This is a genomic window from Rhizobium sp. HT1-10 (assembly GCF_049472505.1).
Lineage (GTDB): Bacteria > Pseudomonadota > Alphaproteobacteria > Rhizobiales > Rhizobiaceae > Rhizobium.
The window spans coordinates 1-57,671 of record NZ_JBCEBQ010000015.1; the positions used below are offsets into that span (position 1 = coordinate 1).

The 57,671-nt window shown below is 59.5% G+C and carries 50 protein-coding genes and 2 tRNA genes (1 of these 52 running past the window's edge); 27 read left to right on the top strand and 25 right to left on the bottom strand.

Annotation, left to right across the window (positions count from 1 at the left end; all coding sequences use genetic code 11):
* Positions 1-1,527 (bottom strand): DUF4011 domain-containing protein (locus VH564_RS23780; protein WP_423342325.1); only part of this gene is annotated, 1,527 nt, incomplete at its 3' end.
* Between the two features lie 337 nt (positions 1,528-1,864).
* Between VH564_RS23780 and VH564_RS23785 the strand changes: the two genes are divergently transcribed.
* On the top strand, positions 1,865-2,803 hold the full coding sequence (locus VH564_RS23785; protein WP_423342326.1) for a lytic transglycosylase domain-containing protein: 939 nt from the start codon (positions 1,865-1,867) through the stop codon (positions 2,801-2,803).
* A gap of 136 nt (positions 2,804-2,939) precedes the next feature.
* Here VH564_RS23785 and VH564_RS23790 read toward each other — a convergent pair whose 3' ends face one another.
* The 5 genes from VH564_RS23790 to VH564_RS23810 all read right to left on the bottom strand — a co-directional run bounded on the left by VH564_RS23790 (position 2,940) and on the right by VH564_RS23810 (position 8,594).
* Complete coding sequence (locus VH564_RS23790; RefSeq protein WP_423342327.1) at positions 2,940-3,167, bottom strand: hypothetical protein; 228 nt, start codon at positions 3,165-3,167, stop codon at positions 2,940-2,942.
* Positions 3,168-3,221: 54 nt separating this feature from the next.
* On the bottom strand, positions 3,222-4,508 hold the full coding sequence (locus VH564_RS23795; protein WP_423342328.1) for a hypothetical protein: 1,287 nt from the start codon (positions 4,506-4,508) through the stop codon (positions 3,222-3,224).
* 2 nt (positions 4,509-4,510) lie between these two features.
* Positions 4,511-5,101: a hypothetical protein gene (locus tag VH564_RS23800; protein ID WP_423342329.1), complete on the bottom strand. Its 591-nt coding sequence runs from the start codon at positions 5,099-5,101 to the stop codon at positions 4,511-4,513.
* 118 nt (positions 5,102-5,219) lie between these two features.
* Positions 5,220-5,798 carry a hypothetical protein gene (locus VH564_RS23805; RefSeq protein WP_423342330.1) on the bottom strand — a complete coding sequence of 193 codons (579 nt, stop codon included), beginning with the start codon at positions 5,796-5,798 and terminating at the stop codon, positions 5,220-5,222.
* A 693-nt stretch (positions 5,799-6,491) separates the two neighbouring features.
* Entirely contained in the window at positions 6,492-8,594 is a 2,103-nt protein-coding gene (locus tag VH564_RS23810; RefSeq protein WP_423342331.1) for a nuclease-related domain-containing protein, read from the bottom strand.
* Between the two features lie 230 nt (positions 8,595-8,824).
* Between VH564_RS23810 and VH564_RS23815 the strand changes: the two genes are divergently transcribed.
* Positions 8,825-9,139 carry a hypothetical protein gene (locus VH564_RS23815; protein ID WP_423342332.1) on the top strand — a complete coding sequence of 105 codons (315 nt, stop codon included), beginning with the start codon at positions 8,825-8,827 and terminating at the stop codon, positions 9,137-9,139.
* The gene (locus VH564_RS23820; protein WP_423342333.1) at positions 9,136-9,726 is read left to right on the top strand and encodes a hypothetical protein; all 591 of its coding nucleotides are present in this window, start codon (positions 9,136-9,138) and stop codon (positions 9,724-9,726) included. The genes VH564_RS23815 and VH564_RS23820 overlap by 4 nt, the downstream gene beginning before the upstream one ends.
* A 397-nt stretch (positions 9,727-10,123) precedes the next feature.
* Here VH564_RS23820 and poxB read toward each other — a convergent pair whose 3' ends face one another.
* From poxB to VH564_RS23835, 3 genes are all read right to left on the bottom strand, one after another.
* The gene (poxB, locus tag VH564_RS23825) at positions 10,124-11,845 is read right to left on the bottom strand and encodes a ubiquinone-dependent pyruvate dehydrogenase (protein ID WP_423342334.1); all 1,722 of its coding nucleotides are present in this window, start codon (positions 11,843-11,845) and stop codon (positions 10,124-10,126) included.
* Positions 11,846-11,972: 127 nt separating this feature from the next.
* Positions 11,973-15,968 (bottom strand): OB-fold nucleic acid binding domain-containing protein, encoded by a 3,996-nt coding sequence (locus tag VH564_RS23830; RefSeq protein ID WP_423342335.1) that lies wholly within the window; start codon positions 15,966-15,968, stop codon positions 11,973-11,975.
* Entirely contained in the window at positions 15,955-17,490 is a 1,536-nt protein-coding gene (locus tag VH564_RS23835; RefSeq protein WP_423342336.1) for an AAA family ATPase, read from the bottom strand. The genes VH564_RS23830 and VH564_RS23835 overlap by 14 nt, the downstream gene beginning before the upstream one ends.
* Before the next feature lie 146 nt (positions 17,491-17,636).
* Here VH564_RS23835 and VH564_RS23840 point away from each other — a divergent pair, with 146 nt between their 5' ends.
* Complete coding sequence (locus tag VH564_RS23840) at positions 17,637-17,948, top strand: helix-turn-helix domain-containing protein (RefSeq protein WP_423342337.1); 312 nt, start codon at positions 17,637-17,639, stop codon at positions 17,946-17,948.
* A 1,223-nt stretch (positions 17,949-19,171) separates the two neighbouring features.
* Here the strand turns inward: VH564_RS23840 and VH564_RS23845 are convergent.
* The 5 genes from VH564_RS23845 to VH564_RS23865 all read right to left on the bottom strand — a co-directional run bounded on the left by VH564_RS23845 (position 19,172) and on the right by VH564_RS23865 (position 21,273).
* Positions 19,172-19,248, bottom strand: a tRNA-Arg gene (locus VH564_RS23845).
* A gap of 51 nt (positions 19,249-19,299) precedes the next feature.
* Positions 19,300-19,605 (bottom strand): ETC complex I subunit, encoded by a 306-nt coding sequence (locus VH564_RS23850; protein ID WP_423342338.1) that lies wholly within the window; start codon positions 19,603-19,605, stop codon positions 19,300-19,302.
* Between the two features lie 254 nt (positions 19,606-19,859).
* Entirely contained in the window at positions 19,860-20,564 is a 705-nt protein-coding gene (locus tag VH564_RS23855; protein WP_423342339.1) for a thermonuclease family protein, read from the bottom strand.
* Between the two features lie 109 nt (positions 20,565-20,673).
* Entirely contained in the window at positions 20,674-20,952 is a 279-nt protein-coding gene (locus tag VH564_RS23860; RefSeq protein WP_423342340.1) for a hypothetical protein, read from the bottom strand.
* Between the two features lie 120 nt (positions 20,953-21,072).
* A complete protein-coding gene (locus tag VH564_RS23865; RefSeq protein ID WP_423342341.1) occupies positions 21,073-21,273 on the bottom strand; it encodes a hypothetical protein in 201 nt (66 codons plus the stop codon).
* A 391-nt stretch (positions 21,274-21,664) separates the two neighbouring features.
* Between VH564_RS23865 and VH564_RS23870 the strand changes: the two genes are divergently transcribed.
* The 3 genes from VH564_RS23870 (at position 21,665) to VH564_RS23880 (ending at position 24,932) form a co-directional block, all read left to right on the top strand.
* Positions 21,665-23,023, top strand: coding sequence for an extracellular solute-binding protein (locus VH564_RS23870; protein WP_423342402.1), 1,359 nt, complete (start codon positions 21,665-21,667; stop codon positions 23,021-23,023).
* A gap of 102 nt (positions 23,024-23,125) precedes the next feature.
* On the top strand, positions 23,126-24,010 hold the full coding sequence (locus tag VH564_RS23875) for a carbohydrate ABC transporter permease (protein ID WP_423342342.1): 885 nt from the start codon (positions 23,126-23,128) through the stop codon (positions 24,008-24,010).
* A gap of 7 nt (positions 24,011-24,017) precedes the next feature.
* Positions 24,018-24,932, top strand: coding sequence for an ABC transporter permease subunit (locus tag VH564_RS23880; RefSeq protein ID WP_423342343.1), 915 nt, complete (start codon positions 24,018-24,020; stop codon positions 24,930-24,932).
* Between the two features lie 138 nt (positions 24,933-25,070).
* Here the strand turns inward: VH564_RS23880 and VH564_RS23885 are convergent, their stop codons facing one another.
* A complete protein-coding gene (locus tag VH564_RS23885; RefSeq protein WP_423342344.1) occupies positions 25,071-26,186 on the bottom strand; it encodes a sn-glycerol-3-phosphate import ATP-binding protein UgpC in 1,116 nt (371 codons plus the stop codon).
* A gap of 200 nt (positions 26,187-26,386) precedes the next feature.
* Between VH564_RS23885 and VH564_RS23890 the strand changes: the two genes are divergently transcribed.
* From VH564_RS23890 to VH564_RS23910, 5 genes are all read left to right on the top strand, one after another.
* On the top strand, positions 26,387-27,847 hold the full coding sequence (locus VH564_RS23890) for a cryptochrome/photolyase family protein (RefSeq protein ID WP_423342345.1): 1,461 nt from the start codon (positions 26,387-26,389) through the stop codon (positions 27,845-27,847).
* Complete coding sequence (locus VH564_RS23895; RefSeq protein WP_423342346.1) at positions 27,844-29,199, top strand: NAD(P)/FAD-dependent oxidoreductase; 1,356 nt, start codon at positions 27,844-27,846, stop codon at positions 29,197-29,199. The genes VH564_RS23890 and VH564_RS23895 overlap by 4 nt, the downstream gene beginning before the upstream one ends.
* Entirely contained in the window at positions 29,196-30,050 is an 855-nt protein-coding gene (locus tag VH564_RS23900; RefSeq protein ID WP_423342347.1) for a DUF1365 domain-containing protein, read from the top strand. The genes VH564_RS23895 and VH564_RS23900 overlap by 4 nt, the downstream gene beginning before the upstream one ends.
* Before the next feature lie 95 nt (positions 30,051-30,145).
* The gene (locus tag VH564_RS23905) at positions 30,146-31,405 is read left to right on the top strand and encodes a class I SAM-dependent methyltransferase (RefSeq protein WP_423342348.1); all 1,260 of its coding nucleotides are present in this window, start codon (positions 30,146-30,148) and stop codon (positions 31,403-31,405) included.
* Positions 31,392-32,756 (top strand): MFS transporter, encoded by a 1,365-nt coding sequence (locus tag VH564_RS23910; RefSeq protein ID WP_423342349.1) that lies wholly within the window; start codon positions 31,392-31,394, stop codon positions 32,754-32,756. Before VH564_RS23905 ends, VH564_RS23910 begins: the two co-directional genes overlap by 14 nt.
* 6 nt (positions 32,757-32,762) lie before the next feature.
* Here the strand turns inward: VH564_RS23910 and VH564_RS23915 are convergent, their stop codons facing one another.
* Together VH564_RS23915 and VH564_RS23920 are read right to left on the bottom strand one after the other, a co-directional pair.
* Positions 32,763-33,593, bottom strand: a complete 831-nt coding sequence (locus VH564_RS23915) for an SDR family NAD(P)-dependent oxidoreductase (protein WP_423342350.1) — start codon at positions 33,591-33,593, stop codon at positions 32,763-32,765.
* Between the two features lie 95 nt (positions 33,594-33,688).
* Positions 33,689-34,339: a ChrR family anti-sigma-E factor gene (locus VH564_RS23920; RefSeq protein ID WP_423342351.1), complete on the bottom strand. Its 651-nt coding sequence runs from the start codon at positions 34,337-34,339 to the stop codon at positions 33,689-33,691.
* Between the two features lie 214 nt (positions 34,340-34,553).
* Here VH564_RS23920 and VH564_RS23925 point away from each other — a divergent pair, with 214 nt between their 5' ends.
* The 4 genes from VH564_RS23925 to VH564_RS23940 are packed head-to-tail and all read left to right on the top strand — an operon-like array spanning position 34,554 to position 37,777.
* Positions 34,554-35,594 (top strand): cysteine synthase A, encoded by a 1,041-nt coding sequence (locus tag VH564_RS23925; RefSeq protein ID WP_423342352.1) that lies wholly within the window; start codon positions 34,554-34,556, stop codon positions 35,592-35,594.
* Positions 35,595-35,600: 6 nt separating this feature from the next.
* Positions 35,601-36,338: an alanyl-tRNA editing protein gene (locus tag VH564_RS23930; RefSeq protein ID WP_423342353.1), complete on the top strand. Its 738-nt coding sequence runs from the start codon at positions 35,601-35,603 to the stop codon at positions 36,336-36,338.
* A gap of 17 nt (positions 36,339-36,355) precedes the next feature.
* Entirely contained in the window at positions 36,356-37,210 is an 855-nt protein-coding gene (gene sseA / locus VH564_RS23935; RefSeq protein ID WP_423342354.1) for a 3-mercaptopyruvate sulfurtransferase, read from the top strand.
* A gap of 3 nt (positions 37,211-37,213) precedes the next feature.
* Positions 37,214-37,777: a GNAT family N-acetyltransferase gene (locus VH564_RS23940; protein ID WP_423342355.1), complete on the top strand. Its 564-nt coding sequence runs from the start codon at positions 37,214-37,216 to the stop codon at positions 37,775-37,777.
* Positions 37,778-37,780: 3 nt separating this feature from the next.
* Here the strand turns inward: VH564_RS23940 and VH564_RS23945 are convergent, their stop codons facing one another.
* Positions 37,781-37,945 (bottom strand): hypothetical protein, encoded by a 165-nt coding sequence (locus VH564_RS23945; RefSeq protein ID WP_423342356.1) that lies wholly within the window; start codon positions 37,943-37,945, stop codon positions 37,781-37,783.
* 111 nt (positions 37,946-38,056) lie between these two features.
* Between VH564_RS23945 and VH564_RS23950 the strand changes: the two genes are divergently transcribed.
* Positions 38,057-38,563, top strand: coding sequence for a DUF1203 domain-containing protein (locus VH564_RS23950; protein ID WP_423342357.1), 507 nt, complete (start codon positions 38,057-38,059; stop codon positions 38,561-38,563).
* Between the two features lie 15 nt (positions 38,564-38,578).
* Here the strand turns inward: VH564_RS23950 and ald are convergent, their stop codons facing one another.
* Complete coding sequence (ald, locus tag VH564_RS23955) at positions 38,579-39,697, bottom strand: alanine dehydrogenase (protein ID WP_423342358.1); 1,119 nt, start codon at positions 39,695-39,697, stop codon at positions 38,579-38,581.
* Positions 39,698-39,848: 151 nt separating this feature from the next.
* On the opposite strand from ald, the gene VH564_RS23960 reads away from it, so the two are divergent.
* The 3 genes from VH564_RS23960 (at position 39,849) to VH564_RS23970 (ending at position 42,834) form a co-directional block, all read left to right on the top strand.
* Positions 39,849-40,310 carry an Lrp/AsnC family transcriptional regulator gene (locus tag VH564_RS23960; RefSeq protein WP_423342359.1) on the top strand — a complete coding sequence of 154 codons (462 nt, stop codon included), beginning with the start codon at positions 39,849-39,851 and terminating at the stop codon, positions 40,308-40,310.
* Positions 40,311-40,397: 87 nt separating this feature from the next.
* A complete protein-coding gene (locus VH564_RS23965) occupies positions 40,398-40,736 on the top strand; it encodes a PilZ domain-containing protein (protein ID WP_423342360.1) in 339 nt (112 codons plus the stop codon).
* A 112-nt stretch (positions 40,737-40,848) separates the two neighbouring features.
* Positions 40,849-42,834, top strand: coding sequence for a bifunctional 2',3'-cyclic-nucleotide 2'-phosphodiesterase/3'-nucleotidase (locus tag VH564_RS23970; RefSeq protein WP_423342361.1), 1,986 nt, complete (start codon positions 40,849-40,851; stop codon positions 42,832-42,834).
* A gap of 65 nt (positions 42,835-42,899) precedes the next feature.
* Here VH564_RS23970 and VH564_RS23975 read toward each other — a convergent pair whose 3' ends face one another.
* Complete coding sequence (locus VH564_RS23975; RefSeq protein ID WP_423342362.1) at positions 42,900-43,859, bottom strand: LysR family transcriptional regulator; 960 nt, start codon at positions 43,857-43,859, stop codon at positions 42,900-42,902.
* A gap of 129 nt (positions 43,860-43,988) precedes the next feature.
* On the opposite strand from VH564_RS23975, the gene VH564_RS23980 reads away from it, so the two are divergent.
* Positions 43,989-44,603: an FMN-dependent NADH-azoreductase gene (locus VH564_RS23980; RefSeq protein WP_423342363.1), complete on the top strand. Its 615-nt coding sequence runs from the start codon at positions 43,989-43,991 to the stop codon at positions 44,601-44,603.
* 88 nt (positions 44,604-44,691) lie between these two features.
* Here VH564_RS23980 and VH564_RS23985 read toward each other — a convergent pair whose 3' ends face one another.
* The 3 genes from VH564_RS23985 to ilvA form a co-directional block, all read right to left on the bottom strand.
* A complete protein-coding gene (locus tag VH564_RS23985) occupies positions 44,692-45,960 on the bottom strand; it encodes a diguanylate cyclase (RefSeq protein ID WP_423342364.1) in 1,269 nt (422 codons plus the stop codon).
* Positions 45,961-46,252: 292 nt separating this feature from the next.
* Complete coding sequence (locus VH564_RS23990) at positions 46,253-46,588, bottom strand: HlyU family transcriptional regulator (protein WP_423342365.1); 336 nt, start codon at positions 46,586-46,588, stop codon at positions 46,253-46,255.
* Between the two features lie 38 nt (positions 46,589-46,626).
* The gene (ilvA, locus tag VH564_RS23995; protein WP_423342403.1) at positions 46,627-47,841 is read right to left on the bottom strand and encodes a threonine ammonia-lyase IlvA; all 1,215 of its coding nucleotides are present in this window, start codon (positions 47,839-47,841) and stop codon (positions 46,627-46,629) included.
* A 423-nt stretch (positions 47,842-48,264) separates the two neighbouring features.
* On the opposite strand from ilvA, the gene VH564_RS24000 reads away from it, so the two are divergent.
* On the top strand, positions 48,265-48,633 hold the full coding sequence (locus VH564_RS24000) for a VanZ family protein (protein ID WP_423342366.1): 369 nt from the start codon (positions 48,265-48,267) through the stop codon (positions 48,631-48,633).
* A gap of 241 nt (positions 48,634-48,874) precedes the next feature.
* Positions 48,875-48,959: transfer RNA gene (locus VH564_RS24005), tRNA-Leu, on the top strand.
* Positions 48,960-49,002: 43 nt separating this feature from the next.
* On the opposite strand, the gene scpA is transcribed toward VH564_RS24005, so the two are convergent.
* A complete protein-coding gene (gene scpA, locus VH564_RS24010; RefSeq protein WP_423342367.1) occupies positions 49,003-51,138 on the bottom strand; it encodes a methylmalonyl-CoA mutase in 2,136 nt (711 codons plus the stop codon).
* Positions 51,139-51,402: 264 nt separating this feature from the next.
* Positions 51,403-51,999 carry an NAD(P)H:quinone oxidoreductase type IV gene (gene wrbA, locus VH564_RS24015; protein WP_423342368.1) on the bottom strand — a complete coding sequence of 199 codons (597 nt, stop codon included), beginning with the start codon at positions 51,997-51,999 and terminating at the stop codon, positions 51,403-51,405.
* Between the two features lie 291 nt (positions 52,000-52,290).
* On the opposite strand from wrbA, the gene VH564_RS24020 reads away from it, so the two are divergent.
* The 4 genes from VH564_RS24020 to VH564_RS24035 form a co-directional block, all read left to right on the top strand.
* Positions 52,291-53,061 (top strand): competence/damage-inducible protein A, encoded by a 771-nt coding sequence (locus tag VH564_RS24020; protein WP_423342369.1) that lies wholly within the window; start codon positions 52,291-52,293, stop codon positions 53,059-53,061.
* Positions 53,062-53,134: 73 nt separating this feature from the next.
* Positions 53,135-53,974 carry a universal stress protein gene (locus tag VH564_RS24025; protein ID WP_423342370.1) on the top strand — a complete coding sequence of 280 codons (840 nt, stop codon included), beginning with the start codon at positions 53,135-53,137 and terminating at the stop codon, positions 53,972-53,974.
* A 216-nt stretch (positions 53,975-54,190) separates the two neighbouring features.
* The gene (gpt, locus tag VH564_RS24030; RefSeq protein WP_423342371.1) at positions 54,191-54,688 is read left to right on the top strand and encodes a xanthine phosphoribosyltransferase; all 498 of its coding nucleotides are present in this window, start codon (positions 54,191-54,193) and stop codon (positions 54,686-54,688) included.
* Positions 54,689-55,525: 837 nt separating this feature from the next.
* Positions 55,526-57,671: the 5' portion of a vitamin B12-dependent ribonucleotide reductase gene (locus tag VH564_RS24035; RefSeq protein WP_423342372.1), read on the top strand. 1,619 nt of this gene lie beyond the right edge of the window; 2,146 of the gene's 3,765 nt are visible here — the first part of the coding sequence; it begins with the start codon at positions 55,526-55,528; its stop codon lies off the right edge, out of view.

Consider the following 57,671-nt stretch of genomic DNA (forward strand, 5'->3'; position numbering starts at 1 on the left):
TTCAGCGAAAAGGCCGTCCGCGACATTCCCACCGCTTGCGCAAGAAGATCGACAGTCCAGCGTCGGCTTACATCGCCATGCATCAACGATAGAGACGCTGCGATCTTGGGATCTGTCATGGCCGCGAGCCATCCTTGAACAAAGTCTCCCTTGGATATGTAAGCACGGATGATGTGGACCAGAACGAGATTGGCAAGGCTGGGCGTTCAGAGCGTCACGGGCCTCGAGTAGCCTGCGATCGAGTGCATCCGAGTTCTCGCCCTTGGGTGCGCCCAGATCCCAGGTGTGCTGGAGTTCGGCGAGAAGCGCGCGCTTGTTGGCCTTGTTGGAATGTAGCTCCAGACACGCGTCGCCGACATTCGCTTGGTCTAGACGACGCTTGACGACCTCAAGCGCAGCCATCTTTTCGGCGACGAATAACACGGTCTTGCCGTCAGCGACCGCCGCCGCGATGATGTTCGCGATCGTCTGGGACTTGCCCGTGCCGGGCGGCCCCTGAATCACGAGATCGCGGCCTTTGCGAGCCTCATGGATAGCAGCGGTCTGCGAGCTGTCGGCATCGACGATATGCGTCATCTCGCGGGGCGAAATGTGCTGATCGATCCTTGCGTCCTCGGCCAGAAGCTCTTCGGTCGAAGTGAAGCCGTCCGACACAAGAGACGTGATCAGGGCGCGGTCCGTGAACTTCCCGCCCTTCGGCCACAGGTTCGGATCCAGATCGCGGTACATCAGGAACTTTGCGAAGGAGAAGAATCCGAGCACGATGTCGTCGGGTTGGACCGTCCAGTCCGGCTTGATGGAAACCGCCGCGGCGACCTGTGCGGCGTACTCTTCGAAATGGAACTCGTCGGACGCCTCAAAGGCAGGCATCGTAATTTTGTGGATGCGGTCCAGCAGCGCTTCCAACGAAAGATTTGAGGCGAACTCCTCCTGTCTTGCACGAAGTCTGAATCGTTCTGCCGCGCTGCCACGCTCTAGAAGAACGGGCACCAGGACCAGGGGCGCGTAACGTATGTTCTCGGCGTTGTTCGGGTCGATCCATTTCAGCGTGCCGAGGCCGAGATAAAGGATATTGACGCCCTGCTCTTCCTCCAGCGTGCGGGCGTCGAAGTACAGGTCGAGGAGCCGCTTCTGAAGACCGTTCGGCGTCATCTTCGTCTGCAGCTTGGTGTCCGCATGACGAAGCAGCCGACCGCTCTCGTCGCGATCGTCGTCGTCGGGAAGAGCCAGCTCTATGAGATCATCGGCATTCTCGCCATCCTTGCCATCCCTTCCTTTCGCGCCCGCGAGGAAGGTCATCGCCTTTCCTTCATTCACTAAGATCCGGAACACCTCCGAGGATCGTTCGTCAACGATATCGACGGTCTTGGCACTCTTGGAAAAACGGGGAACGTTCAGAAGGCGGTTTCGAGCAGAAAGATCAAGCAGTTCCGTCCTTGCCCTTTCAACCTTTTCCTCTACCGAAAGACTGCTCTGGAAAATCGACTGCTCGGAAAGTACGTCCGATGTAGGAATGCTGTCTGTCATGCTAGGTCCCCTTTCCACAACTCATGCACAGCATTTGCCGACGGTCCAGAGCCGAGCGATCAACTTTGACGTTAATCTGAACATTATTGAATAGTAGGCTACTTATAGAGGTCTGAATCGCGCCTTGCAGCGGGCTTCCTCTACAAAGTTGTCACTATTGGCTCGGGTGCCCTGCAAATGGACGAAGCGAATCGCATCCTCAATCGTCACGACGACGTCGATCCTTTGGGTCATCGTGCCTTTTTGCGGAGGCCTGCATAACAACCGCTTTTGTGGTGAACGATGAGATGATGCTCGAAGCCTCGATTCAAAATGGCAAACGGGCTACAGGTTAGGCATGCAAAAAGGACACGTCACCACTGCTTTTCTCGCCATCGGTTCGCTGTTGGTGACATGCGCACTACTGCCGGTAGGCAAAGGACTTGCCGAAAACCGGAAGGCCAGCCCGGCGTGCAGTTACAGCGCGCTGTCAGCCAAGACGCACGAGCAACTGTGCATACGTGCCGGCGCGTATAATGGCGATATCTGCAGGGCCATCGAGAGTCTGGCCAGGGAGAGCAATCTGCCACCCGACTATTTTGCCCGTCTTCTTTGGCGAGAAAGCCGCTTTCGCCCCGATGCCATCAGCCCGAAGGGTGCGCGCGGCATCGCCCAGTTTATGCCTTCGACGGCAGCTCTTCGAGGTCTTGCCGACAGCACCGACGCACTGCAGGCGATGGAGGCGTCGGCGATCTACTTGGACGAGCTCCGGAACAAGTTCGGAAACCTCGGGCTGGCGGCGGGCGCGTATAACGCCGGCGAACAGAGGTTGGCAAGCTTCCTGTCGTCAGGGTCGTTGCCGTTCGAGACACAAAGCTACGTCTACGGCATCACCGGTCATAGCGCCGAAGAGTGGAAGGCGGCAAACGCCGATCTCGCCCTCCCGGTTCTGGACGACCGGAGACCGTTTATAGAGGCCTGCACGGCGCTTGCGGAAACACGGAGGCTCGTACAGCCAGCGTTGCCCAGCGAAGGCCTTTGGGCCCCGTGGGGTGCCCAACTCGCGGCCGCTCCCCGCAGCGAGGTCGCTCGAATGCTGTTCAAGCGGGCCACGAGCAAACTGCCATCGCCGTTGGCCTCCGAGGAGCCGCTTATCATCCGGAAGCGTGACCGGGACTTCGGCTTTCGCCCCCGCTATTCCGCAAGGATCGGACGCGCTAAACGCGCCGACGCCGAGAAGGCATGCGCCGTCGTGATGCGGGCCGGGTTGCCGTGTCTGGTGTTCAAGAACTTCTGAGGTGAAGCTTCGTCAGGTTCACGCGCTTGTCTTGTCAGCAGAAATCGTCACCTCGGCACACACCCCACTCAAACACCCAAAGCAGGCACTACATTCTTGGCGATGGAGAAAGTGCGAAGGGGTGCTGTCGTGGTGGTCAGGTGCAAGTGCTGCTCGCTTTCGACTTGGCGAGCTCGCTCTGCCAATTTTGGTCGCAAATGGGAACCACGACGTGATGATTCCCGCGGAGCACAGCTTTTTCATGGCTCAGAATGCCCGGAATGCTAAGCTCGTTCTCTATCTTGATGCTGGCCATGCGTTCCTTTTCCAGCATACGGAAGACTTCCTTTGGGAGATTGTTCGTTTTCTCCACCGCCAATACCACTACTTAATCCTGGTATGGCTATCGGCTGTAGCCTTTGTTATGGGCCTTCCCACCTTATCCTTTATCGGCCGTAAATCGTCCGACGTTCCAGCAACGTACCACGGTGTCCTCATCCGCCAGGAAGAACTCTCCGCCAAGGCTTTCCGCTTTTTCGTCCATCATCCGGCGCTTCATCGCATCCTCTCCCTTGATCGCTACGGCGGCGTTTGAATAGGGTGCTTCTGCAGGAATTTTTTCTGGACGGAAGACTACCCACCGGTACGTGCCCGCTGGGTAAGAGTTCTGAATTTGGTCCCGGCGGGTCAAGGGGCTTCGGGAAAATCCAACTTTCACCACCATCTTGTCTTCCAGATCGTGGGGCTTCCGTCCAAGATATGCGGTTAAATCACCGGTGAGTTTCAGAATGTAGAGGTGTTTCGGACCATCCGTTTCGCCGACCCAGTAGGGTTCGTTAGCTGGCTGTATTGCTTTGCTTGGCTGCAAGGCCTCCTCAAGACTACGAATTGCGCCATCGATGGGGCTTGTCTGCCCGTAAACCTGAGTTTCCGAAACTGTTAGGGACAGAAGCTTCTTTGCCTCTTGCGGATCGACAGCAACTCCCTGAGAACCAATGAATTCGGCGTTGGAACCTCCGTAGGTGACTGGGAAGAGCTCATCTACAGAATACCATTCTTCCTCCGCAATCTTCCAAGCTCTTGTTACCTGGAGTGCGTAGGCCCATTTTCCGCGCGACGTCTCGTCAAGTTCCTTCTGAAACCATCTGTCGCCTGAGATGAATTCCTTAGCGTGGCCGGTGTTGTGAGACACCTCCAGTATTCCGACAACCTTTCCTCGCATGTGTACTGGCCCGTGCCCCTTGGTCACGTAGATCGCGACAAGCGTGCCAGCTTGCGTACGCAGCATAAAATGTTTGCGCCTTCCTTCGGTGGCAAATCCGACGCAGCCCCATTGCGAGGGGTCGAACCCCCAAAATGATGTGAGCCACACGGCGGTGTCCCCGGCAGGTTTTCCCAATTCCTCGATCGATTGGACTTCGGACCAGTCGTAGGCGAAAACGGCTTCCTGGGCGGCCTGGATTTCAAAATAACCCAGCACCGAGCGCATATGTTCCACCGCATCGCTGGCGGGCACCTTCTCACCTTTTTTTACAACGATTGTCGTCAAGGGTGGAACGGATTGATCTCTGCACCAGCACATGATCTCGTAAAGGTGCTTGCCAAGCCCCCGGCCGTTAGGATGGCCCCAGCCGACCGCTTGTCCCAGCTCTTCATAAGTCGTCCTACGGCGCGCTGCGGCCTTTGAGATCAGGAACGATACGATGTCAAAATCCAGCGCTTGCATGGCTACTCTCTTATCAGGATGGGAGCAGGTCTCGACGACAGAGCGGGCAGGCCATTGTCCGTCCTCCTCTTTTCCGGCCAGCACCAGACGTCGAAGTAAAGACGGGGAAGTCCAGCTTGCCCGGTGATTTGTTCCATGACCCGTTGAAGCGCCTTGTATTGTCCGATGTCTTCAATCGCCCCCATTGCCAGATTGCCAACTACAAGGCCCGGAACAAGAGTTGCCAAGCCAATCAGGGTGAACTTGTCCAACGGAGGATTTGCACTTGCAACGATCAAGCGGCGCTTTACACCTCCAAGTTGAGCGCAACGGCACATGTGCAGTAGGAAGAGATCTACGATTTTGAATCGGTGCGCGATGGATATTTGCTTGACGCCATTGGCCCAATGGCCTCCAAGATCGTTCGTGAGATACTCGTGAATCGCAGCGAGGTCGAACCTTTGCTCCGGTATCTCGGCAAGATAGCGGTACGCCTGTGGGGCCCACGCGCGATACTGATCACTCGGTTTCTTGTGCTTTCTAAAGCCACGAAACGTGTTGCCTGAGATCCCCCAGAACTTGTCGCTGGAAAGCTCCCAGGTAGTCTCAAACAACTTACGGGCATTCTCTGCATCCGAAACCAAGTTTTGGAGGGCCGTCTGGTCTAATTCGAGGCTGATTGGCAATGGACACCTGTCTGGACGTTGACATAGGATCTAATCGTGATCTATTTCATTTGTTGCTTCGGTCACGCCCTTTTCTCACCAGCATCCAAGGGTAAACGATCTCTTTGGGCATCTGTCCAGCGAACCGATAGCCTTCATTCACTATATGCCACGCTTGCCCTGCAAACGCTCCCATGCCCGGCAAAACGAAAAGCTTGCGATCGTTTTCGAGCTGCTGCCATAGCGTCCAGATCAGAATATGCTCTATCTGTTCGAGCGCCGGCTTCACCCGCGCTACATTCTTCGAATTTTCTTCGTCGAGGTAGGCGTAGCTCAAGCTGGTCTCGCCTCTCATCTGAGAAAGAGTTCGAGCTTTCGGGTGATTTTTGAACCGGTTTTTCGGCGTTGTTGAAAGACCGATGTAGCAGATGCGGTCTTTCTTTTTCATCGAGTGGTGGTTTCGAATGATGACGTAAAGGAGCGGCCGATTGTCTTCAAAAAATGGCCGGTGGGTGTCTTTGTCCAAGATTTGCGGCTTGGACCAGATCAGGGTCGCCTTTGTGAACGTCGGATTGCCAGCGCGGTTGGTTAGGCCGTCCAGCGTGTTACCGAAGTCAGCGGGTTCAAAACCCGGTATATATGACACGAATAACCTCTCAAACTGGATAGTAAAATCTCCCAGATTATAAAACCCCGAGTTGATAATATGGCGTTAAAAAAGAAGATTGGGGATCAAATTAAGGAAAGAAACATCTGTCGCGCGAAACTCAGATGGCGTTAGATTAGAGATATTTCGCAAGCTTGCCCGCCAGATACACAACCGCCGGACCATGGCTGGCCTCCAGCGTCTCGATCGCCACCGCATGCGTCGACGTCACGCAACTGATAGTAAATAGGGTCTTCTTGTCACGCGAGACCATTGGCGCGGCAACTGCCCGGACTGTTGCTCGATTTCACCTCAATCCGGATCAGAGACAAATAGATGAGGCTGCGCGTGACTCCGACCCCAGGGATTCGGTGAAAAGCTTTCCGGAGTCCTCTTTGACCGTGAGCGCATACGCAGGGTCGTCGAAGATGACGGGTGTGAACCTGACGATCGACGGGCGGATTTACCCGCAGCCAAAAGCGCTAACGGTCCTTGGGCAAGCAGGGTTTGCCTAGCACAGACACCATATTCCGGCCCATAGACGTGCAAGAAGGCAACGAGGTAGCGCCCGAGCATCCGCGGCTCAATGCGGCGCGGTCGTGACGCTCTGTTCGTTTTGGCTACCGAGTTTGGGCCCCTGTTGGTCATCGCGGCGTTTGCGACCCATCTTCTTTTGAACGCCCACGCGGACATTTAGTCGGGCGGCAACGTCGATGGGCTTTTTGCGATCGTTTTCTCCCCGACCATAACCTGTTCGGTTCGCGATCGAAACATCTTCGACACAAGCTCCGCCCTGTCGGCTTCCTCTGCGTCTTCAACCCACGGCCAGACCATCGGCAGGAGCCCATCAATGGGACCCTGGGTACTCACGCTGTCGACAATCACATACCATCGGTCGCTTTTGGTGTCGTATTTGTGCTTTCTGCCGATCGCTGCCGCCGCTGCATGACTCCGTTCCGAGGCGTCTTGGGTCACGGCGTAAGTGAGTCCCCCGCTCGCAGTTGGAAGCGAAAAAGCCTTTATTGCTTTTCGCGTCTTTGCGACCTCGTCTCGAACCATTGCGATATTGCGGCCAACCTCTTCAAGGGCGGCACCTGAAAACTCGTAAAGCTCAAGCACAACAGCGGCGATTTCTGGTGGGGCCGTCTTCAACTCCGAAAGAAGCTCGGCAATCAATGGGACACCAATCCTTTCCAAGACTCCCGCGGGCCGCTGCGGCTGAAGGCCCAGATCGGCAGAAATCATGTAGTCGTCCACACTCGTCGCGAAGTCACGCTCGATGACCATGAAATCCGCATCAGGCGGCAAAACGAGTTTGGCCTGAATATGGTAACCCAGGTAATTGAACTCGCTGTCTGAAATTACGTGGTCGAAAACGTCGCCGCGTGCCTTCAAAAAGAACAGCATTTCGATAGGTGATGGCAACATCCGGGATACACAATCGAAGAAACCCATGTCCCAAATCACCGGGGCAGGATCGCCTTCGTTTCGGTCGAGCATTGATCGCGACAGATTGGTGGCGGCCGGAAACATATCGCTGAGCAACACGACCGGAAATACCCGAGGCAGTTTAGGCAAATTTATCGCGTTCCCCTGGCAATCCACGCATTCTGTACCTGATCTGATCAGTTCGCCACTCGCCAGAGCTTGCTCAAAAGGGTCCTTGATAGCTCCATTAAAATCTGTTCTCAGCGCAGCAGGGTCACCGGCACGAGCTTTTTGAGTAATCCGTTTCGATTTCGCCTGTACAACCAGGACGAATTCACCGTAACGGACTAGAACGTCGATTTCCTCGCCCTTGTGGCCCTTTGCGTCGGGAAATCGAGCGTTCAGGAACACGTTCCCATCACCGAAAACCTTCCGCATAACATGCGCCGCTATTTGCTCCAAAAACAACCCACGATTTTTCGCGGCCTTGTCACCATATTTCCTATCCGCGACCATCCAATAGAAAGGTCCCTCGTAGATGCTCTCCATCAGGCGATACTGACTGGGCACATACAGATGTTCACCGAGGTCGATCAAAGGCGCTATGGAAGCCCGGTTGACTGAGAACGGCGTGTCGTATCCTTGGTTCGCAGCACTGATCGGCGTAGCAAACTTTGAAATGAACTTATCGACTTTCGATCCGAATTTCTTTCGCAGAACGGCCTTGGACACGAGGAGGCTGTTAGTCAGATCGCCATTGGTCAATGAGACGCCTGCCTGACGCCTCTTACCTGTGTAATCCATCTGAGCTGTTATCTGCTCGACAATGAATGTTGCGATATCTATCATCGGGCGTATCGAGATCCCCGCGGCTTGCAGCAGCCAGGTGCCGTCGGCTCTGTAACGGTGCCTAGCAAACCTCGCGAATTGGTGGATGTAGAAGCTCGCTGGGCCGTAATAGATTGCCTCTCGAGCAAACATTCCCAAGGCGTCCGGATTTTCTAAAAATTTATCAGATTTGCGGTCGAACACCGCCGCTGCGTCGGCGTTTACCCGGTCGTGCAATTCTCGGAGGAGTCGGTCGGCGCTCGACGCAAACCCGGCCTTGGTTCTGACGTTGAAGTAAGAGCGGTTATCAGGGGCTTGAACAAGCAGGCCCATCAAAAGCATAAGCTCGTTGGTGTTGAGCTTGTCCGTCGACCACCTTTCAGAGGGAGCATCTAAAACCTTGCCCTCCCTAATATCGACATTCACAACCCAGTCGCGGTAGATGATTTCAGAAATCTCGTGCAAAGAGCCATCAGACTGCGCGAGCGCACGCAACTCTCCAAATATTACGTCCATAGACCTTGGCGTTTTGCCGTTCATTAGCTGATCTCCTAGCTACGTTCTGTAGGATTGCCGGAAAAACTGCCAGCGCTTTTCCTCGACGGCAAATCAGCGGCATTATGGAGCAAGTGCCACAAGCTACCCATAGATGCTACCAGGCTTGACCCCACGGGGGTGTTGCCACTCCACCCTCACGAAGGTTGCGCAATAGGCCAAAATCACATATATATGTGATCAAAAAGGGATGCGGCATGCTTAAAAATACGACGATGAACCTGCCTGAAAACCTCGTAGCCAAGGTTCGAACCTACGCCGCGCAGAACCGCACGACGATGACTGCGATCGTCCGTGAGCATTTCGAGGCGATCACGGAACCCGATAGCGACGTCCTGGAGGAGGATCCTTTGCTGGCATATTCAAAAGGCTTGCTGTCTCGCCAGCAGGCCGTCCTCGCGCTCGGGCTGAGGGATTACGCCGACTTGCTTGTCGCCTTGGGCGACGCCGACCTTCCAATGCCTCTCGCCCCGGCTCATGAGATTGAAAATCAGTCTGCGACATTCGCCCGTCTCTGGAGAATGGGATGAAACGGTGCACCATAGTCATTCCCGATGCCGGACCGATCAACAGTCTCTGGGTAGCGGATCGCCTTGACCTGCTACTAGAGCTAGACATGCGGATCGTCGTGGTCGATGCGGTCTATGACGAGCTGACAAGCGACCTGTCCTACATCAAGGATAACGAAGTCAAGGATTTCATCGACAGCAATTCGCCTCCATTCGTAGTCGAAACGACGGATATAGGCGATATGGAGCGAGAAAAGAGGCTCCACGGCGGGAAACTAAAGCGAAACGCCGGCGAGCTTGCGATGATGGACTTTGTCTCCGGTGGTGGGTTGGAACGCTATCTCGACTTCAAGGAGCCTGTGGCAATTCTCTACGAAGACAAAGGGATACGGATCCTGAGCAAGCCGCCGAACCTGCATCTCATTTCCACGGTTGGACTCCTACGGGGTCTACAAGAAGTTGGAGTGATCGAATCTGCAGAAGACGTGATCTATGAGATGCTCCACCCAAGCAAGCCCGGCCGCAGGCCGGCTGACGCAAGGGTCTTCAATGATCTCCCGGATGGTGTCGACGAGCCTGCCGAAATTGGCAGCTCCTGGAAACCCTGAGGATGGATTAACCGAGGGCTTGCATTGGTGTCAGCATGTCACCAGGACATAGCTCATTTCGAGCGATGAAATCTTCCGTATCACGCCAGCATGGATGGTCGATATAGCGTTGACGATGCCTCTGCGGTATCGATGTTTCTCAGTCGTCACGAGATCAGCTTCATTCACTCGGCACCTTAAAGAGATAGCATCGGTCGTCACGTGTGCTCTTGTGGCAGTTGCTCCATAATGTCGTAAAATCGCTCCATTGCAACCCTACGGTAGTATTGGCATGGGTGCGAGCCGACTAGCTGACGGAATTATTCAAATTCCAGAAGCCTTCGCAGCTCGCCCAAAGTGGAGTCCAGCCGCCATCAAGGTTTCGTCCTCTGGCCAAATCGCGGAGACGAACGATGCCTTACCGCCTGAGGTTGGCCTTGGCCAGATCGACGAGTTGGTTCGCCCGTCCATCCAGCACTGCCGTCATCATGAACACACCGAAGTTGAAAGCTTCGCCCAACGTCGTCTTCGGCGGCATTACGAGCTCCTGACGGGCGCTGACAACGTCGACCAGTACGGGTCCGTCGTGGGCGAGCGCCTTCCTCAGCGAGGCTTCCAGATCCTGGGGCTTTTCGACGCGGATACCCCTGATGCCCATGGCCTCCGCCATCAGCGCGAAATTCGGGTTCTTGAGATCGCAGCCGACATCGAGAAAGCCGCCTGCCTTCATCTCCATCTCGACGAACCCCAAGGTGCCATTGTTGAGGACGATCACCTTCACTGGCAGGCCCATCTGAACGAGGGTGATGAAGTCCCCCATCATCATTGTGAACCCGCCGTCCCCCGACATGGAAATGACCTGCCGTTCGGGATAGGCAGACTGCGCACCGATGGAGTGCAGCAAAGCGTTGGCCATGGAGCCATGATTGAAAGAACCGACAAGCCTTCGCTTGCCATTCATCTTCAGATACCGGGCCGTCCAGGCGATCGGCGTTCCGACATCGCAGGTGAAGATGGCATCCTCGGAGGCGAGATCGCTGATCAGCCGGGTCAGATATTGCGGATGTATGGTCGTGCTTTTGGGGTCCGGCACGGCGAGTTCGTCAAGATCCTTGCGTGCCTTGCCATAGTGGGAAATGGCAGAGTCGAGGAACTTCCTGTCCACCTTTTCCTCGAGATGAGGCATCAGCAGCCTCAATGTCGAGCCGACATCGCCCAGAATGCCGACTTCCAAAGGGCATCGATTGCCCAGCGCTTCCGGACGGATGTCGATCTGCGCGATCCGGGCATTCTCCGGGTAAAATTGCCTATATGGAAAATCCGTACCGAGCAAAAGGAGCGCGTCGCACTCCTTCATCGCCGCGTATCCAGATGCGAAGCCGACGAGACCTGTCATACCCACGTCGTAGGGGTTGTCGTACTCGATATGCTCCTTGCCGCGCAGAGAATGGATGATGGGCGCTTTCAGCCGCGCAGCCAGTTCGATGACCTCGTCATGCAGTCCTGCGCATCCAGCTCCGCACATCAGGGCGATCTTCTGTGATGAGTTCAACAGATTCACAAGTGACGCCACGTCTGATGCGTCCGGCATGATCTTCGCAGCCTTCGGTGCAAGCCAAGCAGGCACCTTGACCTTGCTTGGTTTGAGGGCGATGTCTCCTGGTATCACCACCACCGCTACGCCTTTGCGTCCGACTGCGACCCTCATAGCGCGTGCGAGAATCTGGGGAAGCTGTTCCGGGCTTGAAACCAGCTCGACATAGTGGCTGCATTCCTTGAAGAGCTGCTCGGGATGGGTCGCCTGAAAATAGTCGATGCCGATTTCCGAGCTTGGAATATGCGCGGCAATGGCCAGGACCGGCACGCCGCTACGATGACAATCGAAGAGCCCGTTGATGAGATGGAGGTTTCCAGGTCCACAGCTTCCCGCACAAACCGCCAGCTCGCCAGTCAGGTGCGCTTCTGCACCGGCAGCAAAGGCTGCCCCCTCCTCATGCCGGACGTGAACCCAATCGATCGTGTTCAGGCGTCGAAGCGAATCCGTGAAACCATTCAGTGAATCGCCGACGACGCCGTAGACCCTTTTCACACCCTGCTGCTCGAGCGTTTCGGCAATGTAGTCGGCGACGGTTCTGGCCATCCGGATGCTCCTTGGTTGCTAATAGCTTTACCTAGGTTGGCTATGCGGCGCGACAAGCCGACAAGGCGTGGGTAGACGCAAGACACCTTTCCATCTCAACTGAGCCCACAGCCCGAGACGGACATTTCTATTGAAAATTCCGGGCCTTCACCTTGAGCGTATCAATATGCAAGTCACGCACAAATATGTCCCTTGGCCTCATAGCGGGTTTCGGTCGATCGCGGGAATCGCCTCCGCCTGGGGATCCATGGGCGAACTCGTCTCCCCGGCCGCTCGGCACTTTGAACTCGGTGTCGAGGTCGGCAAGTCCGGACAAGTCGCTGGTGAGATCGAAAAGCTGTTGCGCTATCAGATGGATCACGTCACCTTCCCGCTGAATTTTTCCGCTGATGCCCATCATGGACGATCCCAGAACAACCCGCCGCTGGCGCTCGAAGACTTTGGGCCAAACAACGATGTTTGCCGGACCTGTCTCGTCTTCAATAGTGATGAACATGACACCCTTTGCGGAACCTGGTTTCTGGCGAACCAGCACGAGCCCGGCGGTCCAGAGCCACCGTCCGTCACGTGCACCCATCGCTTCCTCGCAGGTGACCATGTTGCGTCGCGCGAGATCCCTCCGCAGGAACGCGATCGGATGGTCCCGGAGGGTCAGGCCGACATGGCCGTAGTCCTCGATAACGTTATGTCCTTCCGTCATCTGGCGAATATCGACGTCCGGCTCCTGCTGCTCGGCGATCGCCTTTTCCTCGCGTTCGGCGGCCGCCGCAAACAACGGAAGGGGCTCGTCGCGCAAGGCTTTGATTGCCCAAAGCGCGTCCCGGCGTTCAAGGCCCAACGAGGGTTTGAAAGCGTCGGCTTCCGCTAGCTCGACCAAAGAGGCCGCCGGCACGCCCGAACGCCGCCACATGTCGTCCACGTTCTCGAACTCGGAATTCATGCGAGCGGCAACGATCTTCGCGGCATCGGCGACTGCCAGACCTCTTACCATCCGCATTCCAAGCCTCACCGCGTGCCGATCTGTATTGCCTATCCGTTCGAGGGTGCAGTCCCAGCGCGAGAGGTTGATGCATACCGGCCGGACCTGGACGCCGTGGTTCCGGGCATCGCCGACGATCTGAGCCGGAGCATAGAACCCCATCGGCTGGCTATTTAGGAGAGCCGCACAGAAGGCGTCTGGGAAATGGCACTTCACGAAGCTGGACGCATAGGCGATCAAGGCAAAGGATGCCGCGTGAGATTCAGGGAAGCCGTAGGAGCCAAATCCTTCGAGCTGGCTGAAGGTCTTCTCGGCGAACTCAGTCGTATACCCGTTCCTGACCATGCCCGAAACCAGCTTGTCCTTAAACCTCGAGACCCCGCCGGTGAATTTGAATGTGGCCATCGATTTTCGGAGTTGATCGGCCTCGCCGCCCGTAAAGCCGGCACAGACCATCGCCACACGCATCGCAGACTCCTGGAACAATGGGACGCCGAGAGTTTTGCCGAGCACGGCCTCGAGCTCAGGTGTCGGATATTCCACCTGCTCCTTGCCCTCGCGCCGACGCAGGTAGGGATGGACCATATCGCCCTGGATTGGGCCGGGCCGGACAATCGCCACCTGGACGACGAGATCGTAGAATGTCCGCGGCTTCAACCTCAGCAGCACATCGAAATAAACGTCGTCGAATAATTTGGGTTCATCGGCCGTCGCTGGGCGATCCCGAATGTCCTCCAGCAGCTCTCGCGTCTCTTCCATAATAGCATTTCCCTGACGCCACCGGAGAGAATCAAGAAAATCTTCCGCGGAGAAGAACACGTGATCGCCAATATCTGCTTCGAGATCCGGCAGCTCCTTGCCCAAACGTAGCGCGGTGAGGGCGAACAACGCGGTCCGTGGCCCGGCAAACTTCCACGGCATCTCTTCGTCAAAAAGATAGTGGTACTTTCCGCCCGGCTTGATCGCAGCGGCGAGAGCGGGTGCAGCGCCCGTGTGCCGAAGTACTGCATCGGCAATAAAATAATCACTGAACTTCTGGAACGCGAACGAGATGTGCTTTCCAGTTTTGCTGCCGCTGTAATCGGGTGTGTCGAGGAACATGCCTTCATCGATCAGCTTCATCAGCAAGCGATCTGTCGCCTTCGTCGGGAGCCCCAGATCGACGATTTGCTCGCAGATGACGTTTGCTGTCTTGAAATCCAGATATTCGCTACCGTCTTCGGCCATCTTCGCGGCAATTGCCTCGGCCACTTCTAAAATCTTTCCGTCGCCACGCTCGATACGGTCGTATCTCCTAGTGGTCAGATTGATTTCGATCGCTTCCAGCCAGAAGTCGATTAGTTTGCTGATGGAATCCAGCCCCCTAGGGAACGAGGTCTGTTTCGTGGCGAGCAGGAAATCGACCGCAGTGGTCAGGAAAAGCGGGTTGTAGAGAATGTCCCGTAGCTCGAAGATCGGGGCCGAGGGACGCTCAATGCCATGGCGATCGAGGTATTGGCGAGCAACTTCACCAAAGTTCGCCGAAAACCCGAGGTGCTGTACTGTGACAACGTCAAGGCCGGTGCGTATGCACAGCTTCTTGTAGGCTGATCGGATCGACGCGCAGAAACCGATTTGGTCGAATTGCCGGACCTGAGAAATCAGTTTTGGAAGCCCAGGTTCCCATCCGGCAGCATCAAGGCTTTCATTGATTCCGTCGATCGCGATCAACGCGGGACGACCACTCGCTTTTGCGGCGGCGTCGAGAGCGCCGAGGAATGTTTCGAAACGTAGGTCCTTGAGATCGAGGTAATGAAGGATCTCGCTTTCCGGCTTATCACCCTGATCAAGTGTACGGCCAGGGATAAACACCGCGGGATGTCCCTGCTGAACGTGGCGCTGCACCTCACGAGCGATAATATGCGACTTTCCAATTCCGGCTTCGCCGTCGACAAGCAGCGCCGGGGTTCGAAACAGTTCGATCTCCTCTAACGAAAACTCGAGCGAGGCATCCATGATGTCGCTCTGCAGTTCTGCGAGGAGGTTCCGGATTTTCGGCGGATAAACGTAAGGTTCCGGTTCTCTGTCCGGCTTCTTGGGATCTTTGCGGGTCATGAAGCGCGCTTGCCTCAGGACAAAATCAACGGAACCGTTATTCTCGACATCCCGCAACATCTTCAGCAGGCTCGCGATACGCTGATCTGCCAGTTTGGTCGGATCAGTTTCTTCCGCAGCCTTGCTGAGTTCCCCCAGAAGCGAAACCGCCTGCTCGAAGTCCGCGATGTGGTTATTGGTCTTGTCCAACGTTTTTATCGCCGCCGCCAGTTTTTCCGTCGAGGTGGCAATGATGCTCCACACGGAGTCTATTCGCTGTAGGAATCCCCGCTCTTTGGTCATGATTTCAAGCGTGTCACCGATTTTCACGTCGACATGATCAGGCTCCCTGTATCTTTTGCCGATAAAGGCCAGCGACTTGCTAAGCTGCCTCTCAAACCAGTCTTGATCGAGAACCGTCTCGTCGAACCAGTAGAGCCGCATACCAGCGTGAGCGGGGTCGCTCCTTTGAAGCCGCGAGACGAAGTAAGTGTCGTCCCACAAGACGATTTCGACCTTCCGCTTCAGCGCGTTCGCTTCATCCTCGCACCACTGTTTAAAGTTCTGCCAATTCTTCGTCTGCGTATCATTCTCGCCCTCGGCATGACCGGACAGGTTCCGGGGGATCGCGACGTAATACCGTTCCAACTTTGGGAAATTGGTCAGCGCGGCCGAGAACGAAGTCTTGATCTGGCCGACCTCGGATGAACCAAAGCCATCGGTGAAGTACTTGGACTGCCAACCCCAGACACGGCCATCGGCGAAACGTACAATGATCTCCACGCCGCCATCTGCCCCAGGTCCCCTATGCTGTATCTCTGTTGCACCCTCTGGCGGCTCCGCCAGAACAAGCTGCCGAGTCAGCTCCTCAAAGCCGTCATTCTGCGAACTGCGGTGCTTACGGATATTTCGGAAATTAATATCAGGGTTAGACATGACTTTGAGCTTTACTCGCGGTTTTCGTATGAATTCAACACTGGAATCGAGGAGGGAGTATATTCGCATGGTAAGCGTCGATTTTCTAGCGCTGGTTGCAACGCAGAATGAAGGCAAAAGCTTAGCACCTGTCATGGTTTATTCTCCCGCGGTCCCGCCCTTCAATGGTGCCAGCCATATCGAATGACTGCTTCCGGGCACCACGCCGAAGAGCGTGAACGACCACGATGGGGGCGCAAAGCAGATTGAATCCTTGTGAACGCTCTCCGGGGAGGGTCAGCGCGATAAGAGCGTGACCGGCCTCGTGCACCGCCAAACGGGCCCTTTGCTGTGGCGAGAACTTCTTCCTTGGTGGGAGTACGGACAAGATGTCTTCTAGGCTTAAATCCCGTTCGTGCGCGCGAGCTTTTTGTCTTGCGTCCCTCGCGAGCTTTTCCAGGTCGGCACCCGATGACCCATCTAGGTCGGCAACGGCATCCATCAGTAATCGAGGCTCGAACTTCGGGCCGAGATGAAAGGCCAGGATGTCCGCTCTCTCCTTCTGACCGGGCAATGAAAGGGCGAACCTGTTTTCCATCCGCCCAGCTCTGAGAGCTGCCGGATCGATATGCTCCGGGTAGTTCGTAGCTCCGAGCAGGATGACGCCCTCCATCGGGCGCGATGACAGCGACAGAAACTGATTGATGACGAGCATTCGGTAGCTGGCATACTCGCCCTTGAGGCCGTCGCGTCGTGAAAGGCTATCCATTTCATCGATGAATAGAACTGCGCCGTTGGCGGCCACCGCAAGCTCAAAGGACTGCCGCATCGCAGCCAGCGTATGATTGAGGTAGCCCGCCTCTTCCCAATCCCCGATCGACGCGGTTATCAGCTTGAAGCCGCATGCATCCGCGAATGCCTGCGCGAACATGGTCTTTCCGGTCCCAGGTGGGCCGGCGAGCAAAGCGCCCTTGGATGCCTCGCTCCAAGATATGAATCCACTCCGCCACTTGTTCACATCGCATGCAACACTGGCCGTCCAGGACTTGAGTTCTTCAAATCCCGGAAGACTAACGATTCCAGAGGCTATAACCGCGACCTTGTTTCTCCGCTCGATCTCTCGAAGATCCGAAACTGAAAAATCGCACCTAGATATGCCTGCGAGGACAAGTCCTTGCGGTCTTTTGCGGAGCTCATCCGCGACTTCGTCAGGCAATTCAGGACGACCCAGGAGGCGGCGGGTCGCGTTTATATGGCTTGCTGTCGGTGGCTCCACGTCGATTATCGCCTCCGCGGCAAATCGAACGGCCTCAGGAACGTCGGATTGATCTCTTGCTACGACGAAACGAGCATCCGGGAGGTCGAAGACGGAGATCTCATGCGCGAAGCCTTTCGCCGGTCTCGGTGCCGGGGCTTGATAAACTCGTTTGCTCCGGCCGGGATTTGTCCAGCTCACGGCATCGTCCACCTGAAACAAGTACTCAGCAGCGCACCTGTAATCGTCCGTTCTGTAGCTTGGCGGAGTGACGAAAATCACCAGGCCGGAATGATCAACGATATCGGGCCCGGCGTCTCGAAGAGCGGCTTTAAGCCCGCAATAGGCAAGAAACACCGAGGGCGAAGATCTCAGCAGCCGGAGGTCGCTCGTTGATAGGTTCGGTTTCAGCTTCGATCGCATGTTGTTCTCCGTGTGATTCGGTTCGCATACCGATCTCCAAACCGCTGAAGGGAGAATCGATCGCATCCACAGATCGACCGTGCGAATTTTTAATACGATTGTCAACACATTTGCCCGTTACGTAACGGTGTGACAATGAATCCTTCATGAGACCCCCCACGAAGCTTTTGATTGCCGCCAGACAGATGCTCGAACTGACGCAGGCCAGCCTTGCGAAGGAGACCGGCATGCATGCGAGAACGGTTTACAAACTGGAGACGGGAAACGGGAACATCGAGAGCGTCGAGACGCTGGTGACTTACTTCGAAGGCCGTGGGATCACGTTCGCGCCACTTGAGGGCGAACCGGGATGGACGATCATAAATCGAGACGCAGTCGGATCGTTTGATGACGAGCGGAAGCGTAACCGTGAAAACCGAAGCCAACACGCCACTAAGGGCCGCTGGGAAGAGAAGTAGCCCCAGCTATCTACCAGTTACGATTCCACCCTGCCGTTGGCGGCCAACTTTTCTGGTATTGCGTCGGGCAGACGGCAGAACTTGTGATCGAAGGCTTCAAAGTCTCTTGTCGATAAGTAGCGAAGCTCGGTGTCTATAGAAGACCTTCGGCCGCTGTCCAATAGCACGCAAATCTTAGCTAGAAAAAGGCTGTCCCATCAGTTCAGAGTGCCTTGCTCACACCAACCGCATGACGCCAACCCCAGGTAGCCATGCTCGTCGAGTGACGGCGGCAGCGAGCCGGATCTCGGTCGGAACCACCTTTAGAGATCCGCTCTTGACGAAGGCCGCACCCGCAACATTGAACGCTTGCTTCGGAAGTAAGACCTTCATGGACCCGAGAAGCTCTGGCCATTTGTAGGCCTGTTAAGATCGGGTTGTTTACCCAAACGACTGTCCTGAGAAAAGTATGGACACCAGTGTTTCACGAATTAGCTGGAAATGAACCGATCGGGACGCCTCATGAGTTTTTTAGCCAAGCCGCTCGATCAAACTAGTACTACAGACCACGCATCCGAACCCCGCGTGCGTAGTCAAGTGCAAATTTGGATGCTGGTCCGGTTGGCAAACGATCATAGACACGTGTAGCCAGCCTGGAAGAGGGGCGGCCTGATTCAATGTGCTGTTTCGACCGTCGAGACCCACTTGCGACGAAAAGCCATAGGCGCTCTAATTATCACGTTCGCGCCCGTGGAACTCGCAAGACTCTGCAGGCCGAATAGTCCCACGTTTTAGTCTACCAAAATAAGTGCTAGGTCTGATCCAAAGTCTTTCTCTCGACGGCTGGGTGCGTGCAAAACCCCAAATCGCAGTTAGGATTGGCAGTGACCCGTACCGCCAGGTCACCGCGATGGCCAGTTTCAAGTCGAGTGAAGTTGCGCACATGATGTTGCCCAGATTGTTGCCCGGACCATGAGCGATTTAAACTTACATCTGAATTTAGCGCCTTCAAAACAGCGACTATACGTCAATACATGTGGAAACTCGAAGTGTCGACCAAATGCTTGCAAGGCGGTTGGCCTTACAAGTGTTAGCAACCATAGCGCAGTTGCCCAGAGCAAGATCTTGAAAATCCGGAACTTTATGGTATTCTCTAAGGACACAGAGAGCGGAAAAACGCTTTTGATCTGTCGCCCAAGTTAGGCTCATGGAGCCGTATAATCGGCTAGAGCCGTTGGAGAGTATGGCGACCCCTGCAAGATTCGAACTTGCGACCACCTGCTTAGAAGGCAGGTGCTCTATCCAGCTGAGCTAAGGGGCCGGATAGTTGTTGCTGCCGTCTGGCGGCAGCCTGGCAAGCGAAGCCTGTCGATCAGTGCGTCCAGGGCTGGTTGCGGTTGAAGCGAAAATTGTCGGTGTAGGATACGGTCTGACGCACGGTTTCCTTCGGCGCGATCACCCGGTACTCGATGCCGTTGCGGGTCGCATAGGCTTCGGCCAGTTCCTGCGTGTCGAAGAACAGCTTCAGCTGCTGGCGCGTGTCGCCCGACGAGGTGTAGCCCATGATCGGATCGATGCGGCGCGGCGTTTCCTGGTCGAACTCCAGGATCCACTGATGGGTCTTCGCCTTGCCGGACTGCATGGCGGTCTTTGCCGGACGGTAGATCTTGGCAGACATCGCTGCTCGCCTCCGAAGTCGCGGATTGCCCGCCGTTGCATTGCAAGTCCGAACAAAAAGATCGACAGCGCTTGCGCCTGTCACTGCCCGGACGATGGGCTTTGCTTAACTGCGAATCCCGTTGTTTTCAAGTGAAAAGGACCGCCGCCCTGCTGCCGTGCGCGACTGCGACAGAAGAGGCACCGTTGTGTCCGCGGCGCGCTGGCGCAAGCTCAGCCCTTTTGGAGAGACAGGCCATGGCCGCGGAATAAAGCTCACGCGCACCAGGATGCCGGGCGGTCCATCCGGCGGTGGGCCAAGCCCTCGCGAACCAGGGTGTCGCCAAAGGATTCGCCGCCGCGCAAGACACGCCGTTGCACTCCGCCGCCGGCCTCGGCGCCGTCTGATCCCGCCTGCAGCGTGAACGGACCGGCGTTCAGCAGAGACAGAAGCCGCAGCTTGGCAGCATTCGCCCTGCGTCCCTCCTCGAGGCAACGCGAGGGGCCGAGGGCTGGCGTCTCGATGTCGGCAATGCGGATCTTCGTGCCGCGCACCCAGAAGGTGCTGCCATCGAAGACGCAGTTGATATGCGTGCCCTGCCCGCAAAGGCCGAAGCTTTCCGACACGGATTTTGCCGTCAGCGCCGGCGTGGGCGCGGTCGTCGGCAACGGGATCGGCATGGAAACGGGAACCGGCGCGGGTGGAACAGGCAGGTTGCCTGCGGAACGGGCTTGCGATTGGAGTTGGGGCTTGGCCAAAGGGGCTGGCACTGTCGGGCGGGTGACCTGCGCGATCAATGGCGAGGCCGTTGCGCCCTCGGTCAGGCTCTTCAACTCAGGCTTGATGCTGGACCAATGGTCATATCCGACGATCGCCAGCACGGTCGCGACCGCAAGCCATGGAAGCATACCGCTGCCACCGCTGCTGCGCTTCTTCGCCGTCTTCCGGGGTGTCTTTCGCGTTCCGCGCCTGGCTGCCATCGTCCGCTCCTTCAGTATCGGGCGGCATTATCGATGCCAACCCTTTCCGAAAGGTTGGCGCCTTCGCGCAAAGTGCCATCGCGGCATCACCCATTGGAGCGGTCTACGCTCAGTACGGGCGGAACAGCGTTCCCGTGATAAAGGACTTGAAAAGCACGCCACTCTGGTCGTCACGATCATAATAGTCATCGCGACCATGAAAACGGTGGTCGGCGCGATGATGATCCCGCCTGCCACGGTGGTCTCGGACCTGCACCAAATTGGGCGCCGGCTTTGCCCCAACTTCCATGGCGGCGATCGGCATTGCCTGTGCTGGAACGAGTGGCGTGGTGCCGAGCAATAGTCCCAGCGCCAATGGGGTGGCGGTCAATACCCAAGTTCTCTTCATCGGACATCCTTTGAGCTCTATCCGGCCATCATATTCCGGTGACCAACTGTGTCATTCATCCCAATGATAAAAAGGCCGGTGGACCTGCGTCAACCGGCCTCCCTATGGTCGGTGCTGTGGTTAGCGGCAGACGCGCACTTTCTTCATAACCCAGTGACCGCGTCCATCGCGGTGCTTTACGGTTTTCATCATGCATTTCTGATGATGCATCCCGTGCATGCCCTGCATCTTGTGACGCGGCATGTCCTGCGCCTGGGCGGCGACGCCGGTGGAAAGAGCTGCGGCGAGCGCGACAGCGGAAGCAAGAATGAAATTGCGCATTTTGGACCTCATGTGAAATTAACACCCAGCAACGCGCCACCAACTGCGTCAGTTCCCAGCCCAGAGCGCGATCACACAAACGTGCAATCGCTCGTGCGACCGACCTCGGGTTGGGGTCGCCACCTTGGCTTCTCTCGACATCCGCTTGTGAAGCGCTGCCACCGGTGGCCGAGTTTCAGCACCCTTAATCGGCGCCTTTCTTTGTTTCGAACCCGTTACGACCCTTTCTCTGGAAACGATCCGGAGCGATTTCAGGCATTTTTCGCTGCGGCATCGGCCCGCAAGAAACTGTCACACAGCGTGGCTATAAAGCCGCTGCCAACGGCTGCGCGGGGCCTGCAGCCTTGTCGCGAAAAAAGGAAGAGGGATTATGTCTAAACTCAATCATTTCATGGGTCTGCCGAGCGTAAAGCGCTGCCTGACAGCTGCTGGCGCTGCGGCGCTCAGCCTGTCGCTGGCGCTGCCAGCAGCGGCCGCACCGGTCAAGTTCGATTTCTGGTTCGGCCTGTCGGGCGACCTCGAGCGCGTCGTCCAGCAGATGTGCAAGAACTTCAACGAGTCGCAGAAGGACTACGAAGTCGCCTGCACCAGCCAGGGCAATTACGACGCCACTCTGCAGAACACCATTGCCGCCTTCCGCGCCGGCAAGCAGCCGGCCGTCGTGCAGGTCTATGATGCCGGCACGGCATCGATGATGCTCTCCGGCGCCTATTACCCGGCCGGCAAGCTGATGGAAGAAAACGGCTACAAGATCGACTGGAACGACTATTTCCCGGGCATCGCGCGCTATTACGCAACGTCCAAGGGCGAACTCCTGTCCTTCCCGTTCAACTCCTCGACCGCCCTCCTCTACTGGAACAAGGACTCCTTTGCCAAGATCGGCAAGACGGCAGCGCCGAAGACCTGGGAAGAAGCCGCCGAAGACATGAAGGCGCTGAAGACCGCCGGTTATGAATGCCCGATGGCGATCAACATTTCTAACAACGAAAGCTGGCAGCTGATGGAGCAGTTCTCTGCGATCCACAATCAGCCAATCGCCACCAAGAACAACGGCTATGACGGCCTCGATGCCCGCCTGACGGTCAACAAGACCAGCTTCGTCAAGTACGTCACAGACCTGAAGAGCTGGTACGACCAGGGCCTGGTCAAGATCAAGAACAAGGAACAGGGCCAGGACATGGTCCAGGCCTTCGCATCCGGTGATTGCCAGATGGTCATGACATCGGTCGGCGACCACGGCACGGTCGGTAAGACGCAGAAGGCCGGCATGGCCTGGGACGTCGCCGAGCTTCCGGTCTATGCCGGCACCGAGCGCAAGAATTCACTGGTCGGCGGCGCTTCGCTCTGGGTTCTGCAGGGCAAGTCCAAGGATGAGTACAAGGCTGCGGCAGCCTTCCTCAACTTCATCCACGATCCGAAGACCGCGCTCTTCTGGTCAACCAACACCGGCTACATCCCCGTGACCAAGTCGGGCTTCGACTACATGAAGTCCACCGGCTTCTACGACAAGGCACCCTACAAGGGCCGCGAAGTCGCCATCGCCAGCCTGACCGCTTCGGAGCCGACACCGATCACCCGCGGCATCCGCCTCGGCAACTTCACGCAGATCCGCGCTGAGTTCGGCAACCAGATGCAGGCGATCTTCTCCAACAAGGTCAGCGTCAAGGACGGCATCGACACGCTCGTCAAGAACGGCGACGCCAACCTCGAGCGCTTCGAACAGACCTACAAGGGTAAGACCCTTCCCTGATCGAGCCTGAAGCAACAGCGCCGTCCATTCCGAACAGGATGGGCGGCGTCTCTTTATCCGAAAGGGCGCTCGCGTCCGACAGAACTTGCGCCGGAAGAAGCAATGGAAAAACGCACCACATTCAATAGAAACACCATCGGCATCCTGTTCGTCGTGCCGCAGATCCTGCTGATCTTCACGTTTTTCTATTGGCCGGCCGGACAGGCGGTCTTCTGGTCACTGACGCTTCAGCAGCCTTGGGGCGGCGGCAACACCTGGGTCGGGCTGGATAACTTCAAGTCCCTTCTCAGCAACCCCGACTACTGGAATTCGGTCACCCGCAGCATGGTCTTTGCGGCCATCAGCACGACGCTTGCGATGTCGGTCGGGCTTCTTCTAGCGGCCCTTACCGACCGGCAGCTCAGAGGCTCCAAATTCTATCGTGTCGTGCTGATCTGGCCCTACGGTATTGCCGCACCAGCGCTGGCGCTGGGGTTCCGGTTCATTCTTGCACCGCAGGCCGGTCTCGTGTCGGCCATCAACCAATGGTGGCCGGGGATCTGGGATCCGGGTCTCAACGGTGCCGACGCGATGGCGTCCGTCATCGTCGCCTTCTCATGGAAATATATCGGCTACAATTTCATCTTCTTCCTGGCCGCGTTCCAGGGCATTCCGCGCTCGCTGATCGAGGCAGCCGCGATGGACGGCTCCAGCGTGCTCAGGCGGTTCAAGGACATCCAGTTTCCGCTGATCACGCCGACAATCTTCTTTTTGCTGGTCATCAACATCACCGAAAGCTTCCAGGATTCCTTCGGCATCGTCGACATCATGACGGGAGGCGGCCCGGCCAATGCCACCAACCTGATGGTCTACAAGATCTATTTCAACGGCTTCCGTGGCCTCGACTACTCCGGCGCAGCGGCCCAGAGCATCATCCTGATGTTCCTGATCGTGCTGCTTACCATTTTCCAGTTCCGCTTCATCGAGCGGCGCGTCCACTACCGTTGAGGCGACCATGGTCGAACGTACCCCTATCCTGAACTTTTTCACCCACGTGATCCTGTTCATCGGCTTTCTGGTCGCCATTCTCCCGTTTGTGATCATCACTATCGCCGCTTCGCACAATCTCCACGACGTCAACCAGGTTCCAATGTCGCTGGTGCCTGGCAACGATCTCCTTACCAATCTCCAGACCGCGTGGGTCACGGCCAATCTCGGGCCGAAGATGCTCAACAGCCTTGTCTTCGCCGTTGGCGTCGCAGCCGGCAAGGTGATCATTTCGGCACTGACGGCCTTTTCGCTGGTGTATTTCCGTTATCCGGGTCGCGGCCTGATTTTCTGGGCGATCTTCATCACCCTGATGCTGCCGCTCGAGGTTCGCATTGTGCCGACCTACGCAGTTGCCGCCAACGTGCTGGCACCGTACCAGGCGATCCTCGACGTGACGGGCATCAGCTGGCTGATCGAACGTTTTTCGGGGGTCGAAGTCTCGATGAGCTTCGGGCTGCTCAACACCTATACGGGGCTGATCCTGCCGCTCGTCGCGACCGCCACTGGCACGTTCCTCTACCGCCAGTTCTTCCTGACGATGCCGGACGAACTGACGGAAGCCGCAAGAATGGACGGCGCCGGGCCTCTGCGCTTCTTCATCGATATCCTGATGCCGCTGTCACGCACCAACATGGCGGCGCTGTTTACGATCATGTTCCTCTATGCCTGGAACCAGTATCTCTGGCCGCTGCTGGTGACCACAGATCCGGCCTATCAGACGGCGGTCACAGAATTGAAGCAGCTGATTCCCAACATAGGCGGCATCCCGGAATGGCATATCGCCATGGCTGGAACCCTGATTGTCATGCTGCCACCCCTGCTCATCGTCGTTCTGATGCAACGGTGGTTCGTGCGTGGACTGGTTTCCACCGAGAAGTAGCGCTGGATCGTAGTGAGCTTACTGATGGCGGGCCTCGAGCCCGCCATTTTCGTTTTTGCCCCCGGCGCCACGTAAAAATGCCGCTGGAGCTGGGCTCCAACGGCATCGATGGCAGGCTTGGAAGGTATTCGTCTTAGATCAGGAGACCAGTTCCTTTTCCCGCACCGGCGTGGTCTCGGCCAGGTCGAGGCGCAGATCGGTCTCGTGCGAGAACAGGTGAATGTGTTCGAAGGGCAGCTGCAGCGCGATCGACTGGCCGGTCTCGCCGGTGACATGGTCTGAAATACTGAGAGCGAAGTTCGAGCCGTTGATGTCGGAGTGGATGACGCGACCGGCACCGAGTTCCTCGATGAAGTCGACGGTGGCCGGAATGCTGCCCGGCGTGCCCACAGGAACCATCCGAGCGTGCTCCGGGCGGATGCCGAGCGCCGCGGCGCGGCCGGCATTGGCTTTGCCGATGACCGGATCGACAGGGATCGGAATACCGTCGAACACGAAGTTGGCGCCATCGGCGGAAAACGTGCCTTCAAGAAAGTTCATAGCCGGCGAGCCGATGAAGGAGCCGACGAAACGGGTGCGCGGCTTGTTGTAGACCTCGAGCGGCGTGCCGACCTGCTCGACCTTGCCCTTGTACATGACCACCAGCTTGTCGGCGAGCGTCATCGCCTCGACCTGGTCGTGGGTGACGAAGACGGAGGTGGCTGAGAGGCGCTTGTGCAGGCGGCGGATCTCGACGCGCATCTGGACGCGCAGCTTGGCATCGAGATTGGACAGAGGCTCGTCGAACAGGAAGACCTTCGGTTCGCGGATGATGGCGCGGCCCATGGCGACGCGCTGACGTTGGCCGCCGGAGAGCTGGGCCGGCTTGCGGTCGAGGAAATCCTCGAGGCCGACGATCCGAGCCGTCTCCTTGATGCGGCGGTCCCGCTCGTCCTTGGGGACGCCGGCGACCTTGAGGGCGTAACCCATGTTGGCAGCGACATCCATGTGCGGATAGAGCGCATAGTTCTGGAACACCATGGCGCAGCCGCGCTCGCGCGGCTCCAGTTGATTGACGACGACATCGTCTATGACGATCTCACCGCTCGAGATATCCTCTAGTCCGGCGATCATACGCAGCAAGGTCGACTTGCCGCAGCCTGATGGGCCGAGGATAACGACGAATTCGCCGGAGCGAAAAGTGAGGTCCACGCCGTGGACCACCTTGTTGGCGCCATAGGCCTTGCGGACCTGCTCGATGCGGATTTCTGCCATGTTGCACTCCTTGTCTATTTAGGTGGAGAGCTAACGGCGTTGCATAACAGAACGGTGACAAGGCGAGGCGAAACAGCATGGCTGCAAGACCTTTCCGCATGCGATTGTCCCGATGTCAGAAGTTCGATTTCTTGAGCGGCACTGAAACCTTTGATCCGACACCAACGTAGATGCGTAACAGACGGAAAGAAGACAATGAAATGGGGGCGGACGTAGTGGAAGAAGCGAAGGAGTGCACCATCCTGTGGTTCCGCAAGGATCTGCGGCTCGATGACAATCTCGCGCTCAATGCTGCCAGCCAGACATCCGCTCCGGTCATTCCAGTCTATATCAGGGAGCCGGAAGAGCAAGGCACCGGCCCTCTCGGCGCGGCGCAACGCTGGTGGCTGCACCATTCGCTGCTGGCCCTGCAGGCGTCGCTGAGGGCGTTGGGCAGCGACCTCATCCTGATGTCCGGCGATCCGCTGGAGATCCTGCAGACGCTTATCGAGAAGACCGGCGCGACCAAACTTGTCTGGAACCGCCGCTATGATCCACCGGGTATAGCGGTCGATACGCGCATCAAGGAGACGCTCGGCGCGCAGCTTGCCGTTTCCAGCCATGCCGGCCAGCTGCTTCACGAGCCTTCCAAGCTGAAGACCGGCGGCGGCACGCCCTACCGCGTCTACACGCCATTCTGGCGGGCGCTGGATGGCGGCGGCGAGCCGTCGGAGCCGCCGGAAGCACCCAAGAGCCTGGCCGCACCGAGCGCTTGGCCGGTGAGTGAAAAGCTCGACGACTGGGGCCTGCTGCCGACCAAGCCGAATTGGGCGGCGTCATTTCCCGAGGTCTGGGCGCCGGGCGAAGCTTCGGCGCGCGCGAAGCTGGAGGATTTCGTCGACGAGGCGCTCAATGGCTACAAGGTCGGACGCGACTTCCCCGCCAAGCCGTCGACGTCGATGCTTTCGCCGCACCTCGCCCTGGGAGAGATTTCGCCGGCTCGCATCTGGTATGCGACGAGAGGCCTGCCCGACAGCGTGCCGCAGGAGGACGTGATCCATTTTCGCAAGGAACTGGCTTGGCGGGATTTCTGCTACCACCTGCTCTTCCACTACCCGGCCCTGCCCTACGACAACTGGAACAAACGCTTCGACGGCTTCGCGTGGAAGACGGACGACAGCCTTTTCGAAGACTGGACCCGCGGCCGCACAGGCTATCCGATCGTCGATGCCGGCATGCGGCAATTGTGGAAGCATGGCTGGATGCACAATCGCGTCCGGATGATCGTCGGCTCCTTCCTCATCAAGGACCTGATGATCGACTGGCGGCGCGGCGAGGAATGGTTTCGCGACACGCTGGTCGATGCCGATCCGGCCAGCAATGCCGCGAACTGGCAATGGGTGGCGGGTTCCGGCGCCGACGCCTCGCCCTTCTTCCGGATTTTCAACCCCATGCTGCAGGGCGAGAAATTCGATCCGCTTGGACGCTATGTCCGTGAATTCGTGCCCGAGCTCGCCGCTCTCGAAGACAAATACATCCACAGGCCCTTCGAGGCTCCGCCTTCCGTCCTGGACAAGGCGGGTGTCGTGCTCGGCCAGACCTATCCCCATCCGATCGTCGACCATGGCATCGCCCGCGACCGCGCGCTGAAGGCCTACAGCGCAGTAAAGGACGCCGCATGAACGCTCTGTTCGCAGACCCGAGACACCACGGTCCACACCGCATGAAGATCGCGGTGATCGGCTCCGGCGTGTCAGGCACATCGGCGGCCTGGGCACTCAATTCCGTGCATGACGTGACGCTCTACGAAAAGGCCGCGCGGCCGGGGGGCCACACCGCAACGGTCGACATCGACTATGACGGTACGCCGATCTCGGTCGATACCGGCTTCATCGTCTACAACGAGCAGAACTATCCGAACCTGACCGCGCTCTTTGCCGAACTCGGCGTGCAAACCCATGCCAGCAACATGAGCTTCGCGCTGTCGCTGGACCGAGGCCGGATGGAATGGAGCGGCGATACGCTCGGCACGCTGTTTGCGCAGAAGCGTAACCTGATGCGCCCTTCCTTTCTCTGGATGGTTCGAGAAATCCTGCGCTTCAACAAGATCTGCCTGCTCGATCGCGCCGCCGGTCATCTGACTCAGCGTTCGATCGGCGCCTATCTCGACTGGCGGGGCTTCTCCCCCGGCTTCACCAACAACTACCTGATGCCGATGGCAGCAGCCATCTGGTCGACGCCGACCACGCGGATGCTCGACTTTCCGGCCGAGCATTTCGTCAACTTCTTCGACAATCACCGGCTGATCTACATCAAGCAGCATCAGTGGCGCACCGTCACTGGCGGCAGCCGCAATTACCTCGACAGGCTGCTGTCTCCACTCGGTGACCGCCTCAAACTCTCCTGCGGCATCCGCGCCGTCGAGCGGCGAGAGGACCACGTTGTCATCACCGACGAGCATGGCCGCGAAGCGATCTATGACAAGGTGATCTTCGCCGCCCACAGCGACCAGACGCTGGCCATGCTGAAGGACGCCACGCGCGAGGAAGCGCGGCTGCTTGCATCCGTGCCCTACGCGCCCAACCGCGTCGTCCTCCACCGGGACCTCGATCTGATGCCGAGGCGCCGCAAGGTCTGGGCATCCTGGAACTATCTGCGCTCCAGCGACGACCAGGGCCAGAACGGCTGTGCGGTGAGCTATTGGATGAACCGGTTGCAGGGGATCAGCAACGATCACCCGCTGTTCGTCACCCTCAACCCGGATCGCGAGCCAGATCCTTCTAAGGTCTTTGCTGAATACTCCTACGACCATCCACAGTTCAGCGGCGGCAGCATGGATGCGCAGGCACAGCTGGCATCCATCCAAGGCCGCCATCACAGCTATTTTGCCGGTGCATGGACGGGCTACGGTTTTCACGAGGATGGACTGTCCTCGGGTCTCGCGGCAGCGCAGGCTCTCGGCGGCATCATTCCCTGGCGCCCCCACACCCCTTCGATCTCGCACCGCGAACCGGAACTCGAGGCGGTGGCATGAGCAAGGCTCATCAACGTCGCGGTATCGACGTCGAGCGCAACGGTCCGGCGCCAACGGTCGCCGCCGCGCTTTACAGCGGTGAAGTGATGCATCAGCGCATGAAGCCTTTCGGCCACCGTTTCCACTACCGGGTCTTTTCGCTGATGGTCGATCTCGATCGTCTCGGCGAGGCGGATCGGCTGTCTGCGCTGTTTTCCGTAAACGCGCGCAACCTCGTGGCCTTTCACGAGAAGGACCATTCCGGCAGCGCGGGCATGGGTCTGCGCAGCTATGCCGATGGCCTGCTGGCCGAGGCCGGGCTGACGCTGCCGGCGGCACGCATCCTTCTGGTCTGCTACCCGCGTATCCTCGGGTATGTCTTCAATCCGATCTCGGTCTATTACGCCTACGATGCCGATGAGCGGCTGGTGGCGATGATCTATGAAGTCCGCAACACCTTTGGCGAACGCCATACCTACGTCTGCCCGGTCGGCTCAGGCGAGATGACATCGGGCGGGCTGCGCCAGAGCTGCGACAAGCTGTTTCACGTCTCGCCATTCATACCGATGCAGATGCGCTATCATTTCCGTATGCTGCCGCCGGGCGAGGAAATCCGCTGGCGCATTCTGGAGACGGATCCGGAAGGCCCTTTGCTGGCCGCGACCTTCAGCGGTCGTCAGGAAGCCATGACGACGGCAACGCTCCTGTCGCTGACCGCCCGCATCCCCTTCCTGACACTAAAGATCGTTGCCGGCATTCACTGGGAGGCATTGAAACTATGGCTGAAGGGAGCGAAATATATACCCCGGCCAAAGGCGCCGCCTCCCGTCAGCATCAAGCCGCAGCGCATGACCTTGGAGGCCGCAGAATGACGTTGGACGACCCGATTATCGACGCCAGGGACTCGCAAGTGAAGACGACGCAAAATATAGGTGCCGGAGCCAAGCCTAGTGTTACCGGAGCATCGATGACAGACGCGCAAGACTGGACAAAGTTCGCCGAGGGCGCAGAAATCCTGACGAGCGAGAACATTGGCAAGGTCGTCAAGGGATTGCCGCTCAAGGCCCGGCTGGCATTGAGAGGCCTTCTGCAGATGCAGCACGGGACCTTGTCGATAGAGCTTCCCGATGGCCGCAAGGTGATCATCAAGGGCCGGACCACCGGTCCGGAAGCAGCCGTTCGTCTGCGCAATTGGAACCTTGCCAGCCGCGCCCTGATGACGGGCACGATCGGCGTGGCCGAGACCTACATGGACGGCGATTGGGATAGTCCCGACATCGTCGCATTTCTAAAACTGTTCCTCGTCAACGGCGATGCCGCCGACCGGTATGCGAACGGCACGGGAAGCTTGATGAAGCTGGCGGAGAAAATCCGCCACTGGCTGCGCGGCAACAGCAAAGCCGGCTCGAAACGCAACATCTCTGCCCACTACGATCTCGGCAACGAATTCTACAAGGCGTGGCTCGATCCGAGCATGACCTATTCGTCGGCGCTCTATTCCACCGGTGCCAACGACCTGCAGTCCGCTCAGAACGCCAAGTACCGGGCGCTGGCGGAGGCCACCGGCATCATGCCCGGCGACCACGTGCTGGAGATCGGCTGCGGTTGGGGCGGCTTTGCCGAATTCGCTGCCAGCGAAATGGGCTGCAGGGTCACCGGCCTGACGATCAGCCGCGAGCAACTGGCCTTTGCGCAAGAGCGTATCCGCAAGGCGGGCCTCAGCGACCGCGTGGATTTCCGCTTCCAGGACTATCGCGACGAGACCGGCGTCTATGACAAGATCATCTCGATCGAGATGTTCGAGGCTGTCGGCGAAAAATACTGGCCGACCTATTTCGCCAAGCTGAAGGAATGCCTGAAGCCGGGCGGGCGGGCGGGGCTGCAGATCATCACCATCAGGGCGGAATCCTTTGCCAAGTACAAGGCGAACCCGGATTTCATCCAGAAATATGTCTTCCCCGGCGGCATGCTGCCGACGCCGGAGCACCTGCAGACACTGAGCCGCAAGGCCGACCTGTCGATGGTCAAGGATTTCGGTTTCGGGCTCGATTACGCCCGAACGCTGGCGGAATGGCGCGACCGCTTCTGGATGGCCTGGGAGCGGGTCAAGCCGCTGGGCTTCGATGATCGCTTTAAGCGGCTGTGGGACTTCTATCTCTACTATTGCGAGGCTGGCTTCCTGTCCCGCAACATCGACGTTCGCCAGGTCGTTTTTGCCCGGGCGTGACGAAAGAACGCCATCGGGCGGAGAACCGGGCAGCATCCCGCCCATCAACAGGTGGCGTCTTCTTGCCTACGCCTTGCCGGCAGCACCGCTGGCGGCTCTAGGCCTGCCGCTCTATGCGGTCGTGCCGACCTACTACACGGAAACGCTCGGCCTGCCGCTTGCCGGCGTTGGCTTCGTTCTGCTGCTGGTGCGGATCTTCGATGCCGTGTCGGATCCACTCGTCGGACTGGTCGCCGACCGCTACCGGCCGGCGTTCGGCCGCCGTCGCTTCCTGTTTACAGTGTCGCTGCCGATAGCAGCCGTTGCGGCCTTCATGCTCTACGCGCCGCCCTCGGGCGTGACGCTTTTCTGGCTCGGCTTCTGGGGCATCGTGCTGTCGCTCGGCTACACCATGGCCATGGTGCCCTACTCCGCCTGGGGCGCCGAACTCGTCGAAGACTATCGCGGTCGCACGTCGCTGACGGCTCTGCGCGAAGGCATCACGCTGATCGGCGTGCTGATCGCCATCGTCGTTCCCTTTGCCATCGGCATGGAACGCGGCGCTGCGATCCCCGGCCTCGCCGTGCTCGGGATCATCGTAGCTACCGGCCTGCCGCTGTTCGGACTGCTCGCCGTCTTCAGCGTGCCGGAGCCGAAAGAGCATGGGGTAACCGATCTCGCACTCCGGGAAAGCGTTGGGCTCCTGGGGGAGAACAAGCCGTTTCTGCGGTTGCTGGTTGCCTATTTCATAAATGGCTTTGCCAATGGCATCCCGGCAACGCTCTTCCTCTACTTCGTTTCCGACAGGCTCGGACTGCCGGAGGCACGCGGGCCGCTACTGTTCGTCTATTTCCTGTTCGGCATCGCCGGCGTGCCACTGGCGACATTTGCGGCAAACCGGCTGGGCAAGCACCGCGCCTGGTGCCTGGCGATGATCGTCGCCTGCGCGGCCTTCGTCATCGCGCCGCTGCTGCCGCCTGGCTCGCTTTACGGGTTCGGGGCGATCTGCGTCGTCACGGGATTGATGTTGGGATTCGATCTTTCGCTGCCGCCGGCCATCCAGGCGGATGTCATCGACGTCGATACCGCTCGCTCCGGGACGCAGCGGAGCGGGCTTTATTTTGCAGCCTGGGGACTGGCGACAAAACTGTCGCTGGCGGCGGGCGTCGGGCTGATCTTTCCGCTGCTGTCGACCTTCGGCTTCGATGCATCAGCTGGAACCGGCAACCAGACAGAGTCCCTCTGGGCACTTGCCGTCGCCTATGCCTGGATCCCGATCGTCCTGAAGCTGATCGCCGTCGCGCTGATGTGGAATTTTCCGTTGGACGAGACGTCGCACAGGGCGTTGAGAGAAACCATCGACGCCCGATAGGTTCCGCTATTCCGCCGGATGCGGGGACGGATCGCGCGGCGCTTCGATGGGGCGCTGCGGCCAGCCGGTGAAGCGATTGATCGCCTTGAAATAAAGGCTGTAGGGCAGAAACTGCAACAGCTTCAGCTTGAAGGTGAAATTCTTTGGGAAGGTGATCTCGAAAGACGATGTCTTGAGGCCCGCCGCGATTTCGTCGGCAGCAACTGCGGCCGTCACCAGCGAGGGCATGGGGAACTGGTTGTCCTTGGTCGCTTCCGTGTCGACAAAGCCCGGATTGATGATCTGGATGCGGATGCCGAGCTTGTCGAGATCGAACTTCAGGCTTTCGGCCATGTTGATCAGCGCCGCCTTGGTGGCGCCATAGGCGGCACTGGTCGGCAACCCTCCATAGCCGGTCACCGAAGAGACGATGGCGATCTGCCCCTGCCCCTTCGACTTCATGTGCCGCACCGCCGGAATCAGGCAGTTGACCACGCCGGTCAGATTGACGGAAAAGCTGCGGTCGAAATCCTCGTGCTTCATGTGGGCGCCATCGACGGGCAGATAGACGCCGGCGTTGAAGATCGCGAGCGCAAGCGTGCCGTGCTGATATTCGATCGCGGCGACCGTATGCTCCATGTCCTCCGCGTTGGTGACATCGCCGTCGAGCACAATGATGCCACCGGAGAGCCCCGCTGCTTCGGTCTGCAATTCGAGCAGCTTTGCGTGGTTGCGGGCAGTCACCGCGACACGGTACCCTTCGCCAGCGAGCTTCAACGCCAGAGCCCTTCCGATCCCGGAGCTCGCGCCCGAAATCCAGACGATGCCATGATCGGGGCGGGCAACGAAGTCACGCATGTGGCTCTCCTTGGCGGGTTCCAATGAACACCAGGCGATGTCGGACGGTTCCCAGCCGACACAGATTTTAGGTTAGCATCTCTTTGTGGCTGCTTTCAGCCAAGCAGATCACCGATCAGCCGCGGCAACGAACCCCGGAACTTGATCGGGGCCTCCAGCACGGAAAGGGCAATGCACGGGCGGGCGTTCTCGGCAACGGGCCGGTGGACGAGGCTGTCGTCGGCCACGGATATGTCGCCCGGGCCGTAGCGCCCGCGCACATCGTTGAAGGCACCGTCGAGCACGAGCGTCAACTCGACGCCCTCGTGCGTATGGGTCGGGAGGGTTCTGCCGGCGCGGATCCACATCAGACTGACCTCGCAACCGTCGATGTGTCCGAGATCGTACTGCTTGAAGCCAGGCAGCTTGGTGCGCCAAGGCACATCGTCAGCGTCGAAGCCGATGAAGTCGCGGAGTGCCTGCGGAAACTTCCCCGTCTGCGAACCAGGCAGCGGCTGCGGGATCACGTCAACCGCAGCGGGCGTGGCAAAGATCGCCGCAAGCCGTGCGTCCCTTGCCGCAATCTCGCTTGGCGGCAAAAGCTCGAGCGCCTCGCCGGCGAGCGCTTCGAGATCGCGGACGATCGAACGATTGGCAGGTTGCATTTCCAGGTGAGCGGCGACGAGCACGCGCGCCGGTTCCGGCAGGGAGCCGGCCACATAATGCGCCATAAGCGCATCGACAGTGTCGATCTGATTGTGAACCATATCTGCCCCGGCCAAACTTGGTCACCTGCTCCTGAATGATTTGATGCTGGATACGCGCAATGTCAATCGCCGGATCACCAAGGCAGACTGATCGTTCAGGCGCGAAGCAATTTTATGACATCCATCTCCCTAAGAGAATAGAATTTCTTGCCAGCCGCGCCTTGTGGAGAGAAAAGACCGTTCATACAATAGGATGAAACAGAAGGCAGATCCCATGAGCGTTTACCCCTCCGTTCTCGAAGCGATCGGCCACACCCCGCTGATCAAGCTCAAGCGCGCTTCCGACGCAACCGGCTGCACCATCTATGGCAAGGCGGAATTTCTGAACCCCGGCCAGTCCGTCAAGGATCGTGCGGCACTTTACATTATCCGCGATGCCGAGAAAAAGGGATTGCTGCGGCCGGGCGGCGTCATCGTCGAAGGCACTGCCGGCAACACGGGGATCGGCCTGACGCTGGTCGCCAAGGCGCGCGGCTACCGCACGGTCATCGTCATCCCGGAGACCCAGAGCCAGGAAAAGAAGGACGCGCTGAGACTGCTTGGTGCCGAGCTGATCGAGGTTCCGGCAGCGCCCTACAAGAGCAGCAACAATTACGTCAAGATTTCAGGTCGGCTCGCCGAGCAAATGGCAAAGACCGAGCCGAACGGGGCGATCTGGGCAAACCAGTTCGACAATATCGCCAACCGGCAGGCCCATGTCGAAACGACGGCGCGGGAGATCTGGGACGACACGGACGGCAAGGTCGATGGCTTCATCTGCGCGGTCGGCTCTGGCGGAACACTGGCCGGCACCGCCCTCGGCCTGCATGGCTTCAACAGCGATATCAAGATCGGACTGGCCGACCCCGAAGGCGCCGCCCTCTACGAATATTATGCGCATGGAACGCTCAAGTCCGAGGGATCGTCGATTACCGAGGGCATCGGCCAGGGGCGTATCACCGCCAATCTCGAAGGCTTCAAACCGGATTTTGCCTACCGCATTTCCGACGCCGAAGCGCTGCGGCATGTCTTCGATCTCGCCGAGCATGAAGGACTGTGCCTTGGCGGCTCGTCCGGCATCAACATCGGCGGCGCCGTTCGCCTTGCCGAGGACCTCGGCCCCGGACATACCATCGTGACCATCCTCTGCGACTACGGCAATCGCTACCAGTCCAAGATGTTCAACCCGGAATTTCTGAGGTCCAAGGGACTGCCTGTGCCGCAATGGTTGACCCAATCGCCCGAGATCTCCATTCCCTATGAAACGGTCGCGTGATCGGCCATGACGGTGCATGCGCTTTATCGCGACGATTTCTATCTATCGACCGTCGAGGCGACGGTGACCGCCGTCCATGACGACGGCGCCATCGAGTTCGACCAAACCTGCTTCTACGCGATGTCGGGGGGCCAGCCGGGTGACACCGGCTTTCTCGAGCGTGACGGCGGCGAAAGAATAGCGCTCGGCCAGACGCGTCATGGAGCGACCAAGGAGATCATCCTGCACGTGCCGCTCGACGGCGAGCCACGGCCTTTCGTCGGCGAGAAGCTCGTCCTTCACATCGACTGGCAGCGCCGCTACCGGCTGATGCGGATGCATACGGCCTGCCATCTGCTGTCGGTGGTCTGCCCCTATCCCATCACCGGTGCCGCGGTCGGCGAGGAGGATAGCCGCGTCGATTTCGATATGGGTGAGGCAATCGACAAGGACGAGGTCACGGCCAAGCTGATGGCTCTGGTCAACGAGAACCATCCGGTGACCTTGCAGTGGATTACCGACGAGGACCTGGCTGCCAATCCCGGCATCGTCAAGTCCAAGAACGTCCGCCCGCCGGTCGGCCTCGGGCGCGTCAGCCTTGTCTGCATCGGCGAGAATTCTGCCGTTGACAGTCAGCCCTGCGGCGGCACACATGTATCCGAGACCCAGGAGGTCGGTTCGATCTACATCGCCAAGATCGAAAAGAAGGGCAAGGAAAACCGGCGGTTCCGTATTCGCTTCGGAACGCCTGGTGAGGAAGCCTGAACATCATGGAGACCAGCATGAGCGCCGACCTAAGCCCGTTCGTCGTTTCGGCCGAATGGCTGCAGCAACAGATTGGTGCCAAGGACCTGAGGATCGTCGACGCGTCCTTTTACCTGCCGGCACAAAAACGCGACGCAGAGGCCGAATATGCCGCGGGCCATATCCCCGGCGCCGTTCGCTTCGATCACGACAAGATTGCCGATCACTCCACCGACCTGCCGCATATGGTCGCTTCGCCGGAAGATTTTGCCGAACAGGTCGGCAAGCTCGGCATCAGTGCCACTGACCGGATCGTTGTCTACGATGGTCCGGGAATTTTCTCGGCGCCGCGCGTCTGGTGGCTGTTCCGGATCATGGGGGCTGGCGACGTCCGGGTTCTCGACGGCGGCCTTGACGGCTGGAAGGCCGAGGGCCGGCCTTTGGAAACAGCAACGCCCGATCCGGCACCGGCAGTCTTTACGCCGACCTTCGATGCCGAGCGCGTCGTCGGCTTCGAGGCCATGCGTGACATCGTCTCCAGCGGCGCCATGCAGATTGCCGACGCCCGCAGCGCCGGACGCTTCGCGGCGGAGGAGCCGGAACCCCGGCCGGGCATGCGCGCCGGCCACATGCCCGGCGCCCGTAGCCTGCCATCCGGATCGTTTTCCACCAACGGCAAGCTGAAGCCGCTCTCCGAGCTGAAACGGACGATCGAAGCCGCCGGCATCGACCTGTCAAAGCCGGTCGTCACCAGCTGCGGCTCCGGCATCACGGCCGCCATCATCACGCTGGCACTGCATTCTCTCGGCCACACGGACAATCGTCTATATGACGGCTCGTGGTCCGAGTGGGGAAGTCGCGCCGACACTCCCATTGCGACTGGCAAGGCATAATTCATGGCCAAGAAAACCTTAGCCGCGCTGCCGGTGCAGATTACCCGGCTGGAAATGACCGCACCGCCGAAGGCGAGCCTGTCGATCCCCGTCAATATTCAGGCGGCCGTGATGCGCGCGCCGAAAATTCCGCTGCCCTTCTACCGCTACCTCTACCGCCAGGTCGGCGCCCGCTGGCAATGGGTCGACCGGTTGCGGATGAGCGACGAGGAACTGACGGCGGTGCTCCACAACGAGCGAAACGACGTGAGCGTGCTCTACATCAACGGCGCGCCTGCCGGCTTCTTCGAGCATTGTCGCGTCGACGAGGAAACCATCGAGCTCAGCCATTTCGGCCTGATCGAACATGCGCTCGGCCTCGGCATCGGCAAGTGGTTCCTGCTGCAGGCGCTTTATGCCTTGTGGCTCTCCAACCCCGTGCGGATCGTCGTCACCACCAACAATCTCGACCACCCCCGCGCCTTGCAACTCTACCAGATGTTCGGCTTCTCGCCGGTCTCGACAGCGCAGGGCAGCGTCACGCCCTTGAGCGACGCAGAACTGCTTGAGATCATCAAGCGCGGGTGAGGCCTATCGGTTCATCCCCGTCGGGCGGCGCGGGTCGTTGCGACGGGTGATGTCGAGCGTCTGTCCGGCATCGACATTGAGATCTGCGAACTCCGTCCGCAGCGCGCAAAGCGCCTCGAGGATTTCCGCATTCTGCCTGGCGATGGTGTCGAGGTCGATGTCCGGCATTTGCAGCTCCTTTTGACCACGACATAGCGCTTCAGAAGCCGCCGGCAAGAATCGGGTGGTTTCCCAACGATGGGGGCGTCATGACGGGGCGACGTCAAAAGGAGACCCGTCATGTCCAACATTCGTTACGCGGCCATGCCGTCCACCGATGCCGAAGCAATCTGGCAGGGGGAGCCCGATGCCTATGGCCTCCAGCCGGAGACGATGATTTCCGATGGACCCGGCCATCCCTGCCGCCATTGCCTCGCGAATATCGAGGCCGGCGAGCCGCTCCTGGTCTTTGCCTACAGGCCCTTCCCCGCGCCGCAACCCTATGCCGAGACCGGCCCAGTCTTCCTGCACAGGACGCCGTGCCGACGCTTTGTCGCCGAAGAGGTCATGCCTCCGGTTCTTTCCGGCTCGCGTGATTTCATCGTCCGCGGCTATGGCGATAACGACCGGATCGTCTACGGCACCGGGGCGGTCACCGCTTCGTCGGATATTTCAGCCTATGCCGCAACGCTGCTGGAGCGGCCCGACATCGCCTATGTGCATGTGCGTTCGGCCCGCAACAACTGCTACCAGTGCCGAATCGACACACAAAAGGCGCCAACCCATGAGATCGACGCCTTCATCTGATGGCTACGTCGAGGCTCAGGCGACGTTCAAGATGCTCTCGGGGGCGACGGCCTCGTAGCCCAGTGCCTCGGCAACGGCGGCATTGACCACGCGTCCCTTGTGGACGTTGAGACCGTTGCGCAGATGGCGGTCTTCGGCGATCGCGCGCAGGCCGCGATCGGCGAGCGCCAGGCCGTGCTGCAGCGTCGCATTGTTCAGCGCGTGGGCCGAGGTGACCGGCACTGCGCCCGGCATGTTGGCGACGCAATAATGCACGACGCCCTCGACGACATAGGTGGGGTCGGAGTGGGTCGTCGCATGCGAGGTCTCGAAGCAGCCGCCCTGGTCGATGGCGACGTCGACGATGACAGAGCCCTTCTTCATGCCGGTCAGCATCTCGCGTGTCACCAGCTTCGGCGCGGCAGCACCGGGAATGAGCACAGCACCGATCACGAGATCGGCGGAGAACACTTCATCCTCAAGCGCCTGGATGCTGGAATAGCGGGTGTGGACCCGGCCGGAAAAAAGATCGTCGAGCTGGCGCAGGCGCGGCAAGGAGCGGTCGAGAATAGTTACGTCGGCACCGAGGCCGACGGCCATGCGGGCCGCGTGCAGGCCGACGACACCGCCGCCGATGACCGTCACCTTGCCGGGCAGTACACCGGGCACGCCGCCGAGCAGCACGCCGAGACCACCATTGGCCTTCTGCAGAGCGGTCGCACCCGCCTGGATCGACAGACGTCCTGCCACTTCCGACATCGGCGCCAGCAACGGCAGGCCGCCGCGATCGTCGGTGACGGTTTCATAGGCGATGGCCGTGACACCCGATGCCAGCAAGCCTTTGGTCTGCTCCGGGTCCGGCGCAAGATGGAGATAGGTGTAGAGGATCTGGCCGTCCCGCAGCTGCGCCCATTCCTGCGGCTGCGGCTCCTTGACCTTGACGATCATGTCGCAGCCGTCGAAAATTTCCTTGGCGGTCGCGACGATCTTGGCACCGGCTGCGGCATAGGAATGGTCATCGGCACCGATGCCGGCACCGGCCTTCGTCTCGATAAAGACCTGGTGGCCGTGGGCCACGTAATCGCGCACGGCAGCAGGCGTCAGGCCAACTCTGTACTCGTGATTCTTGATTTCCTTCGGGCAACCGACGCGCATGTTCTTTCCTCTGAGTGGCCGTCCGCATTTTGCGGTTCGTTGCGTGAAGTGAAGCATTTCAGCGGCGCAATGTCCTTGCAAAGACGGTTTGCATAAGCGCGTGTTTTCGAAGATAATTGCGTGAAAGTGACGCTAACTGCAGGTTCTTCGAATGTCAGAGATGGATGCCATCGATCGTGCCATTTTACGCGCTCTTCAACAGAACGCGCGGATTACCAATGCCGAGCTTGCCGTCAAGGCTGGCCTCTCCCCCTCAGCCTGCTCGAGGCGGCTCGATATCCTGGAGAAAAATGGCACCATCGGCGGCTACCACGCCAAGCTATCGCACAAGGCGCTCGACTACCGGATGATCGCCGTCGTCCATATCTCCCTGTCGGGGCAGTTCGCCAAAACCCTGACGGAGTTCGAGACCGCCGTCCGGCTCTGTCCGAACGTGCTCGTCTGCTATCTGATGTCGGGAGAGTACGACTACATTCTTCGGGTTGCTGCTCGCGACCTCGAGGATTACGAGCGCATCCACCGCGACTGGCTCTCGGCGCTGCCGCATGTCGTCAAGATCAACTCCAGCTTCGCGCTCCGCGAGGTCATCGACAGGCCGAATGTCGGTCTCTGAGCGTCGAGGTCATCGGCTCAATCCGCTCGGGCTAAACGCAATCTCAACTGTTGGCGGATAGCCTCTTCCGCATAAAAGGAAGCCCTCATGATGAAGAACAACCTCGGGATGACCGTTCGCAATGAAGTGCGACGCAACACCCGCCTGATAGGCACGATCAAATATCTCAATCGCGAGACAGAGGGCCGCATCGTCGATCTCTCGGCCTATGGTGTCGCCGTGGACCTCGCCGGCTCCTTTCTCGGCGCAGCCGGCAGCAGGGTTCGCATCGAGTGCGAGGAAATAGGCTCGCTGGAGGGAACCGTGCGCTGGATGCGCGATGGCCGTATCGGCATCGAGTTCAGCCGCAACTCCAATGCCGCTGCCCAGGTCACCTCCTATTTCCGCTTTTTCCACAAGGACATCAAGCCCGTCATACACCGCTGAGGGGTGGCCGACCCGCTGAAATCACTGTGTCACTTAAGAGGTGCACTCCTGCGCAAATCATTCTAGTCTGGCCCCGCGTCGGGGGGCGGCTTTGCGTATCGAGGAGCGTGTCATGACTGCCAGTTTCGATCTTCCAATCTCCCGCCGATCATTGCTCGGCGGGCTCGGTGCCACCGCTGCGATGGTGCTGCTTCATCCCTTCTCCGCGCGCGCGGCAGGCAACCAGGCCCACCTGCGCCTGATGGAGACCACCGACATCCACGTCAACGTCTTTCCCTATGACTATTATGCCGACAAGCCGAACGAGACGATGGGCCTGTCGAGGACGGCGACGATCATCGATTCCATTCGGGCGGAAGCGACCAATGCGCTCTTGATCGACAATGGCGACGTTCTGCAGGGCAACCCGATGGGCGACTTCATGGCCTATCAGCACGGCATGAAGGACGGCGACGTCCATCCGGTCATCAAGGCGATGAACACGCTCGGCTACGAAGTCGGCACGCTCGGTAACCACGAGTTCAATTATGGCCTCGACTTCATGTTCAAGGTCCTCGCCGGTGCCAACTTCCCTTTCGTCTGTGCCAACCTGACAAAGGGGCAACTCGCCAGCGACCCCAGGAACGACGACCTTTTCTTCAAACCCTACCTGATCCTCGACAAGGTGATCAAGGATGGGGCCGGCAAGGAGACACCGATCAAGATCGGCTTCATCGGCTTTGTGCCGCCGCAGATCATGCTCTGGGACATCAAGAACCTCGAGGGCAAGGCGCAGACCCGCGACATCGTCGAGGCAGCCAAGGCCTGGGTCCCGGTCATGAAGGAACAGGGCGCCGACATCGTCATCGCACTCTCGCATTCGGGCATAGACGGAACGGCGCCTTCCGACCGGATGGAAAATGCCTCGCTCTACGTGGCAGCCGTCGAGGGCATCGATGCCGTCTTCACCGGCCACCAGCATCTCGTTTTCCCGGGCCCGAAGACCTGGGACGGCATTCAGGGCGCCGACCCGGTCAAGGGTACGCTGCAGGGCAAGCCGGCTGTCATGGCAGGCTTCTGGGGCTCGCATCTGGGGCTGATAGACCTGCTCCTCGAAAAGGACGGCAAGGGCTGGAAGATCGTCGACTTCACTTGTGAAGCCCGGCCGATCTATCACCGCGACGACAAGAAGAAGGTCATCGCCGATGTCGGCGACAAGAAGGAAGTGGTCGAAGCAGCAAAGGCCGAGCACGAGGCAACGCTTGCCTATGTCCGCACGCCCGTCGGCAAGAGCGTGGCGCCGCTCTATTCGTATTTCGCGCTTGTTGCCGACGATCCCTCCGTTCAGATCGTCTCGCAGGCGCAGAGCTGGTACATCAAGGACATGTTGAAGGAGACCGCGTACAAGGATCTGCCGATCCTCTCGGCTGCCGCCCCCTTCAAGTGCGGCGGACGCAACGGCGTCGACTACTACACCGACGTACCGGCAGGCGCGATTGCCATCAAGAATGTCGCCGATCTCTATCTTTATCCCAACACCGTGCAGGCGGTGGTGATATCAGGCGCGCAGGTCAAGAACTGGCTGGAGATGTCAGCCGCGATGTTCAATCAGATCACCCCGGGCGCCAAGGATGCACCGCTGCTCAACCAGGCCTTCCCCTCCTATAACTTCGACATCATCGATGGCGTCACCTACCAGATCGACCTGTCGCAGAAGCGGCACTTCGACGATGACGGCAAGCTCGTCGAGGCCGACTCCAACCGCATCCAGAATCTTCAGTTCGGCGGAAAACCGATTGATCCGGAAAAGAAATTTCTTGTTGTCACTAACAACTACCGAGCCGGCGGTGGTGGCAAGTTTCCGGATATCGGCAAGGACAAGGTGGTCTACCAGGCGCCCGATACCAACCGGGATGTCATCGTCCGTTACATCCACGATCAAGGCACGATCAACCCGACAGCGGACGGGAACTGGACCTTCAAGCCGATGCCGGGCACGACGGTCGTCTTCGACAGCGCGCCGAAGGCAACGGCATACGTTGCTGACCTGAAGAGCGTGAAGGTCGAGGACGTCGGCGACGGCGCAGATGGCTTCAGAACCTTCCGCCTGATGCTGTAGACAGCGCAACAAACGAGACTCCATGGGCGCCGCTGGCGCCCATTTTCATTCGGCGGCACCCATTTTTATTCCGCGGCGACCGCATCGCCGAACTGGACTCGCCTATTCATGAACTCGCTTCGGCTCGGGCATTGGGTCAGGCCCGAGCGGAAGGCTTCGATCATCCAGGCTGCGGCGGGACCGGGCGGATTGGCGAGCTTACGGATCGCATAGATCGGATATTCGCTCTGCTCATAGGCCTCGAGGTCGAGGTGAACGAGGCGGCCGCTCAGCAGGTCCTCGCGCACCAGCGACGCCGGCAGGCCGCCCCAGCCGAGGCCACCGCGAACCAGATGATGCTTGGTGGCGACGTCGCTGACGCGCCAGGTTCGATACGACAGCACGTTGAAGTCGCGCCCCTTGGTCTGTTCGGTCTGATCGGTGACGACGAGTTGCACCTCCTCGCGCACATCGGCGATCGTCAGCGGCCGATCGATGGCGGCGAGCGGATGGTCGGCGGCCACCACGGGTATCATGAACGAGTGGCCGATCCGTTCAACGTGGAGCGTGTCGTCTTTTTTGAAGACGGCGCCGCCGATGCCGATTGTCGACTGACCGCTGCTGACCAAGTCAACGACGGCTCCCAACTCGCCAACGTTGAGCCGCATCGAAACCGACGGGAATCGATCGCGGAACTCTTTCAGCACCTCGACCATCAGAGCCGTCGGCACCATGACGCTGATGGCAACCGACACCTCTGCCTCCAATCCGTCCTTCAGGCTGCGAACCCTGGCACGGATGACCTCGAGGTCGGCAAGGATTCGCCGGGCGTCTTCGAGCATCGCCTTCCCCGCATCGGTCAGCTTCGACTGCCGCGTACCGGAGCGCTCGAACAGTCCAACTTCGAGCTGCGCCTCCAGGTTGGCGATCGTATAGGAGACCACGGACTGCGCCCTGTTTAGCGCCCGCGCGGCCGCAGAGAAGCTGCCGGTCTCAGCAACGGCCAGGAAGACCTGCAATTGATCCAACGTCGGGTTCGGCAACATGATCCATCCAATCCATCGATAGGTATCATATATATTATCATGGTTTTTTCGATAGTCACCCCGGCCTATTGGTGGTGCGAACGAAGCGTCACCAGCTCCCGACGTCGTGAACGAACAAGGAAGTTTCTCATGTCCTCCATTCTCCTCCTTACATCCAGCCCCCGCTCCGACTCTCTGTCGACCAAGATTGCCACAGAGCTTGCCGAGAAACTGAAGGCACAGAGCCCCGGCTCGACTGTCGTCCATCGCGACCTGACGACGACAGCGCTGCCGCACATCGATGAACGGTTTACCATGGCTATCCGCACACCTGCCGATGCCCGGACGGCCGAACAGAATGAGGCTGCAAAGACCTCCGATGCGCTGACGCAGGAACTGCTTGCCGCCGACACGCTGGTCATCGGCACCGGCCTGATCAATTTCTCGATCTATTCCTCGCTGAAAAGCTGGATCGACAACATCGCCCGCGCCGGCATGACCTTCAGCTATGGCGAAAAAGGCCCGGTTGGTCTGGCCACCGGCAAGAAGGCATATATCGTTCTCGCCTCCGGCGGTGTCTATTCCAACGGACCGGCCGCACCCCTCAACCATGCCACGCCTTATCTGAAGTCGGTTCTCGCCTTCATCGGCATCACCGAGGTCGAGACGATCTTCGTCGAGGGCCTGGCATTCGGTCCTGAAGCTGCCGAGAACGCCATTGCCGCCGCCCGTACGCGCGCCGACGAACTGGCGACTGCCGCCTGATCGTCGAGATCATTGACGACATCAGCAGGCCGGCGCAAGCCGGCCGCATCTTGCCGCGATGTGACCTGTCAAAGCCGAAGGGTGGCCGCTAGTTGCGCGGCAACAGGCCATCCCTGCCGACCACGCAGTCGCGGCCATTGTTCTTCGCCTCGTAGAGACGGTCGTCGGCAACGGCGATCAGGCTGTTGAACGTCGCCGCATCGTCACCGATCGAGGCGACGCCGACGCTGACGGTAACGGGCATGTTCGCCGGACTACGGACGGCCGCAGAGACATGCCAGCGCAAATGCGCCGCCAGTAGCAAGGCCTCGGGGTGATTGGTGCGAGGGCATAGCACCACGAATTCCTCGCCACCGAATTGGAAAAGCCGATCCGTCGGGCGCAAGGTGCTCAAAATCTCCGCTGCTATCGACTTCAGGATCTCGTCTCCGATGATGCGGTCGAACGTGGAGTTGATGCGCCTGAAGTTGTCGGCATCAATCAGCAGGACGCTCAAATCCTCCCGACGCTCAAGGCTGGCGGCCACCAGTCCGGCGCCTTCGGCCTCCATGCGATTGCGATCGGGCAAGCCTGTTATCGCATCGAGACCATTCCGGGACACCAGATCGTTGTATCGCTCGCGATAGGTCAGATCCTGAAACACGTCGCGGACCGATCGATGCGCGATCGTAGCGCCTTGGCGGCGGATCATGATTTGATAGAGGGCGAAGAGCACGGAATAGATACAGACTGCCAGAAGCTTGCCGATCCAGCCTCCCCAGAAGACGTACAGAGGCACACCAACGAAATAATGAAGAGCCAAGAAGAAGCCGATCTGATCGAAGGTGAGCAGGACGATCCCGGCAATGGTAAAGCGCAGGACCACCCAGCGCTTGATGTATTGTCCCAGCTTTTCATAGAGCAGGATGATCCCCAGCGCATCGATGTACAGCAGCGCCGTGCCCCAGAGCATCAGCCAGCCCATTTCATTGACAAAACCAAAGTCCGCGCTGCGGGCCGGTGAAAGATCGACCGGGATGTGGAACTGCAATACCCAAGCGATGCTGACGGTGAGGATGTTGCCGAGGAACAGCCCGTAGATAGGCTGGCGGGCCACCGCCGCATCTTCCTGCATATAAAGCATCAGGATGAGCATGAGTTTGCCGGCGAAGAACACCGAGGATCCCGGCGACACAACGCCGAACGGCAGCTCGACATAGAAGACCGCCGCAAGATAGGTTTCCATGAAATGCATGACGCCGAGCGCTGTCAGGAAGGCCCCAAGCCCAATCCGCGCCCGAAAATGCAGCAAAGCCGCCATGATTCCAAAATAACCGATGGCCTCGATGACGAACAAAGCCAGATTGAGCTCTCTCATCCCATTGTCCGCTTTCGCCCCGGGCGCCCCACATGCGGGGTATCGACCTTGAAGCCTAAACTATATTAAGGAAGGCTTACAGCCAAGTGTATTGTCCGCCGTCACAACGCACGGATACCGTCTGATACACTCTGCAATGTTTCGCAGGCAATATTTTCAGGTAAAGGTGCTTAATATACAGCCTCACGACTTACTTCGTAAGAGTGAAAACAAGCACACTTCTTATACGCGCGCCCATCTTTACCGGACACGTGATCATATCGGCCTTGGCGCATGACGGGTCAGAGCCCTGTCAAACCTGCCGAATAGCCTCCCCGTCCGCGAACAGCGAAGAACCGTGCTGGTCGATAATCTGCTGAGCCTTGCGGAAGGTCGTTTCGATGGCGTCGTCTACGGAGCTGAAGACATCGGCGCGGATGAATGTGCGGACGAGCGTTTCGCCGTTCACCTGCTTTTCGATGCGCCCGGCCAGCCGAAACTGGCTGCCCTCGCGCTGCGGCACCGCGAAAATCTGGCAATCGTTGTAGGTCTGCGAGGCCGGCGGGGCGGCACTCGTTTTGCCGGCATCCGCCTTGGATGCACCGCCGCCGGAAAACATCGACAGGATATTCGATAGGAAGGAAGCCATGGTCGCCTCTCGATTGGCGCGGTCGCAACCGCCTGAAACTAGATGATGAGGTTTGCGAGAATCTCGTTCTCGGTGATGTCCTCGTAGCCGAGCCCGGCGCTTTCGAAATTCCGGGTCAGTACGGCGAAGCTCGCCGCGTCCTTGACCTCGATGCCTATGAGGATGGAGCCGAAATTGCGGGCGCTCTTCTTCAGATACTCGAAACGGGCGATATCGTCATCGGGACCGAGCAGATTGAGGAAATCGCGGAGCGCGCCGGGCCGCTGCGCCAGCCGCAGGATGAAGTACTTCTTCAGTCCTGCGTGCCGCATCGCCCGCTCCTTGACGTCGGGCAATCGTTCGAAGTCGAAATTGCCACCGGAGACCACGGCGACGATCGTCTTTCCACGGATGGTTTCGCGATCCATGGCGTCGAGCGCCGTGATTGCCAGGGCTCCTGCGGGCTCCAGGACGACGCCCTCGACATTGAGCATGTCGATGATGGTAACGCAGATTGCGTTCTCCGGCATCAGCATCACCTGATCGGCACTAAAGCCCCGCAGGGCTTCGAAATTGAGGTCGCCGATCCGGGCCACTGCCGCGCCGTCGACAAAATTGTCGACCTTCGGCAGCGTCAGCAGACTTCCCGCCTCGATCGACCGTCGCAGGCTGGGCGCGCCCGATGGCTCGGCAAAGCGGAAGGCGCCGGCCGGCAAGGTGTCGCGGAAGTAACCGGTGATGCCTGCCGCAAGACCGCCACCACCGACCGGCATGACGATCAGGTCCGGCAACACGCCTTCCGGCAGTTGCCCGGCAATCTCGGCTGCGACCGTGGCCTGGCCCTCGATGATGTCGGCGTGATCGAAGGGCGGCACCATGAAACCGTCATTGGCGGCAACATAGTCGCGGGCGGCCTGGTAGCACTGGTCGAAAAAGTCACCGTAAAGCTTGATGGTGATGAACTCGCCACCGAAGATCCGCGTCTTGTCGATCTTCTGCTGCGGCGTCGTCACCGGCATAAACACGACGCCGGGGACGCCGAAATGTCGGCAGACGAAAGCGAAACCCTGGGCATGATTGCCAGCGGAGGCGCAGACAAAGACCTTGCCCGTGGCGCCCGATGCCATCTGCTTGCGAAAGAAATTGAAGGCGCCGCGAATCTTGTAGGACCGCACAGGCGTCAAATCCTCGCGCTTAAGCCAAATATCGGCGCCGTAGCGGGCGGAAAGGTGCTCGTTGAATTGCAGCGGCGTGGCGGGAAAGAGTTCCCGCATCGCTTCCTGCGCGCTATCGACAGCCCGGATATTCAAGGTCCAAAACGCCCTTCGTTGTTCCTGTTCCCGTCGCTATTGCACGGACAGGCGGCTGAAATAAAGGCTCTTTGTGATCGCAACGCAAGGTTCGAGAAAACAACCGCCAAATCCAACCCAATTGATCAGAATTTGCCGTATTCCCGCACCGCCGATAGCCAACGTCCATCCCTCATTTCTTATGATTGACAGATCCGGACGGTCTGCTCCCTATAGGACAAGCCATCATGATGATGGTTAGAGGCCCGCTACGCGCCTGGAGTAACCAGGTTGGCGGGCTTCGTCTATTCTGGCAGTCCGATCGAGCGGAGGCGCGAAATCCGCGCGATGCACCGCGTCGGATTGCAGAGGCCTTTTTTCCGCCTTGAGCCTGTCTAATATGACAGAATGACGACACGCCATCTTCTGAAGGGCGCCGCCTGGCTGGTGCTCGCCTTCATCCTGTTCTCAACCGTCTCGCCGATCGACCTGCGGCCGCACACCTTGACGACGGTCAATATAGACCGCGCTGGTGCCTATGCGCTGGCGGGCCTCGTCTTCGTGCTTGCCTACCCTCGCCACTGGAAGACGATCGCCGTGCTTCTGGTCATCGGGGCTCTCGGCTTCGAGTTCCTGCAGGCGTTCTCACCAACGCGCCATGCGCGGCTGCACGATGCGCTCATCAAGGCTTTCGGCTCGATCGCCGGCGTGGGTATTGGCTACGGCGTGAACCAGATCGCCAGCCGCCGGGCGCTGCGGCTTTCCGCCGGTGGATAGACGGCAGCGGAAGCCGTGGCTGCGCTGCCGGCTCTTTCCTTGGCAAACACCCGACGGGTCGAATTGCCGAACAGGTTGATTTGCCACGGTTTCGAATGTAGCTAGTTTGCGCGGCGGAGGATTTGATCCCCTCGCCATCGCGCTGCCCGTCAGGCCTGTTCGAGCCAACACTCGGCTGGTATAGGCCAAGAGGCTCAGCGGATATGAGTCGCGGATATGGATGTTCTCATCCGTACAGCGCCGGGGCTTGGCGAAATTGGTAGACGCAAGGCACTTAAAATGCCTCGGGCTTGCCCATACCGGTTCGATTCCGGTAGCCCCGACCATCCGCCACTCTGCGCCCCAACCGTCCCCGACGCGCTCCTTGCATCAACTGTTGCGCCGCTTGCCTTCCAGGAGATCGAGGATGGCGCGGGCGGCATCGAGTACATTCGTACCCGGCCCAAAGACGGCGGCAACGCCTGCATCGAGCAGGAACTGGTAATCCTTGCGCGGGATGACGCCGCCGACCACGACGATGACATCCTTGGCGCCCTTGGCCTTCAGTGCCTCGACCAATTGTGGTGCCAGTGTCCTGTGGCCGGCAGCCAGCGACGACATGCCGACCACCTGCACCTTCTCGCGAATGGCAAGATCGGCAGCCTCCTCCGGTGTCTGGAACAGGGGTCCAGCCAGAACCTCGAAGCCAATATCGCCGAAGGCAGACGCGATGACCTTGGCGCCGCGATCATGCCCATCCTGGCCAAGCTTGGCGACCAGCATTTTCGGCCTTAGGCCAACTCCGCCGGCAAAGGCCGACAGGCGCTCGACCAGCATCCGATATTCCGCGTCACCCTCATAGGCCGGGCCATAGATGTCGCTGACGACCTCCGGCACGGCGGCGTGATCGCCGAACACCTGCCGCAGGGCATCCGAAATTTCGCCGACCGTGGCGCGGGCGCGGGCCGCTTCCACCGCAGCAGTCAGCAGGTTGCCCTCGCCTGTCTCCGCCGCCTCGGTGAGCGTGGCAAGCGTTGCCGCCACACGGGCCGGATCGCGGTGGCGGCGCAGCGCGTCGAGGCGCCTGATCTGCCCATCGCGCACGGCGGTGTTGTCGATATCAAGAATGTCGAGCGGCTCCTCGTTGTCGAGCCGGTACTTGTTGACGCCGACAATGATCTCCTCGCTGCGATCGACCCGAGCCTGGCGTCGTGTGGCGGCTTCCTCGATCTTCCGCTTCGGCAGGCCTTCGGCGACAGCCCTGGTCATGCCGCCGAGCTTTTCCACCTCCTCGATCAGTTCCCAGGCCTTGTCGGCCAGTTCCTTGGTCAGACTCTCGACATAATAGGAGCCGGCAAGCGGATCGACGACCTTGGTCACGCCGGTCTCGTGCTGGAGGATCAGTTGCGTGTTGCGGGCAATGCGGGCGGAAAACTCTGTTGGCAGCGCCATCGCCTCGTCCAGCGCGTTGGTGTGCAGCGACTGTGTGCCGCCGAGCACTGCCGACAGTGCCTCGTAGGCCGTGCGGATGACGTTGTTGTAGGGATCCTGCTCCTGCAGCGACACGCCGGAGGTCTGGCAATGGGTGCGCAACATCAGTGAGCCGGGCTTCTGCGGCTCGAACTCGGTCATGATCTTCGACCACAGCAGGCGGGCGGCGCGCAGCTTGGCAGCCTCCATGAAGAAATTCATGCCGATGGCGAAGAAGAACGATAGCCGGCCGGCGAACTCATCGACGTTGAGGCCCTTGGCGAGCGCTGCTCGGACATATTCGCGGCCGTCGGCCAGCGTGAAAGCCAGTTCCTGCACCAGCGTCGCGCCGGCTTCCTGCATGTGATAGCCTGAGATCGAGATGGAATTGAACTTCGGCATCTCCCTGGCCGTGTAGGCGATGATATCCGCGATGATCCGCATCGAGGGTTCCGGCGGATAGATATAGGTGTTGCGGACCATGAACTCCTTGAGGATGTCGTTCTGGATCGTGCCCGACAACTCGGCGCGCGAACAACCCTGCTCTTCGCCCGCGACGATGAAGGAGGCTAGGATCGGGATGACCGCGCCGTTCATGGTCATCGACACCGACATGTCCTTCAGCGGAATACCGTCGAAGAGAATCTTCATGTCCTCGACCGAATCGATCGCCACGCCCGCCTTGCCGACATCGCCTTCGACGCGGGGGTGGTCGCTGTCATAGCCGCGATGGGTGGCAAGATCGAAGGCGACGGACAGGCCCTTCTGCCCGGCCGCGAGGTTCTTGCGATAAAAGGCGTTGCTCTCTTCCGCCGTGGAGAAGCCCGCATACTGGCGGATGGTCCAGGGGCGACCGGCATACATGGTCGCACGAGGACCACGGACATAAGGGGCGAAGCCCGGCAGGCTGTCGAGATGGTCGATGCCCTCCAGATCCCGCGCGGTGTAGAGCGGCTTGACGTCGATGCCTTCGGGCGTGCGCCACGTCAGCTTGTCCGGCGATGCCTTCAGCTCTCGCTCGGCTAGCGCTTTCCACTCGGAAGGGACCTTATCCATGCATCGCTCCACTGACCTATGACCGGGCGGCATCGCGCCAAGCATTTCGTTTGGAAGAGCACTAGCATTTTCGGGCCGGGCCGCGAAAGCCGATCCTTGCCATCCGGCAACGGCTGCACCTCCGTCGCTGCGGCAGCGATAAAGGATGTGGATGGTCCAGCCCGCCACGTCATCATCCGCAGGGCATTTTCACTCGCGCCTGTCGACGGGATACAAAAAAGCGCGACCTTTCGGCCGCGCTTTCTGGAAGCTTGCTATCGCTGATCAGGCCAGCTTGGCCGCGATCTTTGCAACATGGGCGCCCTGGAAGCGTGCGCCTTCCAGCTCGACTTCCGATGGCATGCGCGAGCCGTCGCCGTTGGTGATCGTGGATGCGCCATAGGGCGAGCCGCCCTTGACTTCCTCGGTGCCCAACTGGCCGGCGAAGGCGTAGGGCAGACCGACGACAGCCATGCCATGGTGCAGGAAGGTCGGCAGGAAGCCGAGAATGGTCGATTCCTGGCCGCCGTGCTGGGAAGCGGAGGACGTGAAGGCCGAGCCGACCTTGCCGACCAGCTTACCGCCAAACCACAGGCCGCCGGTCTGATCCCAGAAGTTGCGCATCTGCGAGGCGACCGTGCCGAAGCGGGTGCCGGCGCCGACGATGATGGCATCGTACTCGGCCAGTTCGTCAGCCGTTGCGATCGGTGCCGCCTGGTCCATCTTGTAGTGCGATGCCTTGGCGACGTCATCCGGCACGAGTTCCGGTACGCGCTTGACGACGACATCGGCACCGGCCGACTTTGCGCCTTCGGCGACAGCGTAGGCCATCGCTTCGATGTGACCGTATGTGGAATGATATAGAACCAGGACCTTAGCCATTTTCTTCTCTTCCTTTTCTGGGAGGGTTGATGGTGCCATGACAGGCGAACCGAACAGGATGCGTTTGATGAATTCTGGTAGCATGAACTGTGCCTCGCAACACGGATGTGCTGTTGACCAATAGCTACGCCACGCCCGCCCGCGCTGCCAGACGCAGAGACAGATACGGACTGTTCAACGATATTGCACAATATCCTGTTGCGTTCAATTTCTGCAACGAAGACAGGGCCTTCCCGTCCAGCGGTTTTGCTATAAGTTCGCATCGAACGCTCAAGAGAAGGCAGAGACGACATGACAGACCAGATCATCACGGCGGCCATGCTTGCGATCGGCGACGAGCTCTTGTCCGGCCGTACCAAGGACAAGAACATCGGCCACCTCGCCGATATCCTGCTGCTCTCGGGCATCGACCTGAAAGAGGTCCGCATCGTCGCCGATGAGGAAGAGGCCATCGTCGCGGCGCTGAATGCGCTGCGCGCAAGCTATGACTACGTGTTCACCTCAGGCGGCATCGGCCCCACCCATGACGACATCACCGCCGACGCGATTTCCAGGGCATTCGGCGTCGCCTGCGAGCATGACGCCGAGGCAATGAAGCTGATGGCCGAGATGTATGAGCGCCGCAGCATGCCCTTCACCGAGGCCCGGCAGCGTATGGCGCGCATGCCCGTCGGCGCGACCCACATCGCCAATCCCGTGTCGACGGCGCCGGGGTTCACCATCGGCAACGTCCATGTCATGGCCGGCGTGCCGCAGGTGTTCCAGGCGATGCTCGACAACGTCATCCCGACGCTGCGTACCGGCACGCCGATGCTGTCGACGGCAATCGGTTGCCCGTTTGGTGAAGGCGATATCGGCACCCCGCTCGGCGCCATCCAGAAGGCCCATCCGGATACCAGCATCGGCTCCTATCCCCGCTACCAGGGCCAGTCGTTCTCGACGGAGATCGTCGTGCGCGCGCGGAGCGAAGCGGCAATGGAGGCAGCCGCGGCCGAGGTGCGGCAGATGGTGGAAGCGATCAGGCAGTCCAAAATCGAGGAAAACACCTCCGCCGAGGCCTGAGCAGACCGATGTCGGGCGCGACGCGGCGAGCCGCGTCGCGTCTTTTCCAAGGTGATGCGTGAAGGAGATGCCCGTGACCTACAAGACCATCGTCATTATTCTGGATGCGCCGGAGAATGCCGGTATCGCTTCCGATTTCGGTCTTGCGCTTGCCGCCGCCCATAGTGCCCATGTGATCGGCCTGCATGCGGAGGTGGTGTCGGCGGTGCCGATGGTGGCGCCGATGGAAATCCCGGATCCGATCGCCGTTCAGGCTCTTCAGGACATGGCCCGCACCGAGGCGGTGGGAATCGAAGAGCTGTTCCGCAACAAGGCTGCGGCCGCTGGCTGCTCGTTCGAATGGCGGAGCTTCACGAGTTCGGTCGGCTACGCGACGCAGCCGATCCTGGAAACGGTCCGCAGCGCCGATCTTATCATTGCCGTGCAGGCTGACCCGGCCAATCCGTCGGATGCCCATATCGAGGTCGAAAGCTTCCTGTTCGAAAGCGGACGGCCCGTGCTGATGGTGCCGTATGTGCGCACGGCGCCCGTGTCGATCCAGCGCGTCCTGATTGCCTGGAACGGCTCGAAGGAAGCCGCCCGCGCGACATTCGACGCCCTGCCCTTTCTGATGGCTGCCGACGCCGTCGAGGTGCTCTCTGTCGATCCAAGTGAGAACGCCAACCAGGCGGCAATCAGCGGCGCAGACCTGACCGCCACCCTCATCCGCCATGGCGTCAAGGCAACCCTATCGAAGACGGTAAGCGCCGAGAAATCGGCCTCACAGGTGATCGAGACGAGGCTTGTGGACGATAGCGTCGATCTGCTGGTCATGGGCGCCTATACCCATTCGCGGCTCTGGCAGATGATTTTCGGCGGCACCACGAAGGCGGTGCTGAAATCGATGACGGCGCTGACATTGCTGTCGCGCTGATGGCCACGGCGGATTTGCGGCTCTTGCGTTTTGGCCGCAAATCCCGCTAATAGCGACGACCAACAGCAGAATTCCGTCCGGGAAAATCCTTCGCGCAGTTTCTTCACGCTGCGCGAACTGCGTTTCGGACCGGGCCTACCGGCCCCGGCGAGATCTCTGCCCTGGTCGTCGGCAATCCCGGCGCATCGTCATCCCGTGCTTGCCGGAGCCAAAAGAATGTCTCTTCCCGATAAAGCCTTCCCCGTTTCCTGGGATCAGTTCCACCGCGACGCCAGGGCGCTTGCCTGGCGGCTGGCCGGCCTCAGCCGCGACTTCAGCGCCATCGTCTGCATCACCCGCGGCGGCCTGGTGCCGGCTGCGATCATCTCTCGCGAGTTGAACATTCGCCTGATCGAAACGGTCTGCGTCGCCTCCTATCACGACTACGTCAACCAGGGCGAACTGGCGGTGCTGAAGGGCGTGACCCCGGCGCTGCTCGAAAATGGCGGCGATAGCGTGCTGGTCATCGACGATCTGACCGACACCGGCAAGACCGCTGCCCAGGTTCGCAGCATGCTTCCGAACGCCCACTTCGCCTGCGTCTACGCCAAGCCGAAGGGCGTGCCTGTCATCGATACCTTCGTGACCGAGGTCAGCCAGGATACCTGGATCTATTTTCCCTGGGACATGGGCTTCAGCTATCAGGAGCCAATCGCCAAGGGCACGCGCGGCTAACTTGCCTTGGGCCGGCCGACAGGCGCCGGTCCAGCGGCCCGCGGTGGCGCGTTTCACCGTCCCGCGGCAGGCTCCGTGCGCCAGAACAGCGGACGAATCACGGCAGACAGAAACACAGCGACCACGATTGGTCGCTGTGGCGTTTCAGGGACAGCTAAAAGACCGTTCCAATGAAGTCGAGGGGGAGCAAGCCGTCGCAAGTTTCGGCATTTGCTTGCGTTTGGCGGCCGAATCGCCGGGAGCAAGGCCCTGTGGCACGTCTGCGCGTGACCTTTCTGCAACGATGAAAATCTTGTCGCCTTTTGTTTCGTTTCCTGGCCCGAAACAGAGGCCAGTCGGTAGCCGGATAGCAACGTCTCTCCCCAAGCATTTGAACTTACGGGGCTTTCTCGTTTCCCCCAATTTCCACAGGCTCACCCACAAGATATTGTGGTTAGCCGAACATTAAAAACCAGCCCTTGACGTCTCGGCCCGTTTCCAACTTAATGAGACCACGTTACGGCGGTGACGGATCGGATATGTAATCGAGGCCGGTCCCTTTTCCAAAATCGAGTTTCAAATTGCGTCGAATGCCCGTTTCGGGCCTCTTGGCGCGAGGGCAGTTCTGACGATTGCGAAAAGATTCCGACGCGACCAAAGGACTGGAAATTTGGCTGTTTAATACTATATTTGGTGTTTGCAGCCACACTCTCCACAAGATACAGAAGCCTCATCTCCCAATGATGGTTTCGGTCACGAAGCGGGACGAACACTGGCGGCGCAGGATAAAGCGACGCTGGACGAAGATATTCGCGCCCTCTCGCGGGAGACGGGCGCACCAGATAAAGGTAGACCCAGATGCGCATCGAGAGACGTTTCACCAAGGCCGGACAGAGCGCTTACGCGGAGATCGAGTTCCGCAAGGCGATCAGCGAGATCAAGAATCCGGACGGGTCGATCGTCTTCCGCCTCGAGAACATCGATGTGCCCGCGCAGTTCAGCCAGGTCGCGGCCGACATCCTGGCCCAGAAATATTTCCGCAAGGCCGGCGTGCCCAGCCGCCTGAAGAAGGTCGAGGAAAACGATGTTCCTTCCTTCCTCTGGCGCTCGGTTCCCGACGAGGCTGCCCTGAAGGCGCTGCCGAAGGACGAACAGACCGGTTCGGAAATCGATGCCCGCCAGGTCTTCGATCGTCTGGCCGGCACCTGGACCTACTGGGGCTGGAAGGGCGGCTATTTCTCGTCCGAAGACGATGCGCTCGCCTTCCGCGACGAGCTTGCCTACATGCTCGCCACCCAGCGCGTCGCACCGAATTCGCCGCAGTGGTTCAACACCGGCATGCACTGGGCCTATGGCATCGATGGCCCCGGCCAGGGCCACTACTATGTCGACCCCTTCACGGCCAAGCTCACCAAGTCGAAGTCGGCCTATGAGCATCCGCAGCCGCATGCCTGCTTCATTCAGTCTGTCGAGGACGATCTCGTCAACGAAGGCGGCATCATGGACCTCTGGGTTCGCGAAGCCCGCCTCTTCAAGTACGGCTCCGGCACCGGCTCCAACTTCTCCTATCTGCGCGGCGAAGGCGAAAAGCTGTCGGGCGGCGGACGCTCGTCCGGCCTGATGTCGTTCCTGAAGATCGGCGACCGGGCGGCCGGCGCCATCAAGTCCGGCGGCACGACCCGCCGTGCGGCCAAGATGGTCGTCGTCGACATCGACCATCCCGATATCGAAGAGTACATCAACTGGAAGGTCAAGGAAGAGCAGAAGGTTGCTGCCCTCGTCACCGGCTCCAAGGTCGTTGCCCGTCACCTGACGGCGATCATGAAGGCCTGCCTCGAAGGCGGCAAGGACGATCCCTTCGACCCGATGACCAACCTTGCGCTGAAGCGCCAGATCAAGGCCGCCAAGCAGGACCAGGTGCCGGAGAACTATGTCCAGCGCGTCATTCAGTTCGCTCGCCAGGGCTATACCGACCTCAAGTTCAAGACCTATGACACCGACTGGGATTCGGAAGCCTATCTCACCGTGTCGGGCCAGAACTCCAACAACTCCGTCTCCATCAAGGACGATTTCTTGCGCGCCGTGGAGCAGGATGGTGACTGGCACCTGACCGCCCGCAAGGACGGCCGCGTCATGAAGACGCTGAAGGCCCGCGACCTCTGGGAATCGATTTCCTACGCCGCCTGGGCATCGGCCGATCCGGGCCTCCACTTCAACACGACGATGAACGACTGGCACACGAGCCCGGCTGAAGGCCCGATCCGCGCCTCCAACCCGTGCTCGGAATACATGTTCCTCGACGACACGGCCTGCAACCTCGCCTCGTTGAACCTGCTGCAGTTCAAGGATGCCGCCACCAAGCGCATCGACATCGCCGATTACGAACATGCCGTGCGTCTGTGGACCGTCGTGCTCGAAATCTCCGTGATGATGGCGCAGTTCCCGTCCCGCCAGATCGCCGAGCGCTCCTACCAGTACCGCACCATCGGTCTCGGCTATGCCAACATCGGCGGCCTGCTGATGTCGTCCGGCATTCCCTATGACAGCGACGATGCCCGCGCTATCGCCGGCTCCCTGACGGCGATCATGACCGGCGTGTCCTACGCCACGTCGGCCGAAATGGCCTCCGAGCTCGGCCCCTTCCCGATGTTCAAGCCGAACCGCGACTCGATGCTGCGGGTCATCCGCAACCATCGCCGCGCCGCCCATGGCGAGACGACGGGCTATGAAGGCCTGTCGATCAACCCGGTCGCCCTGATCCATTCGGAAAACCCGGACCAGGATCTGGTCGCCCATGCCAAGGCTGCCTGGGACAAGGCGCTGGAACTCGGCGAGAAGCACGGCTACCGTAACGCCCAGGCCACCGTCATCGCGCCGACCGGCACGATCGGTCTCGTCATGGACTGCGACACGACCGGCATCGAGCCCGACTTCGCCCTGGTGAAGTTCAAGAAGCTCGCCGGCGGCGGCTACTTCAAGATCATCAACCGCGCCGTTCCGGAAG

Excerpts from the sequence above, each read along its gene's own strand:
- VH564_RS23820 (WP_423342333.1), top strand. The coding sequence starts at position 9,136 with ATGAAACGGTGCACCATAGTCATTCCCGATGCCGGACCGATCAACAGT.
- VH564_RS23905 (WP_423342348.1), top strand. The coding sequence starts at position 30,146 with ATGACAGACGCGCAAGACTGGACAAAGTTCGCCGAGGGCGCAGAAATC.
- VH564_RS23915 (WP_423342350.1), bottom strand. The coding sequence starts at position 33,593 with ATGCGTGACTTCGTTGCCCGCCCCGATCATGGCATCGTCTGGATTTCG.
- VH564_RS23975 (WP_423342362.1), bottom strand. The coding sequence starts at position 43,859 with ATGTTGCCGAACCCGACGTTGGATCAATTGCAGGTCTTCCTGGCCGTT.
- gpt (WP_423342371.1), top strand. The coding sequence starts at position 54,191 with ATGTCTCTTCCCGATAAAGCCTTCCCCGTTTCCTGGGATCAGTTCCAC.
- VH564_RS23980 (WP_423342363.1), top strand. The coding sequence starts at position 43,989 with ATGTCCTCCATTCTCCTCCTTACATCCAGCCCCCGCTCCGACTCTCTG.
- poxB (WP_423342334.1), bottom strand. The coding sequence starts at position 11,845 with ATGGCCAGAACCGTCGCCGACTACATTGCCGAAACGCTCGAGCAGCAG.
- VH564_RS23855 (WP_423342339.1), bottom strand. The coding sequence starts at position 20,564 with ATGGCAGCCAGGCGCGGAACGCGAAAGACACCCCGGAAGACGGCGAAG.
- VH564_RS23835 (WP_423342336.1), bottom strand. The coding sequence starts at position 17,490 with ATGCGATCGAAGCTGAAACCGAACCTATCAACGAGCGACCTCCGGCTG.
- VH564_RS23880 (WP_423342343.1), top strand. The coding sequence starts at position 24,018 with ATGGTCGAACGTACCCCTATCCTGAACTTTTTCACCCACGTGATCCTG.
- VH564_RS23940 (WP_423342355.1), top strand. The coding sequence starts at position 37,214 with ATGGCCAAGAAAACCTTAGCCGCGCTGCCGGTGCAGATTACCCGGCTG.
- VH564_RS23785 (WP_423342326.1), top strand. The coding sequence starts at position 1,865 with ATGCAAAAAGGACACGTCACCACTGCTTTTCTCGCCATCGGTTCGCTG.
- wrbA (WP_423342368.1), bottom strand. The coding sequence starts at position 51,999 with ATGGCTAAGGTCCTGGTTCTATATCATTCCACATACGGTCACATCGAA.
- VH564_RS23945 (WP_423342356.1), bottom strand. The coding sequence starts at position 37,945 with ATGCCGGACATCGACCTCGACACCATCGCCAGGCAGAATGCGGAAATC.
- VH564_RS23830 (WP_423342335.1), bottom strand. The coding sequence starts at position 15,968 with ATGACAGGTGCTAAGCTTTTGCCTTCATTCTGCGTTGCAACCAGCGCT.
- VH564_RS24000 (WP_423342366.1), top strand. The coding sequence starts at position 48,265 with ATGACGACACGCCATCTTCTGAAGGGCGCCGCCTGGCTGGTGCTCGCC.
- ald (WP_423342358.1), bottom strand. The coding sequence starts at position 39,697 with ATGCGCGTCGGTTGCCCGAAGGAAATCAAGAATCACGAGTACAGAGTT.
- VH564_RS23870 (WP_423342402.1), top strand. The coding sequence starts at position 21,665 with ATGGGTCTGCCGAGCGTAAAGCGCTGCCTGACAGCTGCTGGCGCTGCG.
- VH564_RS23965 (WP_423342360.1), top strand. The coding sequence starts at position 40,398 with ATGATGAAGAACAACCTCGGGATGACCGTTCGCAATGAAGTGCGACGC.
- VH564_RS23900 (WP_423342347.1), top strand. The coding sequence starts at position 29,196 with ATGAGCAAGGCTCATCAACGTCGCGGTATCGACGTCGAGCGCAACGGT.
- VH564_RS24020 (WP_423342369.1), top strand. The coding sequence starts at position 52,291 with ATGACAGACCAGATCATCACGGCGGCCATGCTTGCGATCGGCGACGAG.
- VH564_RS23885 (WP_423342344.1), bottom strand. The coding sequence starts at position 26,186 with ATGGCAGAAATCCGCATCGAGCAGGTCCGCAAGGCCTATGGCGCCAAC.
- VH564_RS23895 (WP_423342346.1), top strand. The coding sequence starts at position 27,844 with ATGAACGCTCTGTTCGCAGACCCGAGACACCACGGTCCACACCGCATG.
- VH564_RS23795 (WP_423342328.1), bottom strand. The coding sequence starts at position 4,508 with ATGCAAGCGCTGGATTTTGACATCGTATCGTTCCTGATCTCAAAGGCC.
- VH564_RS23930 (WP_423342353.1), top strand. The coding sequence starts at position 35,601 with ATGACGGTGCATGCGCTTTATCGCGACGATTTCTATCTATCGACCGTC.
- VH564_RS23970 (WP_423342361.1), top strand. The coding sequence starts at position 40,849 with ATGACTGCCAGTTTCGATCTTCCAATCTCCCGCCGATCATTGCTCGGC.
- VH564_RS23950 (WP_423342357.1), top strand. The coding sequence starts at position 38,057 with ATGTCCAACATTCGTTACGCGGCCATGCCGTCCACCGATGCCGAAGCA.
- VH564_RS23810 (WP_423342331.1), bottom strand. The coding sequence starts at position 8,594 with ATGAACGGCAAAACGCCAAGGTCTATGGACGTAATATTTGGAGAGTTG.
- VH564_RS23920 (WP_423342351.1), bottom strand. The coding sequence starts at position 34,339 with ATGGTTCACAATCAGATCGACACTGTCGATGCGCTTATGGCGCATTAT.
- VH564_RS23815 (WP_423342332.1), top strand. The coding sequence starts at position 8,825 with ATGAACCTGCCTGAAAACCTCGTAGCCAAGGTTCGAACCTACGCCGCG.
- sseA (WP_423342354.1), top strand. The coding sequence starts at position 36,356 with ATGAGCGCCGACCTAAGCCCGTTCGTCGTTTCGGCCGAATGGCTGCAG.
- VH564_RS23925 (WP_423342352.1), top strand. The coding sequence starts at position 34,554 with ATGAGCGTTTACCCCTCCGTTCTCGAAGCGATCGGCCACACCCCGCTG.
- ilvA (WP_423342403.1), bottom strand. The coding sequence starts at position 47,841 with ATGCGGGAACTCTTTCCCGCCACGCCGCTGCAATTCAACGAGCACCTT.
- VH564_RS23850 (WP_423342338.1), bottom strand. The coding sequence starts at position 19,605 with ATGTCTGCCAAGATCTACCGTCCGGCAAAGACCGCCATGCAGTCCGGC.
- VH564_RS23960 (WP_423342359.1), top strand. The coding sequence starts at position 39,849 with ATGTCAGAGATGGATGCCATCGATCGTGCCATTTTACGCGCTCTTCAA.
- VH564_RS23840 (WP_423342337.1), top strand. The coding sequence starts at position 17,637 with ATGAGACCCCCCACGAAGCTTTTGATTGCCGCCAGACAGATGCTCGAA.
- VH564_RS23990 (WP_423342365.1), bottom strand. The coding sequence starts at position 46,588 with ATGGCTTCCTTCCTATCGAATATCCTGTCGATGTTTTCCGGCGGCGGT.
- VH564_RS23860 (WP_423342340.1), bottom strand. The coding sequence starts at position 20,952 with ATGAAGAGAACTTGGGTATTGACCGCCACCCCATTGGCGCTGGGACTA.
- scpA (WP_423342367.1), bottom strand. The coding sequence starts at position 51,138 with ATGGATAAGGTCCCTTCCGAGTGGAAAGCGCTAGCCGAGCGAGAGCTG.
- VH564_RS23875 (WP_423342342.1), top strand. The coding sequence starts at position 23,126 with ATGGAAAAACGCACCACATTCAATAGAAACACCATCGGCATCCTGTTC.
- VH564_RS23985 (WP_423342364.1), bottom strand. The coding sequence starts at position 45,960 with ATGAGAGAGCTCAATCTGGCTTTGTTCGTCATCGAGGCCATCGGTTAT.
- VH564_RS23890 (WP_423342345.1), top strand. The coding sequence starts at position 26,387 with ATGGGGGCGGACGTAGTGGAAGAAGCGAAGGAGTGCACCATCCTGTGG.
- VH564_RS23865 (WP_423342341.1), bottom strand. The coding sequence starts at position 21,273 with ATGCGCAATTTCATTCTTGCTTCCGCTGTCGCGCTCGCCGCAGCTCTT.